Source organism: Verrucomicrobiota bacterium (assembly GCA_037139415.1).
Lineage (GTDB): Bacteria > Verrucomicrobiota > Verrucomicrobiia > Limisphaerales > Fontisphaeraceae > JBAXGN01.
The window spans coordinates 1-41,533 of sequence record JBAXGN010000051.1; the positions used below are offsets into that span (position 1 = coordinate 1).

Sequence of the window (41,533 nt, forward strand, 5' to 3'; positions counted from 1 at the left end):
CGTTGCGCGCCCTCGAACCCGGCCTGCCCATCGTGGGCATGTCCGGCCTGTTGGACGCCGCCGATAACTTGCCGGCACTGAAACTCTCCGCCATGCTGCGCAAGCCATTCGCCCCCGATGCCTTATTGCGCGTCCTGCATCAAGTGCTCCACCAGGCCAAATAATTGCGGATTGCGGAAATATGACCCGTTCATTCGGCGGAAAAATCTCGACAGGCCCGCCTGGCTGGGAAAGGCTGCAACCCGATTTATGGAAGCCTCCGCGAAAAAAATATTAGTGCTGGGTCTGGGCAACGACATTATCAGCGATGATGCCGTGGGTTTGTTCGTGGCGCGCGCCGTCCGCGAGCGCTTGGGCAATGCCCTGGAGGTGGACGTGGTGGATTGTTGTGAAATGGGTCTGTCATTGCTCGATTACATCGTGGGCCACAAATTTCTGCTGGTGGTGGATTCCGTCCAGACTGGCGAAGCCGCGCCCGGAACGATCCATGAGGTGGGCGAGGAAGACCTGAAGACACTGCCGGGCATGTCGCCGCACTTCCTCGGGGTGGGCGAAATTTTGGTGCTTGGGCGCACGCTCGGCCTGCCCATGCCGGGCGTGGTCAAGATTTTCGCCATCGAAGTCGCGGATGCCCACACGCTGTGCGAACAACTGACCCCCGAATTGCAGCAGGCCCTGCCGGGCATCGTGGAGCGGGCGTTGCAGGTGGTTCAGGCGTGGCGGTAGTGGCGTGGACCACCGATTAGTTTGCCCCAACAATTATTGGCGTGGCAGAAGTTAAGGCCGCTCCAACGGGATGGCACCCGGCAAGCCGACAAAATCAGCGATATTGCGGGTGAAAATTTTATCCACCCCGGCCAAGACGGCACTGCGGGCATGCATAAGGTCATGCACCCTTCCTCCCTGCACCCCCAGTTTGGTCGAATCCTCCAAGGCCGATAAAGTTTCCTCACCGGTCAATTCCCGCAACGTAAACTTTTTAGCCAAATGCTTAATGAGTTGCGCGGCATCTGCATTGCTCAACTTAACTGGCCCGGATTTGGTCGGAATGCCTCTGCCAGTAAGGTGGGAAAACACTTCACAAAAGGCATGCGCCCGAGTCACATCGCTAGGCATTATTTTATCCGCCACAGCCCGGGAAACCACTGCATTAAGCAACGCCGAACTATCCCAGTAAGTGCTCATCACGCGCCTCCCGCTCCTGCCGAATTTGTTCATCCAGCTTGTCAAAATCAACTTCAATGCTTGGTGGCAGCACTAACATATTCCGGTACTTGACCGGGCGAACAAAGCGTGCCTTCGGCTTAATCGGTACTAATTTTCGACCACGGATTTCTCCTTCTTCAAAACGCCAATCAACCTGATCTTTGACGGCAATGCCCGCCGCCCGACAAACATCTTCCGGAAGTGTCGTCTGCCTTTTTGCTCTGATTACGGTCGCGCTCATATAGTACAACTTTCGCACTCTTTTCCCTTTCAATCAAGCCCTTTCACCAAATTACCGTTACATGGATTATTCCTGGGACAACGCCCACACATGCGCCGGATGCAGCTCCAGCGCCTTTTTAAATTCGGCGGCGGCCTCCGGCTTTTTTCCCAGTCCTGCCAGGCCCAGTCCCTTGACGAAATGTGCATCGGCCTGGCGGACGCGTTCGGAGCGTTTCTCGCCAAACTTGGCAAAGTAATCGGCGGGTTCGCTGGTCAACAGTTCCTGGCCTTGCTGGACCAACTCCTCAAACAATGGCTTGGCCTCCGCCGTGCGGCCTGATTTTTGCAGCGCCAGACCGCGGTAATAGCGCGTTTCCGCCGCCCCGGCCTCACGGGCTTCGATAGCTTTAGTGAAATACTCCCGGGCCTTGTCGCCCTGTCCGGTAGCCTCATACGCCAAGGCGATGTGATACTGGATTTGCGCCGCTTTGGCGTCCCGTTTGGGACGTCCCACTTCGAGGTTGGCGGGATACAAGGCTGCAGCCTCGAAATCCTTGAGCGCGGCCGCAAAGCGTTGGGCACGCATCAGCGTCTGCCCGCGCAGTAACAGGGCGTCCACATAAATGTTGCGGATATCACTGCTGCCCTCCCAATTGTGGAAGCGATGGGTGGTGAGGATTTGAATGGCGTCATCCAGCCTGCCTGCCGCCATGAGCACGAGAATTTCCCGCGTCAAGGAATCATCACGCTGGGTAACGGTGGCGTGATTTTTCACGAGCAGCTCCAGCCGTTTTTGCACCGGTGTGCCGTTCGCCTCATATTGCACGTCCAACTCGTAGTAGAAACGCGGTTCCTTGGGATTCAATTCGACGGATTTTTCCAAACTGCTAATTGCCTTGGGAATATTCTTTTCATGCTGGGCATAAGCCATACCGAGATTGCGGTGGACGAGAGCACTTAAATCTTTCTGGTCTGAGTTGGAATGCCAGGCAATTCGCTCACGTGCTTTTTCCCATGCCCTGATGGCATTTTCAGGTTGGTTGTCGTAGAGAAGGTTACCCAAGTGATAATCTGCCAATGCACCTCGGCTGTATGATACATGCTTGAAAACCTTTAGGGCTTCGAACTGAAACGGGAATTGGTTTATGAATAATTTTTCATCAGCAAAATGATATTGTATATCGTAGCCGTTGTCTTCAAAGCCTGGCGTAAAATATCCAGCGTAATAGTTGAACAAGGGATCATCCGCCTTTATGCCTGCCCCCGTTATTGACCATGCTATGTCGCCCGCCTCCCGTTCAAATCCTGCATTGGCATAGTCCATCACCAATTCAAGCAGGCTGGCTGTTCCCGATTTCAGTAATGCGTCAGGAATCCTTACAGTCGGCCCGTCAAGCACGGGAGGACGTAACGTTTTATAGTCAGTACGTGCATCTGACAAAAACCGCTCTATCGGCGCCCAGGCATCGAGTGGATCAATGGCCAGCACCTGCGCTGCCATGCGCGATGCGTCCTCAAAGCGGCTCAGACTTCTGAGAATCACTGATTTGAGGTTCAACGCCCTGGGGTTTCGGACATTGGCAACCAGGGAACGCTCGATCAATTCAAGCGCGGCAACATAGTTTTTCCGATGGCACTCGATCTCGGCGAGTTGATAGTAACTTGCCGCTTGCCAGGCAGGGCTCCAAACAGCTTTCTGAAACGCCTCCTCGGCAGACGTCATGCTGTTTTGCCAAAGCACACGTTTTTCCATCCAATTTTCTGTAACTAACGCCCGTCCCCTAAATGCCACTCCAAGATAATAAAACGCCTCACCATCCTTGGGCCGGATATAGTTTGCCGTAGCCCGCGTGATCGCGTTGCTGAGATATTTGGCGGCTTCCTCCCACCGCCACTGTTTGCACAGCAGGATGCCCATGGCAGTGTTGGCTCGAAAATCACCGGAATCACGCCGCAACATTTCCTGATAATACGACGAGGCCTCAAAGGATGGGCTATTCAGTTGCTCAACCCGCTGACCGGTGAAATATAGTTCATCTGCACTGGCGTAATCTTTCGGATTTTTCGGACGTTCGACTGGTTTGGGCATGGGTGTGGCTTGAGCAGCACGGGGTTGATAACTAACCAGGATGGGTTCTTTGGTGCGGTGCCAACCCTTTGGTGCGACGGTCACGGCAAGGTCTTTAAGAAACTCTTCATTCAAGGTGAACTCGCTGGTCCTGACTTCCAGCTCCACCGGTTGTTGCGGACTGATGTTGGTGGTCCAAGTCCAAACCACATTGGTTTTCCATATCGCCAGGGCAACCTCGGCATTGGTGACCGTTTTTGTGGTATTGACCCGGACTTTGACCAGCCCGTTCGTCAATTGCAGGTTCACGGCGGCATCACGCGTGGCGGCCTGTACCCCGCCCAGGTTCCGGACCGGATACCACCAGTGTTTCCATTCGCGGGTTTCGCCGGGCTGGATCCAACTGTAATCGGGCTGGTTATCGGACCACGCGCCAGCCATGAGTTCAAGGTAGGGACCATCATCATCGGTCAGCACCTTGCTCCACATTTCGCCCTCCGGGCCGTTGCCCCATTCAAAGAATTTTTTACCGGGCGCAACGTGATGATCCGCCCAATGGATCACCCCCGCCTGTTTGCCGTGATCGTAACCGCCGAACCAATCATCTGTGTCGTTCCAGGCAAAGAAGGAGACCGGCGAGGGATGATTCTTCCACCAACTGATGTCCACCCCGCGTGTGTAATCCACGCCGCCATAGACTTGCCGCGCAATGGGCCAGCTTGCGAATTCCGGCTTGCTGTGCTGCACCGCCCATTCGGTGGAGGGCGGGAAAATGACCTGGTACTCCGGCCCGCAATGGACGGCCGGGTTGATCCAGAACAGCATCGAGTGGGCAAACGGCGTCCGGTTGAACACCTTGCAACTGAGTTCCAGGTAACTGCGGTCCGGGTACAGCGTCATGCCCACCAGCCAGCGCATGCGATGGCGCAACTCGGTTTCACCCACCCAAATGGTTTTGCTGCCATCGGTGTTGGTCACCGTGGTGTAATCCACCGGCGAAAAACTCGTGGCCCGGTGATGATGCGGAATGTTCCATTCCACCCCGCCGGAAATCCACGCGCCCAGCATCCCAATCAACGCGGGTTTGATGACGTGCTGGCGGTAAAAGAAATTATACCCGTTGCCCTTGTCCACCGCTGAGAAGATGCGTCCGCCCAATTCCGGCAACACACCGATCTTGATATAATCATTTTCAAGGTACACCAGCGTGTACGTTTTGTTGGTCTTGATATCCAAGAGCTGATCCTGAACCGGGTACGGATAAAACGTGGCCTTGGCGCCCTGGTAGGTGCGACCACTGTAAAAGCGCGGGATCGGGCTGGGCGGTGCCGCCAAATAGGTGGGAATGACTTCATTGGTCACCCACAGCCGGACTTCGCTGGCAGCGACCTCCAGAACGGTAACGCAAAACAGGACAGCACAGAAGCCAGTGCGGAACCATGAGCCGAGAGCTTGCTTGGCGGATTTCATGGAGTCAATGAAACTACGTTTAACGGTTATCGCCAAGGGGAAAAATCAAAAGACTGCAAGGACAGCAAGGACAACAAAGACGGGGGACGATGAAGATATGGAATGTTTATGGTCTGTGGCGCTGCTGGCTGTCACGCTCAGCAAGGCGGGTACGGGTCATGCGCTCCCGGAGGCCGCCTTGCTTGATAAAGGCTTGTTCCTGCTGACGGATCTGCCGATCCAGTAAAACACTGGTAACCCGGATCAGGCCGATAATGACGTTGGCGCAAATGGCGGGGTCCGGATGTTCGATGCCTTTTTGGAAAGTGGCATACGTGGCATTTGGAATGCGGTTCAGTTCGCGCAGGCGCGCTACATACCGATGATTTGCAGGCCACTCCTCCAATTTGCGCGTGCGTAGAAAATCACGATAATCCGCCAGTAGTTCCTCCAGACTCGCACGGGCCACGTTGGTCAGTTTGATCTCGGTTTCGGTTGAAGTGGCGGAAGCCATGCTGCCTTCGATGATGTTTTGTTTTCCAGAACGCGCGGCTTGAATCATTTGATCGTATGTACGATCACGTTTATCCAAGAAACGTCCGCAGAAATAAACGGTCGCATCATAGACAATCTCCGCCTTTTGATAGGAAAACAAATGCTTATAACCACCATGCGGTGGAATGAACCCATCATGCTTGGACGACGCGGTGGTCCCGTCTTGCAGTCTTTGCTGTCGTTCGTTCACCATGTATGGCGTTGTACCGTCCAATCGGGCGGGTATAAAGACATTTTTTGCTCATGTTCAAGATTGAATTCCCTGCACACACACCTTATGCTTATTCGAACATATTATGAAATACGCTACTTTGTTTGCCCATTGGACGATGGCCGCCATGTTCGCATGGTGTTGCTGCATCACGCTGCATGGCACCGTCAAGGAATCTGGTCGTGACATCCCCCTTGTGAAGGAGGTGGATGTGCTGGTGGTGGGTGGGTCGTCGGGGGCGGCCAGCGCGGCGATCTCCGCCGCGGAAGCGGGCGCACGCGTTTTCCTGGCGGCACCGCGTACTTATCTGGGTGACGATCTCTGCGGCACGTTGCGGCTCTGGCTGGAGGAGGGGGAAACGCCGCAGACGCCCCTGGCCAAAAAATTGTTCGCCGCGCCCACCAATGAGCCGGCGGTCTTTGACGGGGCCATCAACCGGCCCCCGGATGCCTTGGATTTCACCTACACGACCAGCCTGCCATCCGTGTTGCCGCACAAGGACAGTTCGCCGCCGTCCAAGCTCAAGGATGGCTTGTTCGAGCGTCCGGAATCGCAGAGCGTGCAATACAATGGCGACGTGGAGGTGGTCACCGACCTGGGGTCGGTGCTGCCGGTCAAAGAGGCGCGCGTGGTCCTTTTTCAAGGTACCGATTACAGCGCGGCCAGCGTGGCCATCCAAGTGAGCGCGGATAAGAAACAGTGGCAGGACCTTGGCAAGCAGACCTGCCCGGATTCGGCCCAGGAACGCACGCTGGTAGTGAAACCACTGGGTCTGCCGACACGTTACGTGCGTTTCCAAATACAGCGGGCCGAGAGTTCCAAACGGGTGTTGCTGGGCGAAATCATGTTGATCGGAGCCACCGCCACCGCCAAGGCGGAACCCACGCCGCCGCCACCTTTCCCGAAAACCGAGGTTCCCAAGGAATTGGCCCGGATCGCGAAGCCCATGCAGGTCAAGCGGGTACTGGATGAAGCGCTCGTGGAGGCCAAGGTGGATTTTCTATTCGGCTCTTATCCCACCGAATTGCTGGTGGACGCACAAGGCAAGCCGTGCGGCATTGTAATGGCCAACCGCTCGGGTCGCCAGGCGGTGATTGCCAAGGTGATCATTGACGCCACCCCGCGCGCCACCGTGGCGCGCATGGCTGGGGCGCAGTTCCAACCGTATCCCGTCGGCGATCAGGTCTTTTATCGCACGGTAGTGGGCGGCGCACCGAAGTCCGGCCCTAACCTCACCGCGCGGCTCCTGAATGAAACTTATCGCGCCACCGGCCTCAAGAAAGGGGTGTATGACGCCGGGGTCATCGAGTACACGCTGCGCCTGCCGATGCGAGATGGCAGTTATGCCGCGTTTGCTGAAGCGGAGCAAAAGGCCCGCGATCTGACGTGGGATTCCGCGTCACTGGATGCCTCGGATAGCCTCTTCCAAGTGCCGCCGGACGCCATCAAATCTGCCAAAGCCGGCACGCGGCCCTGGACGGATGTGCCATCGCTCGAACTGGACGCGTTCCGGCCATCCGGCAGCACCCGGATCTTCATCCTGGGCGGTTGCGCCGAAGTGGCGCGCGAAGTTGCCGCCCAACTGCTGCGCCCGCTGAATCTGATGGATATGGGTACCCGGCTCGGCAAAGTGGCGGCCAAGGAAGCCCAATCCCTGCCCGCGCCGACCGGACCGACGGTGGCCAGCAGCACCGCCATCAAGGAAGCGCCCGGCACAAGCACATTCCCAGGCGAAGTGCGCGAGTTTCTTGGCGGCCTGCGTCCCGGTCAGCGCAAGGGCACCACGGTGCGTTCGCCAGATCGCACCCTGCCGGTGCTGGGCATGTACGATGTGGTGATTGTCGGCGGCGGCACGGGCGGCGCGCCGGCCGGCATTGGCGCGGGACGCGGTGGTGCGAAGGCGCTGGTGATCGAGTACCTGCACGGCCTCGGCGGCGTGGGCACACTGGGCATGATCAGCACGTATTATCACGGGTATCGCGGCGGCTTCACGGCGGAGGTGGATAAAGGTGTCGCGGGGCTGCATGCGACCAATCGTCCCGCCCGGCAAAGTTCCTGGGAGATCGCGCCCAAGGTGGAGTGGTGGCGCGCGGCCAATCGCAAGTCCGGCACGGAAATCTGGTTCGGGGTGCTGGGCTGCGGCGCGTTCATCGAGAACGGCATCGTCAAGGGCGTCATTGTGGCAACGCCCGAGGGACGCGGCGTCATCATCGCCAAAACCGTGATTGACAGCACGGGCAACGCGGATGTCGCCGCGGCTGCCGGCGCAAAATGCACGTATACCGACGCGGATGACGTGGGCGTGCAAGGCACCGGATTGCCGCCGCTGGAATTGGGCGCCAGCTATACGAATACCGATTACACGTTTGGCGATGATACCGACGTGGTGGATTTCTGGCAGCTCTACATTTTGGCCCGGCAGAAGTTCAAAAACGCGTATGACCTTGGCCAGTTGGTGGACACGCGCGAGCGCCGTCGCATTGTGGGCGATGTCACCATTTCGCCCATGGACATTATCCTGGCCCGCACATACCCAGACGCGCTGGTGCTCTCCAAGAGCAATTTTGATTCACACGGTTTCACGGTCCATCCGTTATTCGTGGCGATGCCGCCGGATAAAAAGAGCCTGAGCCTCTGCGTGCCGATGCGGGCACTGTTGCCGCAGGGTTTGGACGGCATTTTGGTGACGGGCTTGGGGGTGAGCGCCCATCGCGACGCCATGCCGGTTATTCGCATGCAGCCGGATATCCAGAACCAGGGCTACGCTTGCGGTTACGCAGCGGCCATGGTGGCCAGCAGCGCCAGCACCATCCGCCAAGTGGATATGAAAGCGTTACAGAAATACCTGGCCGAAGTCGGCATCATTCCCGAAGAGGCCTTGTCGTATAAGGATTCTTTCCCCATGCCCAAGGAGCGCGTGGAGGAAGCGGTGGCAAACGTCACCAAGAGCGGCGACAAAGACAAGGAACTGGACGGCGTGGTGCGTAATCGCGATGCGCTGGCGGTCATTTTTGCCCAGCCGCAGGATTCCATTCCGATGCTGGTAAAAGCCCACGCCAGCGCCAATGGTGATGACAAGCTCGCCTACGCGCACATTCTGGCGATGCTGGGCAACACCGCTGGAGCTCCCACGCTGGTCGAGCGCATCAAGAACTCCGCGTTCGACAAAGGTTGGAATTACAAAGGCATGGGTCAGTTTGGCCGCAGCCTGAGCGAACTGGATTCCTATATCGTGGCCCTGGGACGCACTCGCCATCCGCAGGCGTTGGAGGTCGTGCTGGAGAAAGCCCGCACGCTGGATGCCACCAAGGAGTTCTCTCATCACCGCGCCTGCGCCATGGCGCTGGAAACGATCGGTGACCGCCGGGCCGCCCCGGTGCTGTATCAGGTGCTGCAACAACCCGGTATCATGGGCCATGCCACCCCGAACATCGCGGAAGCGCGGCGGCAGGTGTTACCGGGCGGGGTGGAAGACAAGCAACGCAACGCAGCACTGCGCGAAATTGTGCTCGCCCGCGCCCTCTACCGCTGCGGCGACCAGGATGGACTCGGCGAGAAAATTCTTCGCGAATACGCGAGCGATCTGCGCGGTCATTTTGCGCGTCATGCCCAAGCGGTGCTCGACCTGGGGAAGACCGCGAAATAATGGCCGATTGCGGGGAGTCAACCGGTGTTTGGATTTACAGCATGAACGGCACGGCCGCCAGCAGACCGGATGCGCGAAAATCCGGCATCTGCCGTAACGGTTCATCGTAGCCGTAATCAATGAAGATGGTTTTGCAGCCGGCGGCATGGCCGCAATCGATATCGCGCCAGCGATCACCCACCATGAAACTGCGCCCCAGGTCAATGCCCAGATCCCGCGCGGCGCGGAGCAACATGCCCGGGCGCGGCTTGCGAAATTCGCTCGGCGGATTGCCGCCGCCGGCATCGTAGCACACTTCGACACGGTCAATCGGCAACGCCCGGCATAGATGCGCGTGAATTTCCTCGACGACCGATTGCGCGAGCGTGCCGCGTCCGACATCCGGCTGATTCGTGGCCACCACGAGCAGGAAGCCTGCTTGCTTCAATCGGGCACACGCCTCCGTCACCCCCGGCAGCAAAATGAATTCTTCAATGGAGACCGGCGGATACGGCTTGTTGGCAACCACCTTGGGCTGGTTGATGACGCCATCGCGGTCCAGGAACACGGCGCGTTGGAGAGGTGTGGGCATGATTGAACGTCAGGGATACTGTGCAGCAGTGTTAGTAGTAAGTCAGCAGCAAAACCGAAAGCCGAAGACCGAATTCCGAAACCCGAAGGGAAGGGTGAGCGCGATATATCCAGCCCCCCACCTTCATGACGTTTTCGGTATTCGGCATTCGGACTTAAAATCGCCTACTTCGTGCTTTCCCACTTGGTCCGGTTCATTTTGAGCCCGGGATGGGATACAATCAGATGCCAGACCACTGCTTGGAATGCCTCGGAGTGCGGGGTGACATGGTTGGGATTGACGGTGGGCACGATCACGCAGGCCGTGGCTTCCTTGGCGGTGTACCCGCCGTCGCGACCCACAATCCCTAGGACGGAGGCCCCGACCTGCTTGGCCAGTTGGATGGCGGCCACCAAGTTCGGGCTGACATTCTTTTCCAAATTACCGCCGCCGACGGAGAGAATAAGCAAGGCGTCTTTGGCAGTGATCCGGCTGCCTTTAAGCCACTCGGCGAAAATGGTGGCCCAGCCTTCATCGTTGGTGCGGGCGGTCAATTCGCTCACGTTGTCGGTGGGCGCGTAACATTCAAAGCCACAGATTTTGCGGAAATCGTTGACCGCGTGCGAGGCGTTGGCGGCACTGCCACCGACGCCTAGAATGAACAGGCGACCGCCGTGTTCGCGCACCCGGGCCAGTTCTTCCACCACGCGTTCAATGGCGGCGGCGTCCAGTTGGCTCGTCACCTGTTGAACCTCAGCGAGAAATTGTTGCGAGAAGGTTGACATAATCAGTTATGGAAAAGGTTACGTTTCGAGTGGCGCTAAAAAAAGGTTCAGGGAGTGATCGCCAGACGCTCGGGATTGCTTTCCGGCAACATCAACACGCCCTGCTCCTTGTACGGTTTGAGCATGAAATGCGTTGCGGTGGAGATGACACCATGGATGGTGGCCAGTTTTTCGGAAACAAAGGAGGCCACTTCGCGCAAGCTGCGGCCTTCAACGACGACCAGCAAGTCGTAGCCGCCGGACATCAGGTAGCAGGAGCGCACCTCGGTATATTTGGCGATGCGTTCGGCCAGGCGATTGAAACCGCCGCCGCGTTCCGGGGTGATCTTGACTTCAATCACCGCCCGCACGTATTCCTCTCCGAGTTTTTCCTCGTTCAATATGGCGCGGTAACCCAGGATTACCCCGTCTTTTTCCAGGGCCTGAATTCTCGTCAGCACGTCCGTTTCGCTGCAATTGAGCAGCGCCGCCAGTTGCGAGGGTTTCAGCGCCGCATTTTCGCGCAATAGACCTAATAATGCATCCATGGCGGCAAGCTTTAACCAATTGTTGCCGCTTGGAAATAAAATTTTACGGAATTCACAAGCGCCCTTTTTCCCGCCATACTTCCGCCGATGACTGCCGAATCAGCATACCGGCTGGTGCAACTGGCCAATGGCACGTACAGCGTTCACGCGCTGCGCGAGCGGGAGACGTTTCATCCCGTCATCGGCCCGGTGGCCGAGGCCGAGGCACTTTACGTGCGCCAGTTGCGGCTGCCGGAGCGGGCCGCCCGCCAAACCGGTGAACTGGTGATCTGGGATGTCGGGCTGGGCTCGGCAGCCAACACGCTGACCGTGTTGCGCGCGTTGCAACCGGCCACTTGCCCGGTGCGGATCATCAGTTTTGACCACACTTTACAACCCTTGGAATTCGGCCTGACCCATGCCGCTGAACTGGGCTATTATGGAGGGTACGAAGCGCCGATCACCCGGCTGCTGCAAGACCACCAGGTTCAGTTTACGGATGGGTGCCATGCGGTGCATTGGGAGGCGCGGCTGGGGGATTTTCCAAGTTTCGTGCGCAGCCCAGTGGCGCGGACATTGCCCGCGCCGCACGCTATCCTATTCGATGCCTACTCCCCGGCGCGGAATCCCGAAATGTGGACGCTACCGCTGTTTCAATGCGTGTATCAACTGCTGGACCCGGCGCGACCATGCGGCATGCCCACGTATTCACGCAGCACGCTGTTGCGGGTAACCCTGTTGCTGGCAGGCTTCTACGTGGGGGCGGGGCACGCCACCGGGGAAAAAGAAGAGACCACGATTGCGGCTAACAGCCTGGACCTGATTGATGAGCCGCTGGACCACGCCTGGCTGCAACGCGTCAAACGTTCCACCAGCGCCGAACCATTGCATGAGCCGGTGTATCGCCAGACACGGCTATCTGCGGATAACTGGGATAAACTGCTGCAACACCCGCAATTTCATGAGGCCTTGTAACCGTTTGGCGCAGATAATTATCTCATTGGGAAGTAATGGCGAGTTTACGCTGTGTTTACGTGGACGACCTGCGGCCCAAACAGGAGTGGGAAGCGGATTCGGAACAACAGAAAAGGCAACGACAGACATTGCCGCCCACCAAAGCTTCCGAACAAAGTAGAGCCCCAACACCGACACGTGCCAATTAAGGCTTCAAAAATACTCTGCATAAAACTGTTGACCGGAGGAAAGACGACGGTTAAATTCCCTCTCCCTTTTGGGTGTGAGTTCCAGAGTAGCTCAATGGTAGAGCACGCGGCTGTTAACCGTGTGGTTGTAGGTTCGAGCCCTACCTCTGGAGCCAATTTTTGTTTTGCGCATGTACTGGGTGTACGTCATCGAGAATCTCTCCGGCATGTTTTACGTGGGCCAAACGGATGATTTGGATGCCCGCCTCGCCAATCATAACCGCACGGACAAGACCGCCGGTAAATTCACCAGGAAGCATGGCCCTTGGCAATTGGTCTGGAGCGAAGCCCACCCAACTCGTGTAAGTGCCATGGCGCGGGAACGGCAGATCAAGGCCATGACGTCTGCGCGCTGGATTCGCGCGAACTTGCTCGACGGTAGAGTCCCGACGCGTTGGGATCTCCATCCCAGCCACCTTGCACAGTTCTTCCGCCGGGAAACCGGCCTTTCCCCAAGCGATTATCGGCAGCAGCGTTGACGGAGCTACGCGGGATACATCAGTGGAACATCGTGGGGGGCGCCATTTCGGGACATGGGGGGAACACCCCATATCTTCCCGCAGCCCGGCTGATACCATTTAGGGCGATTTATGACTACCTCGGATTCGGGGCTGGGCGTACTTTTAAGCAAGATCGCAACAGGTCGAGCAAGACCCCGTGCGACAGGTTGACAAACAGGTGTATTGTCACCTCAATATATGAATGCAAAAATTGAAATTATGAACACGACCAAAACCAAAGCCTTCGCCGCGCAAAGCGCGACCTCACCACTGGCCTCCGCCACCATTCCGCGCCGCGCGCCGACCCCACGCGACGTGCAAATCGAAATCCTCTATTGCGGCATCTGCCATTCGGACCTCCACTACGCGCGCAACGAGTGGAGCAGCCTGATGCAGACCGTTTATCCCTGCGTGCCGGGGCACGAGATTGTCGGCCGCGTCACGAAGGTTGGATCGGCCGTGACCAAGTTCCATCCCGGCGATCTTGCTGGCGTCGGCTGCCTGGTGGATGCCGATCTGTCATGTCCCCATTGCCGCGCGGGCAACGAGCAGTTTTCGCCCACCCAGGTTTGGACGTATGGCGGGACTGACAAACATCTCGGTCTGCCCACTTATGGCGGTTATTCAGAAAGCATCGTCGTGGACGAGCACTTCGTCCTCCGCACGCCGACCAACCTTCCGCTCGCTGGAGTCGCTCCGTTGCTCTGCGCCGGCATCACCACCTATTCGCCGCTGCGCCACTGGAAGGTCGGCCCGGGCAAGAAGGCCGGTATTGTTGGGTTGGGTGGACTCGGGCACATGGGCGTGAAGTTTGCCCGCGCCTTCGGGGCGCACGTCGTGGTTTTCACCACTTCTCCCTCCAAGAAAGACGATGCCATCCGCCTCGGCGCCCATGAGGTCGTCCTGTCGCGCAACGCCGACGAGATGAACAAGCACGTCGGCAGTTTCGACTTCATTCTCGATGCGGTCGCCGCCACGCACGATGTGAACGCCTATCTCAATCTGCTGAAAGTGGACGGCAATCTCACCCTCGTCGGCGCGCCCGAGAAGCCGCACGCCATCTCCGCTTTTTCGTTGATCATGGGCCGCCGCAGCCTGTCGGGTTCTCCCATCGGCGGCATCGCCGAGACCCAGGAGATGCTCGATTTCTGCGCCCAGCACAACATCACTGCGGACGTTGAAGTCATCCCGATCCAGAAGGTCAACGAAGCCTACGACCGCATGGCCAAGGGCGATGTAAAATACCGGTTCTCGATTGATATGGCCTCGCTCAAGGCGGAATAACCAGCGCAACCATTCAGGCACTACATTTGAGGCACTGGAAGGAACTATGAGTTGGAGCTAGCCATGAGTGGAACCGCCCAACAAGGCTAAACGATTTCTCATTGCTTCTGGCGGCATCTGCAAGTAGCGTCACACTATTATGACTGATCACGGCATGGTTATTCCCCAGGTCCCGTTTGCGGCGTGGCAAACATTGCATGATGCCGCCGCACGTTTCATGGCGTTGAAACCCTGGACCGACATGTACGATACCGATTATTTGGGCATCACCGATCCGCAAACCGGCCAACTCCATGTCGGGATGGTGATGGGGAATTTGGGCCAGTTCCATGCCTTTGCCATGTACCGGGAACGCGAAGGGATTGAATTCTGCCGGACAGTACAAAACCTTGATGACGAATGGGCGGCGCGGCCGGATAATGCTCTGCGCCAGAATGTCATCATGGGCGAGTTCACCACCAAAAAGGAGCTGGATGAAACGGATCTTGCGGTGCTGGCTGGCATCGTTTGGAAGGGGCCCAAGCGTGGCGCGCAATCTCATGTGCGATGTCGCAATTCCCGGCCGAATCTTTTTCCCTGGTACCTTGATGCCGAAGAAGTCCGGATTTTGACGCTGGGTTTTGACTTGATGACGGATTACTGCGAATACCGCCGGGGAGGGAATCTGGTGTTGGAAGCCGACGAAAAACACCTGCCTTCCGTCCGCATGGATGGGTCGGCTCCCAAGTATTATTTGCGGGAATGGCCGGTGCAGGCCCCCTTGCCGGACGAACCGGATGGATCGGCCGCTTTTATGGAGCGGGCAACGCGGTTGAAAAAGCAGATAAGCAAGTCACATGGCTCATGGGAACTGGGCAATTGGCCGATCTGCATGCCCACCCATTCGGCAACCCGGCCCTACTTTCCTGAAATGGTGTTGGCGGCGGATGAGGTGTCCCATTGCATCCTGGCCACCAAACTGGCCAATCCGTTCAGCGACCAGCCTGGCAACGTCCTCGCAACCGTATTGCTGGACGGCATCGAAAAGTCCGGCTGCAAACCCGAGGAAGTTCAGGTTTTCCCCTCGCGGCACAACGCGACTTTGAAATCCCTGTGCGCCTTGCTTGGATTTCCCTTGGTCGAGCGCGATGAGCTACCCACCTTTGAGGAGGCGTACCGGGATTTTGACGAGCATATTCAGCATGTAAAACCTTGTTGATGGCTGGCCATTGCATATACAAGTTGCATTAACTGGAATCAGGAGGTATGCTTATCGCGTGAAAATGGTGATGACATGGCTGGTGGGACTGCTGATCGCGGTCGGGTCATTCCTTTTCCAGACCCCTTCCGCCGTAGCCGCACCAGCCAAAACTTGTGCCTGCGCCGGTTGCCAGTGTGGCGGACATTGCGGGTGCAGCGCGGACCAGCCAAAGGCTCCGGCCAACCCGGTGACTCCCCCGTCTTTCAACGGGATTCAGCGCCTGGATTGGGTCGGTTTGGCGGCGGTGCCAGTGCAACGCTCGCTCCCTCCGTCGCACATCGTCGCGTATGCTGCCGGGCAAACGGTCATTCGCGAGTCGCTTTGCGCAGTTCCCATCTTCCAACGGAATTGCAGTTTCCTCATTTGATTCCCGCCCGCCACGCGTGAAGTGTCGAAATTTATAACGCCGTTGACCCAACTGGCGGATGATTTCGGTCCCTTTCCCGGTTTGCGCGTGATTTTCCCAGGAACGGTTCTCCCGCAGAACCGCGGTCATTTACCCAAAGCAATTTTATGAGCCGCCGCTGGTGGCAAGACGAACGATGCAAAAACAACAAATACCGATTATCAAATGGAACGAAGACGGGGATGAAAATCCGAAGGCCGAAGACCGAAGTCCGAAAGAAGACCGAAGTCCGAAAGAAGACCGAAGGCCGAAGGCTGAAACACACGACCTGAGGAATGCTACTTCGGATTTCGGGGATCGGCTTTCTTTCGGCATTCGGATTTCGGTTTTCGGAATTCTCCTGCTACTGGCGGGCTGCCATGGCACACCCATTGCCACCGAGAAAAGCGCCCGGCAAAATGTGGCGCAAGTTGGCGCGACCTATCGCCCGCATGAAGCCAAACCGCCCCTGCCGGAACTCTCCACTAATGCCCCGCTGCAAACGTTCCTGACGTATGCCCTGCTGAACCAGCCCCGGGTGGAAGCCGCCTTTTATGATTGGGCGTCCGCCGTGGAACGCATCACCGTGGAGCGGGGCCGCCCTGACCCGCAGTTGAAGCTGACGGCGAACATCCAGGATGCCATCAATGGACTGTTATTCGGTTTCATGACGGATCTGCCCGGTCCCGGCAAGCTTGCGGCGCAAGCCGAAGTGGCCGCCGCCGAAAGCCGGGTGAAATATTACGCCTATGAATTCACACTGGTGCAAGCCGCCTACGACGTGAAGAAAGCATATTATCAGTTGCATTTTCTGGCGGACAAACTGCGCATCAACCGCGAAACGCTCGCCCTGCTGAACGACCTGGAGAAACTGGCGCGCTCGCAGAATGAGGTGGGCAAGGTCACGTTGCAGGACGTGCTGCGCGCCCAAATCGAGCAGGACCGCATGCAGAACGAGATTGCCAATCTGGAAGATTCACGCCTGCCATTGCTGGCCCAGTTCAAGGCCGCACTCGGACTGGCGGGCACCCAAGCCAACCCGCCTGTTCCGCACCAGTTTGAAACCATCCCGCTGGAACTGGATGCGGATAAAATCCTCGCGCTGGCGCTGGCGCGCAATTCACGACTCAAAGGCATGGAGGCGGAAATCCGGCTGGCTGAGGCGAGCATCCACCTCGCGCGCAAAGGCAAGGTTCCCGACTTCTCCGCCGGGCTGGAAGTGGATGCGCTGGCCTCGCCCACGATGATATCGCCACAGACTGGTATCTCCCTGCCGATCTGGCGGGACAAAATTACCGCCAAAATTGCCGCCGCCCAGGCCGGCCAGCGCGCCTCGGCAGCGCGCCTCTCCACCGAACAAATCTCGCTGGCGGTGGACATCGCTGAAAAATTGTATCTCTGCCGCGAGAGCGCCCGCAATCTGCAACTGGTGCAACAACACCTCATACCCAAAGCGAAAATGGCCCTGGATGTTGGACGCTCCAGCTACCTGGTGGGCAAGGTGGACTTTTTCAACCTCTCGGACATGCAGCGTCAACTGCTGCAATTTCAATTGATGGAAGTGGACGCCCGCATCCAGCGCGAGTTGGCGCTTGCCGAACTCTCCCTGCTGGTGATCGGGCAAATACCGGAAGGCGCCCCGGTGGTGGAAAAGAAGTAACGAACTGATTTAACCCTCAAACTACATGAGTATGAATACGAATATGAACACGTTGAAAATTTTGCTGTCTCCGTGCAAGGCGGAGTTAAATCCGAAACTCGAAAACCGAAGTCCGAAAGAAATCCGAAAACCGAAGTCCGAAACGGGAGCATCAGGGCATCAAATGTCACTCATAGGTTGGAGTTTACTCCTCCTCAGCCTGTTTTGGCTGGCGGGTTGCAGCAAGGGCGATGCGGGCACCGCCAAGGGTGCCAAGTATCATTGCCCGATGCACCCGACTTATGTCAGCGACCGCATGGGCGACTGCCCCATCTGCAACATGAAGCTGGTGTTGATCAAGGAGGACGCCAAGCCTGCCGCTGCATCCGCCTCCGGCGGTACCAAATACATCTGCACCATGTGCCCCACCGTGGTGAGCAACCAGCCGGGGTTGTGCCCGGAATGCAACATGAAGCTGGTGGCCACCAACCTGGCTCCGGCCAGCGCGAGCGGTTCCGCTACGGATGCCAAGCCGGTGAAATATCATTGTCCGATGCATCCGACGTATGTCAGTGACCGCATGGGCGACTGCCCCATCTGCAACATGAAGCTGGTGCCCATCAAAGACGGTGCCGGGCCGGAGGCCAGCGCGGTGCCGGGCCGGGTCCTCGTGGCGCTTTCTCCGGAAAAGCGGAATCTGATCGGGTTGGCCACGACCAAAGTGGACATGCGGGATCTCAGTCAAACCATTCGCGCCACGGCGGTGGTACAACATGACGAGACCCGGTTCACCCGCATTGCGCCGCGCTTCAACGGTTGGGTGCAGGAACTGATGGTCAATTACACGGGCCAGCACGTGCATAAAGGTGATCCGCTATTCAAAGTGTTCAGCCCGGACCTGATGGCCTCCGAAAATGAATATCTGCTGGCCTACCGCAACTACCAGGAAACCGCCCAAGCCGCCACCGTTCAGCGGGAGGCCGCCCGCCGCCTAATGGACTCCGCGCGCAAGCGCCTGCACATCTGGCAAATTGACGACGAGGAAATTCGCGGGATTGAAACCCGGCAGGAAGTCAAAGATGAAATGATTTTTCGCGCCCCGTTTTCCGGGCATGTCACGGTCAAGAACGCAGTGGAAGGCAAGGCGTTCACGGCGGGGGAAACCCTGTATGAAATCGCCGATCTTTCGCGGGTGTGGCTGCGCGTGGCGGTATTCGAGTACGACTGGCCCAACATCAAGCTCGAGCAAAAAGCGCGGGTCATTTTTCCCTATCTGGGGGAAAAAACCTTTACCTCCTCCGTCACCTTCCTTTACCCGCATGTGGACCCGCAAACCCGGCGCGGAGAGGTGCGCCTGGAATTGGACAACCCCAACCATGAGTTGCGTCCCGACATGTGGGCCACTGTGGAACTGGAAGTTCCCCTGGGCCGCGTGCTCGCGGTTCCAGCCAGCGCCATCATTGACACCGGCACACGCCAATTGGCCTTTGTGGATCGCGAAGATCAGCACCTGGAGCCGCGCGAGGTGAAAATCGGCGGGCGCACCGACGACTATTGGCAGGTGCTAGACGGCTTGAAAGACGGGGAAAAGGTCGTCACCCGCGCCCTGTTCCTGGTAGATTCCGAGAGCCAGCTCAAGGCCGCCATCGCCGCCATGACCGCCGAACCGGCGCCCAAGGCAGAGGAAGCCAAACCGGCTCCAGCACATCAACATTAATCCCACCACCCGGAATTTTGTTTATATGACCGATCCATCGCCACTTCCCGGAACTGCGCCGCATCGCGAGTCCCTCATCGAGCGCGTCATTGACTGGAGCGCCCGCAACAAGTTCATGGTGTTCATGACGGTCGCGGCGCTGCTGGCAGGCGGCATCTACTGCATGCGCAATACACCGTTGGATGCGCTGCCCGATCTCTCCGACGTGCAAGTGATCGTCTTCACGCAATGGGAAGGACGCAGCCCGAACCTGGTCGAAGACCAGGTCACGTACCCGATTGTCACCAAGCTGATCAGCGCGCCCAAGGTCAAGGTGGTGCGCGGCTACTCGTTCTTTGGCTACTCGTTTGTGTACGTCATCTTTGCGGATGGCACCGATATCTATTGGGCGCGCTCGCGGGTGATGGAGTACATGCAGGGACTGGGCGGCAGCCTGCCAACCGGCGTCACGCCCACCCTGGGGCCGGACGCCACCGGCGTCGGCTGGGGATTCCAATACGCGTTGGTGGACAAGAGCGGCACCAACGACCTCGCCGCGCTGCGCAGCTTTCAGGACTGGCACCTGCGGTACTGGCTGCAAGGCATTGAAGGCGTCGCTGAAGTCGCGACATTCGGCGGGTTTCAGAAGCAATATCAGGTGGAGTTGGACCCCAATAAACTGCTCGCTTTCAACCTGCCGCTTACCAAAATCGTGGCGGCCATCCGCAACGCCAATAATGACGTGGGCGGGCGCGAGCTGGAGCGTTTTGGCACCACCTACCTGGTGCGCGGCCAGGGGTATATCAAAAGCCTGGATGACCTGCGGTTGGTCGTCATTGGGGCCGACTCCCGGGGCACGCCGATCATGCTGCGCGATGTCGCTCAAAACATCACCTTGGGACCCGAGATGCGACGTGGGGCGGGAGACTTCAATGGTGAGGGTGAGGCGGTGGGCGGCGTGGTGGTCGTGCGGTTCGGCCAAAACGTATTGCAGGTCATCGAGCGCATCAAAGCCAAGCTGGCTGAAGTAAAACCCTCGCTACCGAAAGGCGTGGAGATTGTTACGACTTATGACCGGTCGGACCTGATCAACCGCTCGATTGAAACGCTCAAGCACACCATCCTGGAGGAATCCATCATCGTTTCGCTGGTGGTGCTTCTGTTCCTGCTGGATCTCGGCGGGGCGGTGCGGGCCATTGTGATGCTACCCATCGCGGTGGCGCTGGCGTTCATCCCCATGTACTTCATGGGGCTGACGGCGAACATCATGTCGCTGGCCGGTATCGCGATTAGTATCGGCGTCTTGTGCGACGAGGCGGTGGTCATGGTGGAGAACGTCCACAAGCGGCTGGAACACGCGCCGCCCGGCCTCAGCCGGAAGGAGCGCCAGGAAATCATCATCGCCGCCTGCAAACAGCTTGGCAAACCGCTCTTTTTTGCGCTGCTAGTCATCACCGTCAGCTTCATGCCGGTCTTTACGCTGGAAGCGCAGGAAGGGCGGCTCTTTAAACCGCTGGCGTTCACCAAGACTTTCACTATGGCCTGGGCCGCATTCCTCTCCATCACCATCGGCCCGGCGCTGATTGTGCTGATGACCGGCGCCAAAGTGATTCCGGAACACAAGCACCTTATCAGCCGGATTCTGCACCGGCTGTATTATCCATGGGTCAGCGCCCTGATGCGGCGGCGCATCCTGTCCATCGTCATCGCGCTGATCGCTGTGGGTTCGGCGATACCCATCTACCAGAAACTCGGTTCGGAATTCATGCCGCCGTTGAACGAGGGCACGATCCTTTACATGCCCACCACACTGCCCACGGTTTCCATCACCGAGGCCACCCGCCTGATGCAAATCCAGGATCGCATCATCCGGCAATTCCCGGAGGTGCTCACCGTGCATGGCAAGGCGGGTAAATCCGAAACCGCCACCGACCCCGCACCGCTCGAAATGTTTGAAACCGTGGTACAATTGAAACCGGAAAAGGAGTGGCGGCAGGTGCCCAATCCGCGCTTTTACTCCAAGTGGCCGGAGTGGTTACAAACGCCACTGCGGAAGGTCTGGCCGGATGTCCGTCCCATCACCTGGGACGAACTGACCGCCGAAATGGACGAAGCGCTGAACATCCCGGGCCTGGTCAACGCCTGGACCATGCCCATCAAGGCGCGCATTGACATGCTTTCCACCGGCATCCGCACCCCGGTGGGGTTGAAAATCTTCGGGGCCGACCTGGAAGTCATCGGTCAGATTGGCGAACGCCTCGAATCCGTGTTGCGCGAAGTCCCGGGCACCCGCAGTGCCTACGCGGAACGCACCACCGGTGGCTATTACCTCGACATCATCCCCAAGCGCGCGGAAATCGCGCGGTACGGACTCAACGTCGGCGATGTGCTGATGGTGGTGGAGACGGCCATTGGCGGCATGGCGGTGGACCGCACCATTGAAGGCCGGGAACGTTACACCATCAATGTCCGCTACAGCCGCGAATTGCGGGATGACCCGGAAAAGCTGAAACGGGTGCTGGTACCGATCGCGGCTGGCATGAGTTCCGGAGCCACCCCCACGCCCATGGAGGCGGGCGGCACATCTGCGGCTTCAACCGCCGTGGTGCAAATCCCGCTGGGTCAACTGGTCGAAATCAAAACCACGATCGGTCCGCCTCTGATCAAAAACGAAAACGGCGCGTTGACCGGCTATGTGTATGTGGACCTTGCCGGGCGCGATATTGGGAGCTATGTGGACGAAGCCAAAAAAGTGGTCGCCGAGAAAATTGAAAAGACCGGCCTGCTGCCGGCGGGTTACCGTATTGAATGGACCGGCCAATATGAATACATGCTGCGCGTGAAGGAGCGGTTGAAAGTGGTCATTCCCTTGACCTTGTGCCTGATCTTCCTGTTGCTGTTCATGAACTTCAAATCCATCCCGGAAACGTTCATCATTCTGCTGTCCATTCCCTTTGCGATCACCGGCAGCATCTGGATTCTGTACTTCATGGGCTATCACCTCAGCATTGCGGTTTGGGTCGGCATCATTGCGCTGGCCGGTCTGGCGGCGCAGACGGGCACCGTCATGATCATCTATCTTGATGAGGCGTTCCACACCTACCAGCGGGCCGGACGCATGAAGACACAACATGATCTGTTTGAAGCCATCACCTATGGCGCGGTGCAGCGGGTGCGCCCCAAGCTGATGACTGTGGCCATGATCACCATGGGCCTGGTTCCCGCCCTCTGGGCCACGGGCGCTGGCGCGGAAGCAATTCAGCGCATTGCCGCCCCCATGGTCGGCGGGCTGATCACTTCCACCATCCTGACCCTGGAAATTGTCCCGGCCATCTATTCACTCTGGCGCGGACGGCACGTCGAATGGGTTAAAGGGCCGCGTCCGCCACGCAAGAAATGGGCGGATCTCAGCGCCGAATTTGTGGCGCTGGAAAGACAACTCGCCGAGGATAAAAAATAATACCCTTGCGCGCGGCAAGGATATTAACCCAACGGTTACCCGCTATCAACAGATTATCGCAAATCCAGGCAGACGCCCTGCTTGGTGCTGCGGATATAAACGCGGCCATCGCTGAGGGCCGGCGTGCTCCAGCACTTGCCGTCCACGGCTTTGGTGCGGGCAAGTTCCTTGTACCCGTTGGGGCTGGCCTCCACGGCTACCAGTTGGCCGTCATCCGCCAGCGCCAGCAAATTATTTCCCGCCAGAATCACGTTGCCGGCACCAAAATTGGGTTGTTCCCATTTGATCTGGCCGGTCTTGACATCCACGCACTTCATTGGGCCGGTGCCGTATTTCTTGAAGCTGAACATGCCGTACAGATAACCATTTTTATAGACCGGGGTGCTCCAGTGATTGGCGATTTTCTGGTCGAAGGGCACCTTGTACAGTTCCTTGACGCTAAAACCGGCGCCGCCCTTGCTCACTTCGCAGGCACCGCCACCCACGCCGTAGCCAGCCGAGCAATACACGATATTACCGCAGATCACCGGGGAAGCCGCTGTGGATACTTTGAAAGGAAAGGCAAAACGCCAGAGCTGATTACCCGTCGCTGCGTCGAGTGAAACCAACCCGCTCTGCATGAAGAAGATGACCTGGCGGACCCCTTGAATGGTGCCAATCGCCGGGGTGGCGTGCGTGATTTTGTCGTCAAGCGCCTTCCACACCAACTGGCCGGATGTTTTATTGAAGGCCAGCGCGGATTGTCCGGCACCGCCGCCGGCCACATACACCAGATTGCCGTCAATCACGGGGGAAATGGCGCTCTTCCAAGTGATGTTGCGGCCGCCAAACTCGGTCATGATGTCCTTGGTCCAGACACTTTTACCGGAATTGGCATCAAGGCAGTGCAGCACCAAGTCTGCGGAATAAACATACACCCGACTGCCATCCACCGCCGGGGTTGAACGCGGGCCGTCCCCGCCCTTGTTATCGGGTGTGCCGGAATCGCCGCCGCCCTGATAGGTGGCGTTGCCCGTGGTGGCCTTCCAGAGTTGCTTGCCGGTATTGGCATCCAGGGCAATGGTGACTTCACTCGTGCCCTCTTTGACGACCGTGAACGCCTTGCCGCCGCCCACGGAGAAGCTGCTCAATCCGCTGGTGGTCGGCGTGGTCCAGACATGCTTGGGTGCGCCGGCCCACGGTAGGCGCACCGCCTCGGTCGAAATACCGTCCGTGTTGGCGCCGCGATACTGCGGCCAATCGGCGGTCGCGGTGAATGAGGTCAAGGTGAAAGCCAGGCTGCCAGCCAGGCAGGTCTTTGCGGTGATGTGGTTCATGGTGTCAAGTGATGAGGCCCATTCCGGGACCGGTTGGTTTTGGTTTAAAGTTGCAGGCGTTTGATAAACTCCTCGGCCAGCAAATCATACGCGGCGGCGCCGGCGCTGTATTTGTCGTAGTAGCGAATGGGTTTGCCAAAGGAGGGCGCTTCCGCCAGGCGCGTGGTGCGCGGAATCAGCGTCTCAAAAACAATTTCGGGGAAATGCTGGCGCACTTCTTCAACCACCTGGCGGGAAAGATTGGTGCGGCTGTCAAACATGGTCATCACAATGCCCACCAAGTGCAGGCGAGGGTTCACCCCCGTGTCGTGCAACTGGTTCACGATGCGGGTCAACATCGAGACGCCTTCCAGCGCGTAATATTCACATTGCAGGGGCACTACCAGCCCATCCGCCGCCGCAAAGGCATTCAAGGTGAGGATTGCGAGCGAGGGCGGGCAGTCAACGAGAATCACATCATGCCGGGCGGCCTGGACCACTGGTTGGAGCGCAAGCGCAAAGCGCTGGAGATGATTTTCGCTTTTCAACAACTCCACATCCACGCCGCACAAATCCATTTCGCTGGGCACCATTTCCAACCCTTCATAGGCAGTGGGTTTGATTTTATCCAACAGTGAGCCGTCGCCCAGCAGGGGATGGTACGCACTCCCCCCCTCGGTTTTTTCCAACCCCAACCCGCTGGTGGCGTTGGCCTGCGGGTCCAGATCCACAAGCAAAACACGATGGCCTGCGGCCGCGACACTGGCGGCCAGGTTCACAGCGGTCGTGGTTTTGCCCACTCCGCCCTTTTGATTGGCTATGGCGATGACTTTTGCCGACACGCCGATGATTTAAGCGGGAGACGCCCCGCCTGTCCAGCAAACTCCCAACCTAAAAATTGCGGACCAAACGCGCGGGGAGGATTTGACCAAGTGGAGCCGATCGCACAATTTTGATGGCATTCATGGGGATCACGGTGGCAGGGGGCGAGTAAAGGGGGTTGCCTCCCGGAGGAGAATTCGTTCAAAAACGAGGATCGTTTGATCGAGTAGGGCTGCGGCGCACACAACCTTGCGGTCCATGATTCCACGCCATGGGCAGTAGCGTCGTGCGCTCCGGCTGGTGGAGAGTAACCGGACTATTGCAGTTTCAAAGCCAGTTGGAATTGCTGCAAGGTGATGAAAGAGCCGCGCCGACGCGGGAAGAGCAACTGGACATTAACGGAGTCTCCCGCCTTTTTGCTGTGCAAATGGCGGGCGAGTTCAACCAAGTTGCCGGGCGCCAGACCATCCACGCTCGTGATCAACATACCGCGTTCCAAGCCGGCCTTGTCCGCAGTGCTGTTGCGGTCCACCCCGCCAACCAACAATCCATCCAGCCGGTTAAAGCCCAGGCTTTCGGCAATCTCCTCGGTCAACGGCTGCACGGAAACACCCAGGCGGCGCTGGATCAGTTTCTCATTGAAGAACGACTGCTCCAACGTCGGGCGCACAGTGACGGTTTTGGCCGTGCCATTGCGTTGAAGGTGCAAGACCACGTTCGTTTTGTCACCGGCATTCATCACCAGATGGTTGAATTCAATGAAACCGCTGGGCACGTGGCCATTGACCTGTTGGAGGACATCCCCGGATTTCACCCCGGCCTGATCCGCCGGGCTGCCTGGTTCCACTGTCGTGATGACCAGCGGGAAGGCGCCGACTTTCACGCGCGCGCCAAACCACACCTGCTTCAGCGCTTCCGGGGTGAAGCTGGCCGCAAGCGCCTCGGAGACGAGCTTGATCGGAATGGCGAAGCCAATGCCCTGGCCCTCACGATACACGGCCACATTGATGCCGATGAGTTCGCCCCGCAGATTGATCAGGGGACCACCGCTATTGCCGGGATTGATCGGCGCGTCCACCTGCAACCAATCCGCCACATCCAGCGGCTCATTGCCGCCTGCTGGACGCCGGCTTTTGGCGCTCAAAATGCCACGGCTGACCGACCCGCCCAGCCCAAAGGGATTACCCATGGCGATGACCGTTTCACCCAGCAGCAAGTCGTCGTCCTGCGCGAATTTGGCCGCCGCAAACTTTTCCCCGGCCTTGCCCCGGATTTTCAGCAACGCCACGTCGCTCTTGGCGGAAGTGGCCACGCGATCGCAGTCATATTCCCGGCCGTCCATGAGCTTGACCGAAATGCGGCTGGCCCGGCGCACTACGTGATCGTTGGTGACCACATAGCCATCCTCGTCAATGATGACCCCGGAACCCAGGCTGTACTGGCGCTGGGGTTGCCGACGGTAATAGGGATCGTAAAACTCCCGCAGTAATTCATCAAGCGGATGCCGGGTTTGTACGATGGTCTCGGTGGCAATGTTCACCACGGCGGGCATGACCCGCTCGATGGTATTCACCACCGCATCGCGGCGAATATCATTCGTCGTATCTGCCCCAGCAGACCACGCTAACCAAACCAGGAATAATCCGAGCATCCGTTTCATACGCATCAAGGCCCAATCTACCATTGGCACATCTTTTAGTAAAGCGTGACAAAACCTGATCAAACTGCACGATTTGCGCAACATCTGGCTTGCATCGGCAGGCGGGATTGGTAGGCTAACCCACGAAACACAATATGAATACGATGAGCCAGCAACTTACTCGCCGGACTTTCTTGAAAACCACCGGACAAGCCGCCGCCACCGTCGGCGCGTTAACCGCCGTCGGCCCCAATCTCTGGGCCGGCAAAGGCGCCAACGACACCATCGGGGTGGGATGCATCGGTTTGGGAACGCGCGGGGGCGACCTGATCAATGCCATCGCGGGCTCCAATGGGGTCAAGGTCAATGCCGTCTGTGATGTCTATAAGCCACATGTGCAGAAGGGGATTGACCGCAGCCTAAACCCGGAAGTGAAGCCGTATCTGGATTACCATGATGTTCTGGCGGATAAGAATGTGGACGCGGTGGTGATTGCCACCCCGGACCATCTGCACTGCCAGATTGTGCTGGACGCCATCAAGGCCGGCAAAGATGTCTATTGCGAGAAGGGCTTTGCCAAATCCATCGCGGAAGCCAAGCTGATGCGGGCGGCCATCAAAGAGAGCGGGATCGTCTTCCAGCTTGGCCATCAGGCGCGGCAATCCACCTGCGCGTTGCAAGCCAAACAATTGCTGGCGGATGGCATCCTGGGCCCCGTCACGCTGGTGCGCACCGGGCGCTTCGGCAATCTGCCCATGGACCGCAATATCTGGCGCTGGTACGGCTACTACAATATTTTTGACCGCCCCAACCCGGAACAAGTGGTCAAAGAGGTGGACTGGAAACGCTGGTTGGGCAAATCACCGGAGATTCCGTTCAATGAACGGCACTTCTGGCACTGGCGCTGCTACTGGCAATATGGTACCGGCCAGGCGGGCGACCTGCTTTCGCACGAAATGGACTTCGTCCAGTATCTGCTGGGCTACGGCATCCCAGATACCTGCATGACCACCGGCCGAAACGCGCTGCTCAAAGACGACCGCGAAGTGCCGGATACCTGGTGCGCCCTCTACGAGTTTGAGAAAAAGGACTGCACCGTCACGTTTACCTCCAGCATGAACACCAGCGTGGGGCAACCGGTGGAAATCTGCGGCAAGGAGGCCACGCTCCGCTTTGATGGCATCGCGCACGATGCCAACAGTTTCACCATCATCCCCGAGAAATTCTGCAAGCGCCCGTTGCCCGAGGGGTATCAGCGTGGCAAAACGCCAGGCCAGCCGAATCACCTGGTGGATTTCTTTAATTGCATGCGCACGCGGGGGCTGCCGAAATGCAACGTCAACGAGGCGTTCGTCGAAGTCGCCACCTTGCTGATGTCCATTGAGGCGTACAAGCAGAAACGCCAGGTGCGATGGGATCCGGTGAAGGAAGAGATCGTCTAACAGGTGGCCCGTCGCGAAAGTGGCGGGCTAAATTGGTTGAAATGCCGGCTTGTCGAAGCGCCCAGAAGGGCGTATGTTGCACCATTATGACCATGAAAATTGCGAACGTTCATAACGCCGGTCGGGTGCTGGTTGTCGCTGGTTGCCTGTGCGCCTCCGCGCTGTTTGCGGCCGAAACGGCCAAACCACCATCCCGGACACCCCTCAGCCCGCTGGCGGAATTGACCAGGCAAAAACTGGCCCTCGACCAGCATTTCAAACAGGTCAACGCCTGGGCGGGGCATCAGGATTTGCAGCAGGAGTTCCGCGAGGCGGTCGCGCAAAAATGCAATCTAACCCTCCCGGCCATGGATGCCCTCAAGCGCAAAGATACCACCATGTCCTATGCCGATCTGGTGGTGGCGCACACGCTGGCCAAAGCCGCCAACCTGACGTATGACCAGGTGAAGGCGGAGCGGCGCCGCTACGGCTGGGCGGATAATGCGCTGGCCCATAGCGTCAATTTGTCCACTGTGACCACCCCGCTCGAGGAGATCGAGACGACCATGCAAAAGCACGCGGATAAAATGCAGGCAAACGCCGCCCAGATGGAAGCCGATGCCCAACGTCGTTATGACCGCCAGATGCAGCAACAGCAGCAGCGCGGTAGTCGCCGTGGCGGGCGCGGTGGCGGGGGTGTCAATACGGGTAACGGCGGTGGTGGCGGTGGCGGTGCCCAATAATAACCCGCTGGAATGAGTTCCTCGCACTACGCGGACGCGGCCCTGGTTCTGTTAGGCCACGGCTCGACGTTAAATGCCGAATCTGCTCTGCCGACGTATCAACATGCGGACGAGTTGCGGCGGCGCGGTCTTTTTGCCCAAGTGCTGGAAGGTTTTTGGAAACAGGAACCCAACCTGGCCGGCGTGTTGCGTGGCGCGTTCACTCCGCGCGTGTTTATCGTCCCCGTCTTTATCTCCGCCGGTTATTTCACCGAGGAAGTATTGCCGCGCGAATTGGGCTTCACCCTTTCCGGCCAACCGCCCCGCTTTAGCCGCGTGCGGCAACTTGGTGGGCAATCCTTTTACTACTGTGATCCGGTGGGGACACATGATTCGATGACCGGCGTGCTGCTTGAACGCGCCCGGGAGGTTGTGGCACGCCATCCCGCCTCGGCGCTGCCCGCGCCAAGTCAGACCGCGCTGTTTATTGCGGGGCACGGCACCACCGCCAACGAAAACTCCCGCAAGATCATTGAACACCAGGTGGAACGCCTCCGCCAACTGGGTTTATATGCGGAAGTTCATGCCGCCTTCATGGAGGAAGAGCCGCGCATTGCGGATTGCTACCAACGGGCCAAATCACCAAACCTCGTCATGGTTCCCTTTTTCATCAGTGACGGGTTGCACTCGTACGAGGATATTCCGGTTATGCTCGGCGAACCGGCAACGGTCGTGAAAGCGCGTTATCGTGCCGGCCAGCCAACGTGGATCAATCCCACCGAAAAACACGGCAAACGGGTATGGTACGCCCCCAGCGTGGGCACCGAGCCGCATCTGGCGGACGTGGTTCTGGAACGGGTGCGGGAAGCCGAGCGTAACGGATAGTGCTCAATACTGCCGTCTCGGCATCGGCAAGACCAGCGGTTGGTAACGGGAATTCCGGTCTTCCGTTTTGGGCGGCGGTTGTACCACTGGCGGCGGTTGAAGAAATGCGCTGGGGGTTTCCGCTGCCGAAGGCAGCCGGGCGGCGCTGGGCATCGCTTGGTCCGGCATCAGGTTGGCATTGGGGTGCCAATTCCGGTCCAACATTTGGTAGGGGCGCGGAGCCACTGGATTGGCTGGATTCCGTGTGCTGTCGCCCATCAGGTTAAGACTATCGCCACGTCCGGAGGCGCCTCCCGGACCGTTCAGCATTTGCTGAAATTCCGCCATGCGATGCTGGTTATCAGGATTGATTTTTTCCGGGGCTTGGTCGCCCGCCAGCACCCTGCCGGCAGGTCGTCCGCGCAACAGGGGGTCCTCATCCGTCCATCCCGGCGCAGCGTTTTCCCCAGACCCGGAACTGGCGGAAGTCCGCTCCGCGTCGCGCCGGTTTGCCGGCGTAAACAAATCCTTCAGCAATGAATCGGAACGGCGCGACGCTTCTTGGTGTGGCTCATCAGAGCGCGCATAACGTGTAAAGGAATCCCGCTGGGCACCCTGCCGATCCGCATTCCGCTCGGTTGTGTCCTTGGCTTGGGCCTCCTCCGTATCCGTCTCGTTGGCACCCTCTTTTTTCAGCGCGGTGGGGTCTTTTTCCAGCAAGTATTTATCCATGGTGGTCAACTTATTTTTCGGCAAGCCATCCGGTCCCATTTGTTGGATGTTAAATACCTCTTCAGCGGTTGGCTGGTGATTCAAGCTCTTCGGCGTCACAAAAATCCAACTGTTTTTCCAGCTCGCCATCTCCACCTCTTCCTTGCTCATTCGGCGTTTCGGAGTGATACTCTCTGCCTGCGGAGTATCGATTACATCCAGCAAGTCAAATTCCTGTCGGATTCCCTTTTCCTTGCCGAGCCGGTCAAATTTTTTATCCTCGGCTTGGGGCCGCAGCGACTCCGTTTTCGTTGTGGTCGAGGAAAACTCAATCCGCTCCCCTGCCCAGGTGCCTGGCAGCAGGCAGGCGAACAACAACCCAACCATCCAACCCGAGATCTTGGTCAAACGTAACATAAGTCAGCACTACCCGCATACCTACCACAGGCTGAGCCGATAGTCAATTTATATCCCGGCGGTTTTTGCGGCCGGTCAACCGGCCACCGAAGCGTAAGCTGCGCCTGCAACCGTGGTCCGCACAATGCGAAACCCTCAGGTTGAAACAGGAAATTGAAACCGCCCTCAAATTCGTCTTCCAACACCGCTCCCTTTGAAGCTCCACGCCCCTGCGTCACCCGTTTCACCACCCTTGCATAATTCGCTTTCTTCGGTACCCTTTTGCTATGCGTCAACGCACCCCGAAGCCAATATTATGAAAACACGACTGATCCTCGCCTTTGTGATCGCTCAATGTTTGGGCGGTGGAAGCCACGCCGCCGAGACGCTTGCACCGGCCACCAAACCCAACATCCTCTTCATCGTCGGCGATGACATGGGCTACGGGGACGTGGGCTTTCAAGGTTGCAAAGACATCCCGACGCCAAACCTTGATGCGCTGGCGGCCGCGGGCGTGCGGTTCACGAGCGGTTACGTCACGGGGCCGTACTGTTCGCCGACGCGGGCGGGGTTGCTCACGGGCCGGTACCAGAACCGCTTTGGCCACGAGTTCAATCCCAATGGACCGAATGGTTTGCCATTGGCCGAAACCACCATCGCCGACCGGTTGAAGGCTGCGGGTTACGTTACCGGCCTCGTCGGCAAATGGCACCTCGGCGCGCTACCGGCAATGCATCCACAGAAACGCGGCTTTGATGAGTTCTTTGGCTTTCTCGGTGGTGCGCATAGCTATTTCGCCTCCGCCGGCATCCTGCGCGGCAACGAGCAGGTCAAAGAATTGGACTACACCACCGACGCGTTCGGGCGCGAGGCGATGGCGTTCATCGAACGGCATAAGGAGAAACCGTGGTTTCTTTGCCTTGCATTCAACGCCGTCCACACCCCGATGCACGCCACGGATGACCGCCTGGCGAAGTTCCCCACCATCGCCGACACACAGCGGCGCACCTATGACGCCATGATGTTGGCGATGGATGAAAATATCGGGCGCGTCCGTAAAAAACTCGCCGAAACCGGTCAGGAACAAAACACGTTCGTCATATTCATCAGCGACAATGGCGGCCCCACCATGCCCGGCGTCACTGTCAACGGTTCGCACAATGGCCCATTGCGCGGCTCCAAACGCACCACGCTGGAAGGCGGCATCCGTGTCCCCTTCGTGCTCGCCTGGCCAGGCCACATTAAACCCGGCCAATACGACCAACCCGCAATTCAGCTCGACTTCACGATGACGGCACTCGCCATTGCCGGGGTGCCTGTGAAACCGGAGTGGAAGCTCGATGGCGTGAACTTGCTGCCTTACCTTTCCGGCGAGCAATCCGGTACTCCGCACGACGCGCTTTACTGGCGATTCGGCGAGCAAATGGCCATCCGCGTCGGTGATTACAAACTCGTCCGTTATGACAGCAACGCCGACACCCGCACCGGTCGCGGACGCCAACCTGTAACCGGGGTGAAACTCTACAATCTGGCCGATGATATCGGTGAAACGAAAGATCTGGCCGCCGCGCAGCCTGACAAGGTGAAGGAGCTTCAATCGAAGTGGGACGCTTGGAACCAGTTGAACGTGGCTCCACGCTGGGGCGGCGGGCAGACCGACAACGACGGCCCCGAGCCCGGCGCTCCACCCGCTCGCAAACGCAAAGCGGCGAAACAATGATCACCACCAACGTAACATCATGAGAACCACGCTTTTCACCCTTGCTGCTTTGGTGCTTGCCCCGCTGATTGCGCTCTCCGCCGCCGAGCGGAAACCCAATGTCGTGCTCATCCTCATTGACGATTTCGGCTATGAATGTGTCACGGCTGATGGTGGCGAGAGTTACCGCACCCCCGTCATGGACAAGCTTGCCGCCACCGGCGTGCGCTTCGAGCAATGTCATGTGCAGCCGCTCTGCACCCCGACCCGCGTGCAACTGATGACGGGCCTGAGCAATCGCCGCAACTACACGCATTTCGCTCATCTTGATCCGTCGCAAAAAACGTTCGGTAATTTACTGAAGGACGCGGGCTACGCGACTTGCATCGCCGGCAAGTGGCAGTTGAGCAATGGGTTTGAAGGCCCCGCCCATTTTGGCTTCGACGAATACTGCCTCTGGCAACTCAACCGCCGGCCAGGGCGTTACAAAAATCCTGGGCTCGAAATCAACGGCACCCAGCGTGATTATTCCAGAAATGAATACGGTCCGGACATTGTGAGTGATTACGCGCTCGATTTCCTTGTGCGCAAGAAGGACGTGCCCTTTTTTCTCTACTACCCGATGATGCTCACCCACGAGCCCTACGACGCCACCCCCGATAGTCCTGATTACGCGGAATCCATCAGCGGCAAAAACCAGAAGCCGCTCGGCCATTTCCCCGATATGGTGGCCTATACCGACAAGCTCATCGGCAAAGTCGTGGCCAAGCTCGAGGAGTTGCACCTGCGCGATAATACGCTGCTCCTCATTCTCGGCGACAACGGCACCGGCCGCGGCACGCCCTCGAAATTCAAAGGCCGCGACGTGCTCGGCGGCAAAGGGACGACCACAACCTGGGGTACGCACGTCCCTTGCATTGGGAACTGGCCCGGCCACTTCGCCAGCGGAAGGGTTTACCCCGACCTGATTGACGCCACGGATTTCCTGCCGACCATTTGCGAAGCCACCAGCGTCTCCGTGCCCGCAGAACTAAAAATAGACGGACGCAGTTTCCTGCCGCAGCTTCGCGGAGAGAAAGGCAACCCGCGCGACTGGCTCTACGCTTGGTATAATCCCAGCGGCGGAGCCAAGGCGAAAGCCGAATTCGCCCACGACACCCAGTTCAAGCTCTATACCGATGGCCGTTTCTACGCGGTCGAAAAGGATGACCATGAAAAATCACCGCTGGCCGATGACGCACTCAGCGCGGAGGCAAAGGCTGCAAAAGCCAAACTCCAGGCGGCATTGAAACGATTTGAAGGCCCGCGCCCCGAGGTCTTCGTAAACCAGACCCAACCGTTCGGCGGAGAAACGGGCGAGGATGCGGAGGGAAATAAAGTAGGCAAGGCCAAGGGAAAGAAAAAGAAAGCCCAGTGACCTCCGGAATATTCGGCTTTATATTCGCGTTCACCTGAAAACCATGTTACTCTCCTCCGCAGCATGAAAATTGAAAAGCTAACCACTGGCAACGGTCCTGCTCCCAAGCGGGGTGATAAAGTCTCGGTCCATTATACTGGACGGCTGACCAACGGCACCAAGTTTGACAGTTCACTGGATCGGCGTGAACCGTTCAGCTTCACGCTGGGTAGAGGCGAAGTCATCCAAGGCTGGGACGAAGGCGTGGCCACTATGCGTGTGGGCGACAAAGTCCAACTCACCATTCCTCCGGAAAAAGCGTATGGCGACCGGGGATTTCCCGGCGCGATTCCTCCCAAGGCCACCCTGGTCTTTGAAGTGGAATTGCTATCCATCGGTTGATCCGTAGCAGTTACTCAAGCGACCCACGAGAAAGCTGATTTAAGCTTGGGAACTTTTTTGCCCGGCTGCCGCAACTCCAGGATTGCGACCCTTGGATAAAAACGACATGCTACCCCGCATGACGATAGCGCAAGTGCCACAGGCGGAACTGCAGATGCGAATGACCCGCTTCCGGTCCAAAATGGACACGAGCTGTCCGGACTGGGAGATTGCGGTGATTTTTGGCAAGGTGAACCAATACTTTTTCACCGGCACCATGCAGGATGGCATGCTGATCATTCCCCGGAATGCGGAAGCGATCCTTTGGGTCCGGCGCAGTTACGAGCGCGCCAAGGACGAGTCTCTGTTTCCCGACATCCGTCCCATGGAAAGTTTCCGGGATGCCGCCGGTTCGGTCGGGAAGCTTCCGGCCGCGGTCTATTTGGAAACAGAGTTGGTTCCGCTGGCCATGTATCAGCGGTTCCGCAAACATTTTCCGTTCGCGGAGGTGCGGGCGGTGGATCCGGCGGTACGCGCGGTCAGGGCCATCAAGAGCCCGTATGAGCTGGATTTGCTGATCAAGGCCGGTGTACTTCATCAACGAAGCCTGGAGGTGGATGTCCCCGCGATGCTCCGCGAGGGGATGAGCGAAACGGAACTCTGCACGGAACTGTTTGCCGCCATGTTGGCGCAAGGGCACCATGGGGTGTCCCGTTTTGAAATGTTCGATACGCAGGTCATGCTGGGGCAAATTGGCTTTGGCGAAAGCTCGATTTACCCCACCTCATTCAATGGCCCCGGCGGCAATTACGGCATGTGCCCGGCCTCGCCGATGCTGGGCAGCCGCGAGCGCCGACTCAAGAAAGGGGACCTGGTTTTTGTGGATACCGGTTTTGGAATTGAAGGCTATCACTCTGACAAGACGATGACTTATATGTTCGGCCATTCGCTCTCGCAGGAAGTCATCGCCATCCACCATCAATGCGTGGACGTTCAGGATCAGGTTGCTGCCATGCTCAAACCGGGGATTGCTCCCTCGGAAATTTACCGGACCATCATGCAGCGACTCAGCCCGGAATTCCTGAAGGACTTCATGGGCTTTGGTTCCCGCCAGGTGAAGTTTCTGGGGCATGGCGTCGGGCTGACGGTGGATGAACCACCGGTGATTGCCGAAGGTTTTGATGAGCCCTTGCAGGAAGGCATGGTGATGGCCGTGGAACCCAAAAAGGGCATCGCCGGAGTGGGGATGGTGGGGATTGAAAACACCTTTCTGGTCACCCCGAATGGCGGGCGATGCATCACTGGCGAAAGCTGCGGTCTGATTCCGGTGTACTAATACCAATGAAACGTCGTGAATTCATCAGGTTGAATGCCGCCGGCACTTTTCTGTCGGCGGCCGCGTCTTGGTCTGTCCAGGCAGAGGATGCCAAAGCGCCGGGCGAAGTGGTCCGGGAAGCCGCCCGGGATATTCCCGTGGCGGCCAGGGCCGACGTGGTGGTGTGCGGAGCAGGTCCCGCCGGCGTTTGCGCCGCGCTCGCCGCCGCGCGCAAAGGCGCCCGCACCCTGCTGCTGGAAGCACATGGCAGCTTGGGCGGCATCTGGACCACCGGCCTGCTGAGTTACTTTCTGGATTTTAGCAACAAGCCCGGAATCATGCGGGAAATCGTGGAACGCGCCACCAAGCTTGACGGTCGGGCATTTTCTAAGAAAGGTGCTGGCACCAACGCGTTTGACCCGGAAATCATCAAAATCGTGCTGGAAGATCTGTGCGGGGAAGCGGGCGTGCAGGTGCAATACCACTCCCGCGTGTGTGCCGCGGTCAAGCACACCGGCGGGCGGCTGACGCATGTCATCACGGAATCCAAGTCTGGACGCGAGGCTGTGCAGGGCGGCATTTTTGTGGACTGCACGGGCGACGGCGACGTGGCCGCGCAGGCGGGCTGCCAATTTGATTTGGGGAACCCGGAAACCGGCGCCCTGCAACCCATGAGCTTGATTGCGCTGGTGACCGGCATTGTGACGGATGAAATCCAGGAGTATTTTCGCGATTCAGATTCGGCGGAATGGGCCAAGCCGAAAGATGCGCTCAACGCGGAGATGACTCGGGGTGGACGATCGCCCTCTTATGCCAAACCTTCGTTGTTTCGGGTGCGCGAGGGATTGTTCATCCTCATGTCCAACCATGAGTACGGCGTCAAAGGTACCAATGTGCGCGAGGTCACCCAAGCCACCTTGCGGGCACGCCGCGAATTGCATGATCAAATCAACGGCTTACGCTCGCTGGGAGGGCCGTGGAAAAACATCCGGCTCGTCGCCACCCCGGCCCAAATCGGGGTCCGCGAAGGCCGCCGGATTCACGGGCTGTACACGGTGGTAGCCGACGATCTCCGCGAGGGGCGCAACCAGCCGGATGCCGTCTGCACGGTCACTTTCCCGGTGGACGTGCATGCCACCAATCCCAACAAGGAAAAGGGTATTGAAAAGTCCTCATTCCGAACCAAACCGTACGAGATTCCCTTGCGCGCGTTGATCGCCAAAGACGTGACCGGCCTGATGATGGCCGGACGTTGCATCAGCGGTGATTTCATTGCCCATTCGAGCTACCGGGTAACCGGTAACGCGGCGGCCATGGGTGAAGCCGCTGGTAAAACCGCCGCGCTTGCCGCCAAGTCCGACCGGCTGCCCCAGAATGTGAAAATTACTGAATTATGAGCCCATTTCAAAACAGCCAGACCCCCCCGCCACCCGAGGAAGTCCAACGCCGGTTACAGGAGCTGTTCGAAAAAAACTTCCCAGGTCGCACGGCGTTTGGCACCGCACCGCAAACCCAGGCCGCTGAGGACGCCGCGGAGCCGGAACTAAAATCGGAGGATTTCAAATTTGATTCCAAGCCGCGCGACGTTAAAGCCTATTTGGATCGGTTCGTCATCAAACAGGACGAAGCCAAAAAAGTATTGAGCGTGGCGTTGTGCGATCATTACCACCATGTGCGCCTGGCGCTGGAAGGCCGCGAGCAGCCCAATTATACGAAGCAAAACATCATCCTGCTGGGGCCCACCGGCGTGGGAAAAACCTATCTGGTCCGGTGCGCGGCGGACCTCATCGGCGTGCCGTTCGTGAAGGCGGATGCCACCAAGTTTTCCGAGACCGGGTATGTGGGCGGGGACGTGGAGGACATCGTGCGCGACCTGCTGCGCCGCGCCGATGGCGACGTGCGGCGGGCGCAGTACGGCATCATTTTCATAGATGAAATTGACAAGATTGCGTCGGCCGCCAATGCCTCGGGGCGCGATGTGAGCGGGCGCGGTGTGCAAACCAATCTGCTCAAGCTGATGGAAGAAACCGAAGTCCCGGCACGCTCGCCGCAGGACATCGCCGGGCAAATCCAGGCGATGATGGAGGTGACCCAGCGCGGCAAGAAATCCCCTGGCCTCATCAACACCAAGCATATTCTCTTCATTGTCAGCGGTGCGTTTGACGGTTTGGAAAAAATTGTCCATCGCCGCTTGCCGGAGGGCACCATTGGCTTTGGCGCCGGCCCGACGGCCACCGCTGCAGACCAGGTGCTCAACCAGGCCCAGACCCGCGATTTCATCCAGTTCGGGTTCGAGCCGGAGTTTATCGGCCGTCTGCCGGTGCGGGTGGTTTGCCTGCCCTTGGTGGTGGACGACTTGTTCACCATCCTCCAATCCTCGGAGGGCAGCATCATCCGCCAATACGAGCAGGATTTCGCGGCCTACGGCATCGAGGTGTTGTTCCAGGAGGATGGCCTGCGCCGCATCGCCGAACTGGCCGCCGATGAAAAGACCGGCGCGCGCGGCCTGATGACCGTGTGCGAACGCGTATTCCGGGATTTCAAATTCGAGCTGCCCTCGACGCCGCTCAAACGGTTCGCCGTCACGCGCGAATTGGTGGATGAACCGGCCAAGGCCCTCATAGGCTTGCTGGCTGAGCGCGAAAAAGAGGAACGCAAAATGATGCGGCAGGTGGTGCAGGAATTCGCCACGCGCTTCCGGGACAGCCATGGTATGACGTTGACGTTTACCGAGGCCGCTGCCGACCAGGTGATTGCCGAAGCACTCACCCAAAACCTGACCGTGCGCGACCTGTGCGCCGCCAAATTCAAGGATTACCAGTTTGGGCTCAAATTAATCGCCAGCAACACCGGGCAGACCGGGTTCACCTTGGATTGCGACGCCGTCACCGCGCCGGATAAAATCTTGAGCGAGTGGGTAGTGGCCAGCTACCGGGACAAGGAACCCGCCGTGAAACCGACAGAGTGAACGACACTTATTTATGAACCGATTCTCCATAATCCGAAATCTGCTGTTGCTCGCGGCACTGTGCCTCCTTGCCGCCGAACCGGCCCAGGCGAAAGAGGATTGGTCCGCACTGATCAAACGGGTTCAGCCGGCGGTGGTGACGGTATTGACGTATAACCCATGGAAAGCAGAACCGGTGTTGAGCACCGCCTTTTTCATCAGTTCCAACCGGCTGATGACCGCCCGCCATGTGTTTCGCGAAGCCGAGCGCGCGGAAATTCACACCTTTGGCGGCGAGTATATCCGGGTTACTGGCCTGCTGGCCGAGGATCGCCCGCGCGACCTTTGCCTGTTTGAGGTGGAGCGGGTGCCAACAAATGCAGTCGCGCTTAAAATCGCGCGAACCGTTCCGGAAGTCGGGCAGCCGATATTCACTGTGGGATGTCCGCTGGGACTGGAGTGGACCGCCTCCGAAGGCATCGTCTCCAACCTGCGCCCCATTCCCGGCGCCGGGGTGGCCGTGCAACACACGGTGCCGATTTCCAAAGGCAACAGCGGCGGCCCCATCATGAATACGAATGGTGAGGTCGTGGCGGTGCAGACCGGCACCATGGCCAAACCGGATTCCGCCGTCCCGATCGGCCAGGAACTGAACTTTGCCGCGCCGGGAACGGCGCTGCTGGAACTCAAGGCGAGACCTTTGCGCTCACTGATTGAGGCCAATCGCGATCTGCCGAAAGACTGGGTGGCGCCCATCACCCAAGGCATTGATCGGGCCGGCCTGCGGATGCTCATCGAGAACCAGCACGCGGAGGCATTGAAATTTTACGAGGCCGCTTTGGCACGCGATCCCCGGGAGCCGGATGTCTGGTTCCGCATCGGCCTCTGCCACGAACGGCTCAACCGCTTTGAACCGGCGGAGAAAGCCTATCGCCGGGCACTGGAATTAAAACCGGAAATGTACGTGGCCGCCAATAACCTGGCCGCCGTGTTGAATCGCCAGCACAAGTACGATCCGGCCATCGCGCTGCTGGAGCGGGTGATCGAGCATGAGCCAAAAATGGATGTCGCCTGGGACAACCTGTTGCACGCCTGCCTCAAGTTAAAGAAATATGACGAGGTGGTTCGTTGGTCGGAATCCGGCTTGAAAGCCAATCCAGATAACAAATACGTATTTTATCAACTGGCCCAGGCGCAATGGCGCATGGGCGATAAAACCAAGGCGGAAGCCACCAAACGCAAACTGAGCTACCTCGATGCCGAGATGGCAGCCAAGGTGCAACGGGTGTTTGATGGGGAATAGTTTTGTCCATGCAGTCCGAATGCCGAACCCAGAACGGCAGGAAATTGTACTGACAACATGAGGACCGGAAGATACCGGTCCGCGAATCGTGCCGGTTGACGCGAATGGGGGGACCATATTGACCGGATTGACCAGTTTGACCGGGTTTGTTTTGGCCGAAGGCGGAATTGTGATGAAATTGTGATGAAAACATTTTTTTATCACAATTCTTTGACCGCGGATGGGAAGTCGGACATGGCGAAAAGATGAGCTGGCATAAAAATGGGAGACCGAGCATGACAAGACAACAGGAGCTTGGAGCAAGGGGATGGAATGGCCAAATCGGGCGACTGGAGATCGCCAATGGCTGGCTGCGAACTGTATCTATTGATAGCATTCATGGGATCAGAATAACATGGGTTCCGGGAAAGTGGTTCCCTCCGGGAGGAGAATTCGTCGCGCGAACCTAAACTGAATTTGCTTGTTTTTAACAGCGTTTGCACTAGACTGTCCCTCATCGCCATGCAAACCATGGTGCGGGACCTTTGGAGTGACATGCCACCCTCAAGGTCGAATAAATTTATTGCACGGTTATGCCAGAAAAAAGTGTGACTGAAATTCCCCGCCCGGTGCGGGAATTGTTTGAAAAAGGAAAAACCGCCATGGTGCGGCACAACCTGGATTATGCCATCATGCATTTTGAACAGGTGCTGCAAAAAGAGCCGGCCTTTTACGAGTGCCGTGAAACTTTGCGCGCCATTCAATTCAAGAAAGCAGGCGCCTCCGGGGGGTTGTTCAAGAAGTTTATGGGAGGCGTCAGCAACCAGCCCATGCTCGCCAAGGGACAGTTGGCGTTAAACCGTGATCCTCTGGAAGCGCTGGCCATTGCGGAACAGGTGCTCTCCGGGGACCCGAATAATACCAACGCACACCGGTTAATTATTGATGCCGCCCTGGCCGCCGATTTTCCGCGTACCGCCCTGTTGTCCGCGGAAATTCTCGTCAAAAACAATCCGAAAGACCGGGAATTGAAGCTCAAGCAAGCCGCGTTATACGGCACCCTCGACCAAGTGGCCAAAGCGGAGGCGATTTACACGGAATTATTGCGCGTCACCCCTAACGACGCCGAGGTGGCGCAGGCCTTCAAGAACCTCACGGCCCGACGCACCATGGATGAAGGGGGCTATGACGCCCTCGCGGACGGCAAGGGTTCCTATCGCGACATTTTGCGCGACAAAAATGAGGCGGAGTCGCTAGAACAGGTGAACCGCTCGGTAAAAACCGATGATGTCTCTGGCCGGCTGATCGAGGAATGCCAGGCACGCCTGGCCAAAGAGCCAAAAAACTTGAAGCTGTTGCGCGACCTGGCCGAGTTGCATGCCCAGCGCAAGGAGTACGATCAGGCGATGGTCTTTTACGAACGCATTCGCAGTTCTGATAGCGGCACCGATCCCTCGCTGGAAAAAGCCATTGCGGATACCAAGCTAAAACAGCTTGACCATATTCTCGCCCAACTGGACCCCAACGCGCCCGATTATCAAGAGCGTCAGACCAAGTTGCAGGCGGAAAAATTCGCTTTTCAACTCGAGGAATGCCGTCAGCGCGTGGAAAAGTATCCCACCGATCTGCATATCCGCTTCGAGTTGGGGGTTCTGTATTTCCAAGCTGGCAAAGTCAGCGAGGCCATCCAGGAATTCCAAAAGGCCCAGAACAACCCGCAGCGGCGATTACAGGCCATGGGCTATCTCGCGCAGTGTTTTGCCAAGCGCGGCATGAACGATCTCGCCGCCCGCAAATTCCAGGAAGCCCTGAAAGAGAAGCTCACTTTCGATGACGAGAAAAAAGACCTGATCTATAACCTGGGCTGCGTGTATGAAAAAATGGGCAAACGCGAAGACGCCATCGAACAGCTCAAGCTCATCTACGAAATAGACATCGGCTACCGCGATGTCGCCGCCAAGGTAGACGCCTATTATTCGCAGCAAGGCTAGCCCCAGTTTACGAGTTATTTGAAGGGTGCCTCGGAAGTTATTGTTAAC

At 58.1% G+C, this 41,533-nt stretch carries 32 protein-coding genes and 1 tRNA gene; 22 read left to right on the plus strand and 11 right to left on the minus strand.

Translation table 11 applies throughout. From position 1 onward, the window contains the following. Positions 1 to 249: 249 nt before the first annotated feature. Complete coding sequence (locus WCO56_10875; protein MEI7730067.1) at positions 250 to 726, plus strand: hydrogenase maturation protease; 477 nt, start codon at positions 250 to 252, stop codon at positions 724 to 726. Positions 727 to 777: 51 nt separating this feature from the next. Here the strand turns inward: WCO56_10875 and WCO56_10880 are convergent, their stop codons facing one another. From WCO56_10880 to WCO56_10895, 4 genes are all read right to left on the minus strand, one after another. Further along, positions 778 to 1,023 carry a hypothetical protein gene (locus tag WCO56_10880; GenBank protein ID MEI7730068.1) on the minus strand — a complete coding sequence of 82 codons (246 nt, stop codon included), beginning with the start codon at positions 1,021 to 1,023 and terminating at the stop codon, positions 778 to 780. Positions 1,024 to 1,165: 142 nt separating this feature from the next. Further along, positions 1,166 to 1,447 carry a hypothetical protein gene (locus WCO56_10885; protein ID MEI7730069.1) on the minus strand — a complete coding sequence of 94 codons (282 nt, stop codon included), beginning with the start codon at positions 1,445 to 1,447 and terminating at the stop codon, positions 1,166 to 1,168. A 66-nt stretch (positions 1,448 to 1,513) separates the two neighbouring features. After that, complete coding sequence (locus WCO56_10890; protein ID MEI7730070.1) at positions 1,514 to 4,966, minus strand: DUF5107 domain-containing protein; 3,453 nt, start codon at positions 4,964 to 4,966, stop codon at positions 1,514 to 1,516. Between the two features lie 106 nt (positions 4,967 to 5,072). Beyond that, entirely contained in the window at positions 5,073 to 5,693 is a 621-nt protein-coding gene (locus WCO56_10895; protein MEI7730071.1) for a four helix bundle suffix domain-containing protein, read from the minus strand. Positions 5,694 to 5,796: 103 nt separating this feature from the next. Here WCO56_10895 and WCO56_10900 point away from each other — a divergent pair, with 103 nt between their 5' ends. Further along, a complete protein-coding gene (locus tag WCO56_10900) occupies positions 5,797 to 9,357 on the plus strand; it encodes an FAD-dependent oxidoreductase (protein MEI7730072.1) in 3,561 nt (1,186 codons plus the stop codon). A 34-nt stretch (positions 9,358 to 9,391) separates the two neighbouring features. On the opposite strand, the gene WCO56_10905 is transcribed toward WCO56_10900, so the two are convergent. The 3 genes from WCO56_10905 to WCO56_10915 form a co-directional block, all read right to left on the minus strand. Beyond that, on the minus strand, positions 9,392 to 9,928 hold the full coding sequence (locus tag WCO56_10905) for an HAD family hydrolase (protein MEI7730073.1): 537 nt from the start codon (positions 9,926 to 9,928) through the stop codon (positions 9,392 to 9,394). A 164-nt stretch (positions 9,929 to 10,092) separates the two neighbouring features. After that, positions 10,093 to 10,692 (minus strand): SIS domain-containing protein, encoded by a 600-nt coding sequence (locus WCO56_10910; protein ID MEI7730074.1) that lies wholly within the window; start codon positions 10,690 to 10,692, stop codon positions 10,093 to 10,095. A gap of 47 nt (positions 10,693 to 10,739) precedes the next feature. Beyond that, positions 10,740 to 11,219, minus strand: coding sequence for an Lrp/AsnC family transcriptional regulator (locus WCO56_10915; protein MEI7730075.1), 480 nt, complete (start codon positions 11,217 to 11,219; stop codon positions 10,740 to 10,742). Positions 11,220 to 11,306: 87 nt separating this feature from the next. On the opposite strand from WCO56_10915, the gene WCO56_10920 reads away from it, so the two are divergent. The 9 genes from WCO56_10920 to WCO56_10960 all read left to right on the plus strand — a co-directional run bounded on the left by WCO56_10920 (position 11,307) and on the right by WCO56_10960 (position 22,604). Beyond that, on the plus strand, positions 11,307 to 12,173 hold the full coding sequence (locus WCO56_10920; protein ID MEI7730076.1) for an MnmC family methyltransferase: 867 nt from the start codon (positions 11,307 to 11,309) through the stop codon (positions 12,171 to 12,173). A 268-nt stretch (positions 12,174 to 12,441) separates the two neighbouring features. Then, positions 12,442 to 12,516: transfer RNA gene (locus WCO56_10925), tRNA-Asn, on the plus strand. A 15-nt stretch (positions 12,517 to 12,531) separates the two neighbouring features. Continuing rightward, on the plus strand, positions 12,532 to 12,879 hold the full coding sequence (locus WCO56_10930) for a GIY-YIG nuclease family protein (GenBank protein ID MEI7730077.1): 348 nt from the start codon (positions 12,532 to 12,534) through the stop codon (positions 12,877 to 12,879). A gap of 240 nt (positions 12,880 to 13,119) precedes the next feature. Then, on the plus strand, positions 13,120 to 14,184 hold the full coding sequence (locus WCO56_10935; protein ID MEI7730078.1) for an NAD(P)-dependent alcohol dehydrogenase: 1,065 nt from the start codon (positions 13,120 to 13,122) through the stop codon (positions 14,182 to 14,184). A gap of 139 nt (positions 14,185 to 14,323) precedes the next feature. Beyond that, positions 14,324 to 15,382, plus strand: a complete 1,059-nt coding sequence (locus WCO56_10940) for a hypothetical protein (protein ID MEI7730079.1) — start codon at positions 14,324 to 14,326, stop codon at positions 15,380 to 15,382. A 58-nt stretch (positions 15,383 to 15,440) separates the two neighbouring features. Continuing rightward, positions 15,441 to 15,791, plus strand: a complete 351-nt coding sequence (locus WCO56_10945; GenBank protein MEI7730080.1) for a hypothetical protein — start codon at positions 15,441 to 15,443, stop codon at positions 15,789 to 15,791. 175 nt (positions 15,792 to 15,966) lie between these two features. After that, the gene (locus WCO56_10950) at positions 15,967 to 17,469 is read left to right on the plus strand and encodes a TolC family protein (protein MEI7730081.1); all 1,503 of its coding nucleotides are present in this window, start codon (positions 15,967 to 15,969) and stop codon (positions 17,467 to 17,469) included. A 163-nt stretch (positions 17,470 to 17,632) separates the two neighbouring features. After that, complete coding sequence (locus WCO56_10955) at positions 17,633 to 19,165, plus strand: efflux RND transporter periplasmic adaptor subunit (protein MEI7730082.1); 1,533 nt, start codon at positions 17,633 to 17,635, stop codon at positions 19,163 to 19,165. A gap of 25 nt (positions 19,166 to 19,190) precedes the next feature. Beyond that, complete coding sequence (locus WCO56_10960) at positions 19,191 to 22,604, plus strand: efflux RND transporter permease subunit (GenBank protein ID MEI7730083.1); 3,414 nt, start codon at positions 19,191 to 19,193, stop codon at positions 22,602 to 22,604. Between the two features lie 53 nt (positions 22,605 to 22,657). Here the strand turns inward: WCO56_10960 and WCO56_10965 are convergent, their stop codons facing one another. The 3 genes from WCO56_10965 to WCO56_10975 form a co-directional block, all read right to left on the minus strand. Continuing rightward, positions 22,658 to 23,920, minus strand: a complete 1,263-nt coding sequence (locus tag WCO56_10965) for a PQQ-binding-like beta-propeller repeat protein (protein MEI7730084.1) — start codon at positions 23,918 to 23,920, stop codon at positions 22,658 to 22,660. Between the two features lie 44 nt (positions 23,921 to 23,964). Beyond that, a complete protein-coding gene (locus tag WCO56_10970) occupies positions 23,965 to 24,741 on the minus strand; it encodes a ParA family protein (protein MEI7730085.1) in 777 nt (258 codons plus the stop codon). Between the two features lie 296 nt (positions 24,742 to 25,037). Continuing rightward, entirely contained in the window at positions 25,038 to 26,381 is a 1,344-nt protein-coding gene (locus WCO56_10975; protein MEI7730086.1) for a trypsin-like peptidase domain-containing protein, read from the minus strand. A gap of 134 nt (positions 26,382 to 26,515) precedes the next feature. Between WCO56_10975 and WCO56_10980 the strand changes: the two genes are divergently transcribed. The 3 genes from WCO56_10980 (at position 26,516) to WCO56_10990 (ending at position 29,388) form a co-directional block, all read left to right on the plus strand. Further along, positions 26,516 to 27,802 (plus strand): Gfo/Idh/MocA family oxidoreductase, encoded by a 1,287-nt coding sequence (locus WCO56_10980; protein ID MEI7730087.1) that lies wholly within the window; start codon positions 26,516 to 26,518, stop codon positions 27,800 to 27,802. 92 nt (positions 27,803 to 27,894) lie between these two features. Then, positions 27,895 to 28,524 carry a hypothetical protein gene (locus WCO56_10985; GenBank protein MEI7730088.1) on the plus strand — a complete coding sequence of 210 codons (630 nt, stop codon included), beginning with the start codon at positions 27,895 to 27,897 and terminating at the stop codon, positions 28,522 to 28,524. A gap of 12 nt (positions 28,525 to 28,536) precedes the next feature. After that, positions 28,537 to 29,388 (plus strand): CbiX/SirB N-terminal domain-containing protein, encoded by an 852-nt coding sequence (locus WCO56_10990; protein MEI7730089.1) that lies wholly within the window; start codon positions 28,537 to 28,539, stop codon positions 29,386 to 29,388. Between the two features lie 3 nt (positions 29,389 to 29,391). On the opposite strand, the gene WCO56_10995 is transcribed toward WCO56_10990, so the two are convergent. Next, positions 29,392 to 30,495 carry a hypothetical protein gene (locus WCO56_10995; GenBank protein MEI7730090.1) on the minus strand — a complete coding sequence of 368 codons (1,104 nt, stop codon included), beginning with the start codon at positions 30,493 to 30,495 and terminating at the stop codon, positions 29,392 to 29,394. Between the two features lie 295 nt (positions 30,496 to 30,790). On the opposite strand from WCO56_10995, the gene WCO56_11000 reads away from it, so the two are divergent. The 8 genes from WCO56_11000 to WCO56_11035 all read left to right on the plus strand — a co-directional run bounded on the left by WCO56_11000 (position 30,791) and on the right by WCO56_11035 (position 41,485). Then, complete coding sequence (locus WCO56_11000; GenBank protein ID MEI7730091.1) at positions 30,791 to 32,194, plus strand: sulfatase; 1,404 nt, start codon at positions 30,791 to 30,793, stop codon at positions 32,192 to 32,194. 19 nt (positions 32,195 to 32,213) lie between these two features. Then, complete coding sequence (locus tag WCO56_11005; GenBank protein MEI7730092.1) at positions 32,214 to 33,590, plus strand: sulfatase-like hydrolase/transferase; 1,377 nt, start codon at positions 32,214 to 32,216, stop codon at positions 33,588 to 33,590. Positions 33,591 to 33,653: 63 nt separating this feature from the next. Beyond that, positions 33,654 to 33,971 (plus strand): FKBP-type peptidyl-prolyl cis-trans isomerase, encoded by a 318-nt coding sequence (locus tag WCO56_11010; GenBank protein ID MEI7730093.1) that lies wholly within the window; start codon positions 33,654 to 33,656, stop codon positions 33,969 to 33,971. 118 nt (positions 33,972 to 34,089) lie between these two features. Beyond that, positions 34,090 to 35,286: a Xaa-Pro peptidase family protein gene (locus tag WCO56_11015; GenBank protein ID MEI7730094.1), complete on the plus strand. Its 1,197-nt coding sequence runs from the start codon at positions 34,090 to 34,092 to the stop codon at positions 35,284 to 35,286. 5 nt (positions 35,287 to 35,291) lie between these two features. After that, entirely contained in the window at positions 35,292 to 36,662 is a 1,371-nt protein-coding gene (locus tag WCO56_11020) for an FAD-dependent oxidoreductase (protein MEI7730095.1), read from the plus strand. Then, on the plus strand, positions 36,659 to 38,233 hold the full coding sequence (locus tag WCO56_11025; protein MEI7730096.1) for an AAA family ATPase: 1,575 nt from the start codon (positions 36,659 to 36,661) through the stop codon (positions 38,231 to 38,233). The genes WCO56_11020 and WCO56_11025 overlap by 4 nt, the downstream gene beginning before the upstream one ends. A 13-nt stretch (positions 38,234 to 38,246) precedes the next feature. Continuing rightward, the gene (locus WCO56_11030; GenBank protein ID MEI7730097.1) at positions 38,247 to 39,515 is read left to right on the plus strand and encodes a tetratricopeptide repeat-containing serine protease family protein; all 1,269 of its coding nucleotides are present in this window, start codon (positions 38,247 to 38,249) and stop codon (positions 39,513 to 39,515) included. A 587-nt stretch (positions 39,516 to 40,102) separates the two neighbouring features. Then, positions 40,103 to 41,485: a tetratricopeptide repeat protein gene (locus tag WCO56_11035; protein MEI7730098.1), complete on the plus strand. Its 1,383-nt coding sequence runs from the start codon at positions 40,103 to 40,105 to the stop codon at positions 41,483 to 41,485. Positions 41,486 to 41,533: the final 48 nt, after the last annotated feature.

Excerpts from the sequence above, each read along its gene's own strand:
- WCO56_11030 (MEI7730097.1), top strand. The coding sequence starts at position 38,247 with ATGAACCGATTCTCCATAATCCGAAATCTGCTGTTGCTCGCGGCACTG.
- WCO56_10885 (MEI7730069.1), bottom strand. The coding sequence starts at position 1,447 with ATGAGCGCGACCGTAATCAGAGCAAAAAGGCAGACGACACTTCCGGAA.
- WCO56_10940 (MEI7730079.1), top strand. The coding sequence starts at position 14,324 with ATGACTGATCACGGCATGGTTATTCCCCAGGTCCCGTTTGCGGCGTGG.
- WCO56_10995 (MEI7730090.1), bottom strand. The coding sequence starts at position 30,495 with ATGTTACGTTTGACCAAGATCTCGGGTTGGATGGTTGGGTTGTTGTTC.
- WCO56_10930 (MEI7730077.1), top strand. The coding sequence starts at position 12,532 with ATGTACTGGGTGTACGTCATCGAGAATCTCTCCGGCATGTTTTACGTG.
- WCO56_11020 (MEI7730095.1), top strand. The coding sequence starts at position 35,292 with ATGAAACGTCGTGAATTCATCAGGTTGAATGCCGCCGGCACTTTTCTG.
- WCO56_10905 (MEI7730073.1), bottom strand. The coding sequence starts at position 9,928 with ATGCCCACACCTCTCCAACGCGCCGTGTTCCTGGACCGCGATGGCGTC.
- WCO56_11025 (MEI7730096.1), top strand. The coding sequence starts at position 36,659 with ATGAGCCCATTTCAAAACAGCCAGACCCCCCCGCCACCCGAGGAAGTC.
- WCO56_10955 (MEI7730082.1), top strand. The coding sequence starts at position 17,633 with ATGTCACTCATAGGTTGGAGTTTACTCCTCCTCAGCCTGTTTTGGCTG.
- WCO56_10950 (MEI7730081.1), top strand. The coding sequence starts at position 15,967 with ATGCAAAAACAACAAATACCGATTATCAAATGGAACGAAGACGGGGAT.
- WCO56_10915 (MEI7730075.1), bottom strand. The coding sequence starts at position 11,219 with ATGGATGCATTATTAGGTCTATTGCGCGAAAATGCGGCGCTGAAACCC.
- WCO56_10985 (MEI7730088.1), top strand. The coding sequence starts at position 27,895 with ATGAAAATTGCGAACGTTCATAACGCCGGTCGGGTGCTGGTTGTCGCT.
- WCO56_10935 (MEI7730078.1), top strand. The coding sequence starts at position 13,120 with ATGAACACGACCAAAACCAAAGCCTTCGCCGCGCAAAGCGCGACCTCA.
- WCO56_10965 (MEI7730084.1), bottom strand. The coding sequence starts at position 23,920 with ATGAACCACATCACCGCAAAGACCTGCCTGGCTGGCAGCCTGGCTTTC.
- WCO56_10980 (MEI7730087.1), top strand. The coding sequence starts at position 26,516 with ATGAATACGATGAGCCAGCAACTTACTCGCCGGACTTTCTTGAAAACC.
- WCO56_11015 (MEI7730094.1), top strand. The coding sequence starts at position 34,090 with ATGACGATAGCGCAAGTGCCACAGGCGGAACTGCAGATGCGAATGACC.
- WCO56_10890 (MEI7730070.1), bottom strand. The coding sequence starts at position 4,966 with ATGAAATCCGCCAAGCAAGCTCTCGGCTCATGGTTCCGCACTGGCTTC.
- WCO56_10910 (MEI7730074.1), bottom strand. The coding sequence starts at position 10,692 with ATGTCAACCTTCTCGCAACAATTTCTCGCTGAGGTTCAACAGGTGACG.
- WCO56_10960 (MEI7730083.1), top strand. The coding sequence starts at position 19,191 with ATGACCGATCCATCGCCACTTCCCGGAACTGCGCCGCATCGCGAGTCC.
- WCO56_10895 (MEI7730071.1), bottom strand. The coding sequence starts at position 5,693 with ATGGTGAACGAACGACAGCAAAGACTGCAAGACGGGACCACCGCGTCG.
- WCO56_11000 (MEI7730091.1), top strand. The coding sequence starts at position 30,791 with ATGAAAACACGACTGATCCTCGCCTTTGTGATCGCTCAATGTTTGGGC.
- WCO56_10975 (MEI7730086.1), bottom strand. The coding sequence starts at position 26,381 with ATGAAACGGATGCTCGGATTATTCCTGGTTTGGTTAGCGTGGTCTGCT.
- WCO56_11005 (MEI7730092.1), top strand. The coding sequence starts at position 32,214 with ATGAGAACCACGCTTTTCACCCTTGCTGCTTTGGTGCTTGCCCCGCTG.
- WCO56_11010 (MEI7730093.1), top strand. The coding sequence starts at position 33,654 with ATGAAAATTGAAAAGCTAACCACTGGCAACGGTCCTGCTCCCAAGCGG.
- WCO56_10875 (MEI7730067.1), top strand. The coding sequence starts at position 250 with ATGGAAGCCTCCGCGAAAAAAATATTAGTGCTGGGTCTGGGCAACGAC.
- WCO56_10920 (MEI7730076.1), top strand. The coding sequence starts at position 11,307 with ATGACTGCCGAATCAGCATACCGGCTGGTGCAACTGGCCAATGGCACG.
- WCO56_10900 (MEI7730072.1), top strand. The coding sequence starts at position 5,797 with ATGAAATACGCTACTTTGTTTGCCCATTGGACGATGGCCGCCATGTTC.
- WCO56_10990 (MEI7730089.1), top strand. The coding sequence starts at position 28,537 with ATGAGTTCCTCGCACTACGCGGACGCGGCCCTGGTTCTGTTAGGCCAC.